Here is a 55812-nt window from a genome sequence, read left to right as displayed (position 1 = left end):
CGAGAGCGCGTGGTGGACCCGTTCTTCGGGACCCGAGCCGAAAATCGCCGGGGCGTGGTGGGATGCCGCATCAACCGCCTCGGGCGAGATCCGCACGAGTCCGACACCCGTAACGAGGTTGGCCGCATCTTCGGCGAGCTGCCAACGCACCCGGTCGACGATCGCTGCGGCATCGAATGATCCCGGATGCAGCCACACCCGCTCGCTGCGTTCCCTACGGTCGCCAACCAGCTCGATGCGCACCTCGGTGCAGACCAGGTCGATCGCCCCGAGACCGGCGACGAAGGCATCCGCGGTCTGGCGCACCCCGAACGCGACCTGTTCGGCAAGCTCGAGCGGCGGCTCGAAGGCGATCTCGCGCGCAAGCTCCGGCGGCGGCACACGCGGCTCGATCTGCCGGGAATCACTGCCGGCGGCGAGTGCCCGGAGTCTGACTCCTCGCTCACCCAGCCGCTCACGCACACGCTCTTCGGGCATGGCAGCAAAGGCCCCGAGGGTCTGGATGCCGAGGCGGGCGAGCAGGTCGACGATGCCGGATCCCGGGTCGGGGTCGCCGAGCGCGGCGACCGACAGCGGGGCGAGAAACGCGGATGCCGCTCCCTCCGGCACGACGCGGATAGGCTCGGCCGCCGTGGTCGCACTGCGCGCAGCTTGCTCGGCGGTGAAGGGACCGTCGGCAACCCCGATGCGAACATCGACGAGGCTGAGTTCCCGCATCCGTTCAAGCAGCACCCGCGCCGCGGCGGACTCACCACCGTAGTAGCGGGCGGGGCCACGGGCACGGATCGCGCACAGCCCGGGGCGGATGACCTGCACCCCCGGTGCCCGCTCTTCGAGCTGAGCGACGACCGGCGAGAAGGCGCGATGATCGCGTACCGGGTCAGCGGCGACGATGGCGATGGCCGGGCACCGGGCCTGCGCATCGCGCCGCCGAAGCCCTCGGCGTACCCCGTCACGCCGCGCCGCCGCCGAGCATGCGATCACGAGGTTCTTCTCGACCACGGCGATCGGGTCGGCAGGATCGAGCGGATGCGGCCCGTCTCGGGTCAGGGCGATGACCGGCCAATCCGGCATCCAGACCACGAGGCTTCGCGTCGGCGCTCGCAGGGATGAGTCGGCAGGCATGTCACCCTGCTTCCCGAACAGATAGGGCTTCCCGAACTGATAGGGCTTCCCTGACGAACAGAGCTTCACGCTCACTCACGCTTCGAACTGCGGGAGAAATCTCTCGGCCAACGTCGACGACTCCCCCGGGCGCCGGGAGCAGAACGGGTCCGCGCCGCGGGGTCGACAGTCGGCGACTTGTCACCGTGACGGTGACTTCTCGCGCGTCCAGATATCCGTGCCCGCGACCGAGCCCACTCCAGCCCGGATCGCTCACCGACAGCGACGCCTCAGCTTGCGGCCACGGCCCCTGCACGAGCAGCACACCATCGCGATCACGCAGGCGTGCCGCGAACCGAGCGGCATCGGCATCCGACACCCGCCCCGGCGGACGCACCGCCACCACAGGCAGCACCTCGGCGACCGTCGCCGCCACCGCGAGCCACCGCGACCCCGGATCGGGAATCATCACGAGCCGCGACAGATCAACCCCGAGTCGCTCGGCGGCCTCGGCTCCCAGGTGCGGCATCCCCACGACCCCGCACCAGGAACCTGCCTGCGAGGGCGGCGCGAGCAGGGCGAGGAGGAGCGAGACGGATGCCGTCCCCGGCGCAAGCGTGTACACCGACCCGGGCCGCAATCCACCGCCAGGAAGCAGCCGCGAGAGCGCGGGATACGCCGGCAGCACCGGAGCATCCAGGGATCGGCCCTGCACCTGCTCGACCTGGGCGCGAAGGCGATGCACCTCGGCTAGCCGGTCGCGGACGTCGGCGACGGCTTCCGTGCGCTGTGCTCCCATGATCGCCCTCACTCCCACAGGTTAGAACGCATGTTCTAATGCGTCAATGCGATGAGAGCACGATACGAGAGCCATCCGACATCGAAAACGCAGCTATCCTCGGAGCTCATCTCTTCCGTCAGAGAATCCGGTCCGAGGGACCCCACAGAACCGGGGCTCACAGACGGAACCAGCAAGAATAGATACTTTGTTCTAACCCTCGAGCTGGGGTTGAGGGTTGTGAGGGCCTCAGGACGGAGCGATCTCGGCGGTTGTGGCGATGCGCGCGAAGCCGCCGCCCTGCAGCACGAGCGCCGTACCGGCCATGAGCTCAGCCGCCGCCCGGCGCACGACACCGAGCCCCGGGATCTCTTCCTCGAGATCGAACGTGCGGGTCGCATCCAGCACGACAGTCACGTCGTAGCCGAGGTTTCCCGCCATCCGGGCGGTGGTCTCGACGCACATGTTGGTCTGGATGCCGCACAGCACCAGTTCACCGATCCCCCGCTCCTGCAGCCACGCATGCAGGTCGGGGTCGCCGTAGAACGCCGAGTTCACGTTCTTGGTCACCAGCACCGCGGCATCCGCGTTAGCCACGGCATCGACCAACGCGTTGCCCGGGTTGGACGGATGCAGCGGAGATTCCGGATGCCGCGAGTCGTGTCGCACGACCACCACCGGCTCCCCCGCGAACGCCTCGATCAGCCGCGCGACATTAGCCTCACAGTCGGGATTTGCGGTCGGACCCCAGAAGTCGAGGTCATCGAACCCCCACTGCGTATCGATCACCACGAGCGCGCGCGTCATGCTCACATCCCATCACGCCGCGCCGACACTACAGGCGGCGCATCCTGGACTGGCAGGAATCCGTCCACAACAGGCGCCCCCGCCCGCGCACTCGGGAGGTTCTGGTCACTCGGGAGGGTGGATGCCGCATCCACACCCTCCCGAGCATCCATCCCCTCCCGAGGGGACACAGCCCGCCGCGGCACGACCGCACCCAGCACGATCCCGGTGAGCACGAGGCCAAGCCCCGCCACCTGCGCAAGACCGAACGACTCCCCCGCGACGAAGACGCCCAGTGCCACGCCGGTCACGGGGTTGAGCAGTCCGACAAGCCCCACGGTCGCGGCTGGCAGGCGCCGCAGGCCCGCGAACCAGACGGTGAAGGCGAGCGCTGTTGACACGAGCGAGAGGTAGGCGAACCCAACGAATGAGGTCGGGGTCAGCGCGGGAGGCGGACCGTCCACGATGAGCGCGACGGGCAGCAGCATGAGGCCGCCCATCGCCAGCTGCCACGACGCCATCGTGAGTCCCGGAATCTCGTTGCCCCACCGCCCCGTCAGCACGAACCCGAGCGAGGAGGAGATCATCCCGGCGAACGCGGCACCGAGCCCCCATCCGTCGACGGGCTCGCCGCCGACACCGACCAGCAGCGCGACACCGAGGAGCCCGATTCCCGCGCCGACGGCCGCGAGCACGCGCGGCCGCTGCCGGCGCAGCATCCAGGCCAGCAGCATCATGGCGGCAGCTGACGCCGACATGACTGTCGCCGCAACACTCGAGGGCAGGCGCTGGCCGGCGATGTAGACGAGGACGAAGAAGCCGCCGACGTTCAGGATGCCGAGCACCGCGGCACGCCACCACCACACCCCGTGTGGGAGGCGGCGCGAGATCAGCAACAGGATGAGTCCCGCCGGCAGGGCACGAAACAGCGCACCCCACAGCGGAGCATCGGCGGGCAGGAACTGTCGCGTCACGAAGTACGTACTGCCCCAGGCGATCGGTGCGATCGCGGTCAGCAGGAGCCATCTCACGGATTTATCTTCCACGGAAGCTAACAATAGCTTCCGTGGAAGATTTATTCCCCTATCGTGGATCCATGGATGCCGCCCCCGACCGCGTCACGCAGATCCAAGCCGAATGGCGCCGCGAACGTCCCGACATCGACACGTTCCCCCAGGGCATCATCGGGCGTCTGCACCGCATCGGACTGCTCCTGGACCGCCGTCTCGATGAGGTCTACGCAAGCTTCGACCTCAGCTACGCCGAGTTCGACATCCTCGCGACCCTACGCCGCGCCGGTGCGCCCTACCAGCGGCGGGCCGGTGAGCTTGCCGACCACACGATGGTCACCAGCGGCGGCCTCACCAAACGCGTCGATCGCCTCATCGCCCGTGGGCTCGTCGAACGCCGCCCCGAAGCATCCGACGCGCGCGGCAGGCTCATTGGCCTGACGGATGCCGGACTCGCCCGCATCGACGAAGCCTTCACCGCGCACATGGCCGGCGAGCACCGCATCATCGAGGAGCTGGGGACGGATGCCGAAACACTCGCGCCGATTCTGCGCCGCTGGCTCGGCGTCCTGGAGCCACCCGCGTAAGAGTCAGGCAGCAAGCGCGAGATAGGGCTCCCACGACGGGTCGGTGCGATCGGTGCCGCGCACCGTCCACTGCGCTCCGCGCGGCGCTCCCGGCGTCAGGCGCAGCTCCCAACCCATCTCCTGCGGCGTGCGGTCACTCTTGAGGTTGTTGCACTTCAGGCAGCACGCCACGAGGTTCTCCCACGAGTCAGCGCCACCCCGAGAGCGCGGCAGGATGTGGTCGATCGTGGATGCCGATCTGCCGCAGTATCCGCAGCGATGCGCGTCTCGGCGAAGCACCCCGCGACGGGTCACCGGGATGGTGCGTCCGCCAGGAACCCGAACGTAGCGGCTGAGCAGGATCACCGCGGGCCGATCGTGCGCCCCGTCCGTACCCCAGACCGGATCCTCCGGGATGTGCTCGATGACGGTGGCTTTGTCGTTCATGACGAGCACGAGCGCCCGCTTGAACGACACGACGGCCAGCGGTTCGTAGCCCGCATTCAACACCAGAGTGCGCATTGCTGTCCTCTCGAACGGCCCGAGACGGCTTCCCGGGATTCTTCGACGTTCGACGTGATCAGAGCGCGCAAGGCATGAAAAAAGGCGCTGTCTCTACAGACAGCGCCCTGGAACCACAGCACAGCTGCGGTGTCCGAGAACATGATGCCGAAGGACGAGGCGCCCCAGTGCAACCGTGGTTCGGCTGCGCGGTGTGCTGCCCATCGGACTCTCTCCCGTTCTCTTACACGTCGCGATAAGGCTAATGCACCTCACGACACCCGAAGGTCAACGAGGGTGAACGGAACGTGGCGTGTCGAGGAACGAAACCGGCGCTCAGCCGGCGTTGGCGTTCAGCCACGCCATGGGGTCGACGAGCGCACCGCCGACTCGCACCTCGAAGTGAAGGTGGGTGGTCGTGGCAGATCCGGTCTGACCCATGAGACCGATCATCTGGCCGGCCGACACGGTCTGTCCGGCGCCCACGGTGCGGCTTCCCCAGATCATGTGCGCGTACAGAGTCGTGACAACCTGACCACCGATGACCGAGTCGATCACGACAGCGTTCCCGTAGCCGCCGAGGCCGTCCTGCGCGACACGCACGACTCCGTCGGCTGCCGCGAAGATCGGCGTTCCGCCCGAGTTGAGCATGTCGAGGCCGTTGTGGTTCGGACGCGTGGGTGTGCGGAACCCGTTGATCGCCCAGTCGCTGTGGAAGCTCGCCACGGGCCAGCGCACGGCCCCGGACCCCGGGGCCACCATGTTGATGTTGACCGATGCGGAACTGCTGGACGCGAGCGAAGCAGCCGCACGAGCCGCAGCGGCCGCAGCCTCTTCAGCCTTCTTCTTCTCGATCTCTTCGGGAGTGGTGGCCGAGTAGCTCTCGCGGTTGAGGTCGGTCGTCGCCGCATCCGACGCGATCACGATCGACTGCGCGTCGCCCTCGGCAACCTGCTGCAGGGTCACCGATTCATCGGGCTGCTGAAAGGACGCGTATGCCGGGAGGGCGACAGTGGCCACGAGGCCGCCGACGATCACGAGGGTTGCGACATTGCGAACCGGACCACGCACGCTCGCCTTGGGAGTACGGGCTGCCGGCCGGGCAACGGATGCCGCGGGTGCGGTCTTGCCTGCGGGCTTGTCGACGGCCCCGCGACGGATGCGGGCAAGACGCGAGGTCTTTCGGGTCGTCGCGGCCTCGGCATCCACCGCGGTCGAATCGTTCTCTTCAGCCAACTAAGTCCTCCGGCGCCTCTGCGCCGGAGCGCCGACTCGTCACGTTTCGGTGCGGAACCTGCGTTCCGCTCGATCACGGGGGTCACCGTTCGAATGACGAGCCGCGAGGCAATTCGATCGGGATCCGAGGTCGTGCTGGACTCGCTCGGACTGTTCGAGGCTACCCGAAGGTAACGAACATGTCACGCTGGCGGCCGGAGATAACCCCTCCGTGCGGGGTGGGGAGGAAGTGACGGACTGGCCGCAGTCAAACGCGGTCGTCGACGAGGAAGATATGCCCCGCGACCTCGACCGGCAGTTCGAGACCCTCGTCCGCGCCATCCATCTCAACAAGGACGTACCCCTCGTTGTAGCGATAGCTTCCGTGAGCCCCGGGCAGCACCCCGGCGCCCTTGAGCTGCTGCAGCAACTCGGGATCGACCTGAGCCGGCTCGGCAAGCCGACGGATTGTTCCCGTGATCGGCTCGCCTGCGGCATCGAGCTTGCGAACGAGCCCCACCACACCGGATTCGAACGTCAGCGCCGGAACATCACCGAGCTGATCGAGCCCCGGAATGGGGTTCCCGTAGGGCGACTCGGTGGGGTGATCGAGCAGCTCGACGAGCCGGCGCTCGACCTGCTCGCTCATGACGTGCTCCCACCGGCAGGCCTCATCGTGAACGTACGCCCAGTCGAGTCCGATGACGTCGGAAAGCAGTCGTTCGGCCAGGCGGTGCTTACGCATGACATCGATGGCCTTCTGGCGCCCGAGGTCGGTGAGCTCGAGGCTCCGATCCTCGGTGACGACGACCAGGCCGTCCCGCTCCATGCGTCCCACCGTCTGCGAAACCGTCGGGCCCGAGTGCCCGAGTCGCTCCGAGATCCGCGCCCGAAGCGGAGTGATGTTCTCTTCTTCGAGTTCGAGGATCGTACGGAGGTACATCTCCGTCGTATCGATGAGATCAGTCATGCGCAATCCTCGGGTCGGCATCCTCGTGGGGGTAAGACGAGCCTAGCCTTTTCCCGACCCCCGGTCCGGGCCGCACCCGGCGCAACCCTAGAATCGGGACATGGTCGAGTTGCCCCGAGAACTGCTTCCCGTTGACGGCCGATTCGGCTGCGGACCCTCCAAGGTCCGTGGCGCTCAGCTCGAAGCTCTCGTCACGCGTGGAGCATCCCTGCTGGGAACGTCGCACCGTCAGGCCCCGATCAAGAACCTGGTCGGGAGCACCCGCGAGGGTCTGGCCGATCTGCTGCGCGCCCCCGAGGGCTACGAGATCATCCTCGGCAACGGCGGCTCGACGGCATTCTGGGATGCCGCGGCTTTCGGCCTCATCGAGCGTCGCAGCCAGCACCTGACATTCGGGGAGTTTGGTTCGAAGTTCGCCGCGGCCGCGAAAGCCCCCTGGCTCGAGGCACCGGATGTCCGCAAGAGCGAGCCGGGCACCGGCGGGACCGCCGAACCGGTCGAGGGCGTGGATGTCTACGCGTGGCCGCACAACGAAACCTCGACAGGCGTCTCTGCTCCCGTCGCTCGCGTCGCCGGAGACCACGGCGCACTGACGGTCATCGATGCAACCAGCGCGGCCGGCGGTATCGACTTCGACGCCACCCAGGCCGACGTCTACTACTTCGCCCCGCAGAAGAACCTCGGTTCCGACGGTGGGCTCTGGTATGCCCTCGTCTCGCCTGCGGCAATCGAACGGATCGAGCGGATCGCGGCATCCGACCGTTACATCCCCGAGTTCTTGAGCCTGAAGAACGCGATCGACAACTCCCGGTTGAACCAGACACTCAACACTCCGGCGGTAGCTACCCTCCTCATGCTCGATGAGCAGGTGCGCTGGATCCTCGACAACGGCGGACTCGCATGGGCCGGAGCCAAGACTGCAGCAACCTCGGCGGCCCTGTACGCGTGGGCCGAGGCGACCGCCTACACGACCCCGTTCGTCACGAACCCCGCTGACCGCTCACCTGTCGTCGTCACGATCGACTTCGACGAAAGCGTGGATGCCGCAGCCATCGCCAAGAGCCTGCGTGAGAACGGCATCGTCGACACCGAGCCGTACCGCAAGCTCGGACGCAACCAGCTGCGCATCGCGACGTTCGTCTCGATCGATGAGGACGACGTGCGCCGGCTCATCGGGGCGATCGAGTACGCCGCCGAGCGGCTCTAGTCCTCGTCGGGGTCACCCTCGTCGTCACCCTCGTCCGGGTCGACGTCGGTGGCTTCGTCGTCAGCGTCGTCTTCGTCGTCCTCAGCGCCGTCTTCCTCAGCGTCCTCGTCGAGCTCATCGATGTCGACACCGTCGACGTCGCCGCTGTGCAAGAGCCGCGACCCGTCCTCGTCGAAGTCGTCAGCATCCAGATCATCAACGTCATCGAGGTCGTCGTCTTCGTCGTCGCCCTCGTCTCCGTCAGCCTCGTCGGAGTCGTCATCCTCGTCACCGGATGCCGCCTCTGCTGCCAACGCCGCCTGAGCTGCCTGGTAGTCAGCCAGACGCACCGCCCACGGCACCCATTCCGGCGCGAGCAGCGCATCCTCGCCGGGCAGAAGCTCAGCCTCGAGCACAGTGGTCTCTTCCTCGCCGACCCGGGCGACACTCACCGTCCAGAACCACCCGGGATACCCGCGCAGGGTCGTCTCGAACCGCAGCGAGACGACGCCGTCCGACTCCACGGTGTACCCGGCAGTCGGGCCCACGGTAGCCGCCGGAGTGATCTCGTGCAGTGCCGCGAGAGCGAGGTCGTGTGCGGCAAGCAGCGCCGGATCAGGCGTCGAGCTCATCGGCCACCTTGCGCAGCACGGCGGCGACCTTCGCACCGTGTGCACTGCTGGGGTAACGACCGCGCCGCAGGTCCCCACCGACACCATCGAGCAGTTTCACGAGATCCTCGATGATGATCGCCATGTCGTCGGCGGGCTTGCGGGAGCGCTTGGCGAGACTGGCGGGCGCCTCGAGCACCCGCACCGACAACGCCTGCGGGCCGCGCTTTCCGTCGGCGATACCGAATTCGAGGCGCGTGCCAGCCTTCACCGTGGCCCCAGCGGGCAGCGCGGTGGCATGAAGGAAGACATCCTGTCCTTCGTCGGAGGAGATGAAGCCGAAGCCCTTTTCCTCGTCGTAGAACCTGACCTTGCCGGTGGGCATGGGAAACCTCGTTCTGAACGGCGCCGCAGTTGGGCGGCAGAAGTGACGCAGGGACCGATCGATCCCCGGTTAAGCCTAGAGCACCGCGACGGAGTAGTCTGGGGCGGATGAGCACGCGAAGCCCTGGCAGCGACCTCCCGGTTCGCACGATCGACCGCGTGCTCGCGTCGATGTCTCTCGGGCTGCTGGCGCTCTCGGTTCTGTCGTTCTTCGCGATCCTCATCGGCTCCGCCTCGCACGCCGACTTCAGTACCGGGCTGTGGCCCGCTGTCGGCATCGTCGTCTACGTCGCACCGATCCTCGCGTTCGCGATGTTGCTGACGGTGCTCATCATGACGTTCGTGCGAAGGGCGCGGGCGAACCGGAGCCAATAGATGGCGGGCGACGAGCGCACACTCGCCACCTGGCTGGCATCGCTCGATGACAACGCCCTCGCTGATCTGTTCACCCGGCGTGGCGTCTCGCCCGCGGCATCCTGGCGCGACTTCTTCGATGCCGCCGAGGCGCTGCTCGATCCGGCGTCGATAGACCGGGCGCTGGCGCGGCTCGACCGTCGCGAACTGACCGCCCTCGTCGCCGCGGGCACGGATGATGTCGCCGCGCCGACCATCGTGGCCTGGGGATTGGCCCGGCCCGGCGGCGCGGTCTATGCCCCGGTGCAGGAGCGGATCGCTGCGGCCGCGAGCGGCTCCGGACTCGCGGATCCGCCCGCCGACGTGGCCGAGACCGCGAGCGCGTCGCCCGCCCCCGTCCCAGCTTCGGCGGCCGAGACCGCGAGCGCCGCAGAGCGGATCTTCACGGCATCCGCATCGCTGGCCGATGTGCTGTTGGCTGCCCTGCACGTTCCGCTGACTCTCACCGGCGCAGGCGCGGTCAGCGCTGCAGACCGCAAGCGCCTCACTGAGTCGGGCGCGATCGGCGCGCCCGAGGACCTCGACGATCTGATCGCCGCAGGTCTCGCCGCAGGACTGCTCACGCCGATCGGGCGGGAGCTCGTCGTCACCGCCACGGGCGAACAGTGGCTGGATGGCGGCACCGTCGCGCGGTGGGCGGCGATCGCCGACGGCTATCGTCGCAGTCTCCCAACGGGCCTGCGCACCCCGCGGGGTGGAATCGTCGGCCCTGCCGGCTGGGCGGGCACGTACCCGCTGAGCCCGGAATGGCCGGCGCGGGCTGCAGCGCTGCGACAGACGGCGCAGCGGTGGGGCATCCTCGCGGCAGAGGGAACGGTCCCGACTTGGTCACGTGGACTCATCGAGGGCACAGGTCTCGACACTGATGCGTTGCGCGATGCTCTTCCCGCCGAAATCGACCGGATCTACCTGCAGGCGGACCTGACCGCTGTCGCTCCCGGCCCACTCGCCCCCCGGCTCGACCTGCGCCTGCGCAGGATCGCGCGGCGCGAATCCCGTGCGCAGGCCTCGACGTACCGGTTCACGGCTGAGACGATCGGGGCCGGCCTCACCGACGGGGAGAGCGCCGATTCGATCCGCGACTTCCTGCGCGAGCTGTCGCTCACCGGCATCCCGCAACCGCTGGACTACGTCATCGACACGACAGCCTCCCGGCACGGTTCGGTCACAGTCCGCTCGGATGCCGCGAGCCCCAACACGATCGTCGAGAGCAGCGATCCGCACCTGCTCGATCTCGTCGTCATCGACCAGGCCCTGCGCCCCGTCGGCCTGGTGCGCCACGGCGATGTGCTCGTGAGCCGGGTCGGTCGTGATCACCTGTTCTGGGCACTGGCCGATGCGCGCTACCCCGTCGTCGCGCTCGACGAGCACGGAGCACCCGAGTCACTCCGACGCCGAACCGCGGCGCAGACTGCTTCCGCAGAACCGGCGGGCGACGTCTACGCGCGTCTCATCGGGTCGCTGCGCGCCTCGGGCGGCGACGGCGACGCCGCTTGGCTGGAGCGCGAGCTTGAGCAGGCGGTGCGCACGAAGTCGATCATCGTGGTCACGGCGCAGATCAGCGACGCCGAAACCCGCACGTTCACGCTGGAGGCCACGGGGCTCGGCGGCGGCCGGCTGCGGGGCAGAGACCGGGGCGCGGATGTCGAACGCACCCTCCCGATCTCGACCATCGTGAACGTCTCGCCGGCCTGAGAGCCGTCCGCCCCACCACCTCGCGGGTAGACTGGATCGCTATGGCTGACGGCCCTCTCATCGTGCAAAGCGACCGGACAGTGCTGCTTGAAGTGGCACATCCGGATGCCGAATCCGCACGCCACGAACTCGCGATCTTCGCCGAACTCGAGCGCGCTCCCGAGCACATCCACACGTACCGCATCACGCGGCTCGGCCTGTGGAATGCCCGGGCGGCCGGGCACACGGCCGAAGACATGCTGGGCACCCTCGACCGGTGGACACGCTTCCCGGTGCCGCCGTCGGTCGCTATCGACATCCGCGAAACGGTCGGCCGCTATGGCCGCCTCGTGATCGAGCGCGACACCGTCGACGGGTCCGAGGAGCCTGCGCTCGTGCTGCGGTCGACGGATGCCGCGGTGCTGGCCGAGGTCACGAAGAACAAGCGCATCCAGCCACTGCTGGTGGGGCATCCCGCCCCCGACACGTACGTCATCGACGCCTGGGCGCGGGGGCAGATCAAACAGGAGCTGCTGAAGATCGGCTGGCCCGCCGAAGACTTCGCTGGTTACACACCCGGAACGCCGCATCCGATCGACCTCGCCGAGCAGGACTGGCACCTGCGCCCCTACCAGCGGCAGGCTGTCGACGCGTTCACCGACGGAGGGTCGGGAGTCGTTGTGCTTCCCTGCGGCGCGGGCAAGACACTCGTCGGGGCAGGCGCGATGGCCGACACCAAGACGACAACGCTGATCCTGGTCACCAATACCGTCAGCGCGCGGCAGTGGCGCGACGAGCTGCTCAAGCGCACGAGCCTCACGCCCGAAGAGATCGGCGAGTATTCGGGGCAGGCCAAAGAGGTCAAGCCGGTCACGATCGCGACCTACCAGATCCTCACCGCCAAGCGGAAGGGACAGTACGCGCACCTCGCGCTGCTCGACGCCCTCGACTGGGGTCTCATCGTCTACGACGAGGTCCATCTGCTACCAGCCCCCGTCTTCAAGCTCACGGCCGACCTGCAGGCCCGTCGACGGCTGGGCCTCACGGCGACGCTCGTGCGCGAAGACGGCCGCGAGGGCGATGTGTTCAGCCTCATCGGCCCCAAGCGGTTCGATGCCCCCTGGAAAGAGATCGAGTCGCAGGGCTTCATCTCCCCCGCAGCCTGCTACGAGGTGCGCGTCGACCTTCCCGCCGGCGAACGGCTCGAGTACGCGGCGGCAGCAGATGACGAGCGGTACCGGCTCGCAGCCACAGCCCCGGCGAAGATCGGCGTCGTGAAGGATCTCGTGGCACGGCACGCCGGCGAACAGACCCTCGTGATCGGTCAGTACCTCGACCAGATTGACGAGATCGCGCAGGCGCTGGATGCCCCGCAGATCACGGGCGCAACCCCGGTCGATGAGCGCGAAGAGCTCTACCGCGGCTTCCGGGAGGGGAAAATTCCGGTGCTCGTGGTGTCGAAGGTCGCAAACTTCTCGGTGGACCTGCCCGAGGCATCCGTCGCCATCCAGGTGTCGGGATCGTTCGGGTCCCGACAGGAGGAGGCGCAGCGGCTCGGCCGACTCCTGCGCCCCAAACAGTCGGGCAATACTGCCAGCTTCTACACGCTCATCGCGCGCGACACGGTCGACCAGGACTTCGCGCAGAACCGGCAGCGGTTCCTCGCCGAACAGGGCTACAGCTACACGATCCTGGATGCCGACAAACTCGCGGCGTGACCTGCACAGTCCGGCATCCGTCTACCGCAGGTAGGCGATCTCGCCGAGGTCGGAGGATGCCTACCTGAACCGTCCTACACCGCGGGTTCCTCCTACGCCTGGGAGGGGGGAACCGCCGATCCGCGCGATATCCAGCATCCACACCAGGGGAATCACGATAATGGGGGCATGAGCGCACCCCGCATCCTCGTCGTCGACGACGAGCCGAACATCCGAGACCTGCTGATGACGAGCCTCAAGTTCGCCGGCTATCAGGTCAAGGCAGTCGCCAATGGCGCCTCGACGATCTCGGCAGTCCTCGAGGAGGAACCCGACCTCATCCTGCTCGATGTCATGCTTCCCGATATGAACGGATTCAGCGTCACCAAGCGCCTGCGCGGCGCCGGGTACACCGCCCCGATCCTGTTCCTCACGGCCAAGGACGAGACCGAAGACAAGATCACCGGCCTGAACGCCGGCGGCGACGACTACGTCACCAAGCCGTTCAGCCTCGATGAGATCGTCGCGCGCATCCAGGCGATTCTGCGCCGCACGATGCAAACCGACGAGGAGTCGGTCATCCGCGCCGGAGAACTGACGATGGATCAGGACACCCACGATGTCTCAGTCGGGGACGTCTCGATCGACCTCAGCCCAACCGAATTCAAGCTGCTGCGCTACCTGATGCTCAACCCGAACCGGGTGCTCTCGAAGTCGCAGATCCTCGACCATGTCTGGGAATACGACTTCAACGGGGATGCCGGCATCGTCGAGAGCTACATCTCGTACCTGCGCCGCAAGATCGACCCGTACTCGTCCGAGCCGCTCATCCAGACCAAGCGCGGGTTCGGCTACATGCTGAAGGCAGGCAAGTCGGCGTGAGGCATCCGTCGGAGTCGGCGTGAGCAGCACGACCGAGCGGACCGACGCCGTCACCGGGTGGTGGCGCAGCCTTAGCCTGCGCGCCAAGGTGACGGGCGTTGCCGTGTCGATCCTGGCTCTCGGGCTGATCGCGACCGGCATCGGAACGACGGTGTTCCTGCGCAGCCAACTCTTGGCGAGCGTCGACACGCAAGTCAGCGACCTAGCGGGTGCGGTAGGCGGCTTGTTCGCTATCGACACCTCTACCGGCCAAGTGGTCGTCCCCGACTCCCCACCGACCGAGTATTTCGTCGCCATCTACGATGCTGACGGAAACTACGTCGCTCAGGCCGGCGGCGGACGGCGCGACGCCAAGCCGGACTTCCCGGAGACGTTTCTTCCCTACGCGGATGCGTTTTCGCTGGCACAACAGCCGTTCGATCTGTCGAGCGAGTCCGACACCAGCACTTTCCGCGCGGCGGTCGCACCGGTGGAGATCCCCGGAACCTCGATCTTCTACACCCAGATGGTCGCTTTGCCGATGTCGACGGTGACCCAGACCCTCGCCACCTATCTGGGCATCTACAGCATCCTGTCGGTGATCACGATCGTGCTCGGCGCCGTCGCGATCCGGCTGCTGGTCACCCTTGCGTTCCGGAGTCTCACGCAGGTCGAGAACACCGCGATGGAGATCGCGGCAGGTGATTTCGGCCAGCGCATGACCGACATCGCCCCCGCCACCGAGGTTGGAAGACTCAAGACCGCTATCAACGCCATGCTCGGGCGCATCGATGCCGCGCTGGCGCAGCGAGACGCCACGGTGCGCCAGATGCGCCGGTTCGTCGGCGACGCGTCGCACGAACTGCGGACGCCCCTCGTCACCGTCCGCGGCTACGCGGAGCTGTACCGGATGGGAGCCATCCGCACCGACCAGGATGTCGCACAGTCGATGGAGCGGATCGAGAAAGAAGCCATGCGCATGGGCCTGCTCGTCGAAGACCTGCTTGCCCTTGCCCGGCTCGATGAACGCCGAGACATCCAGTTCGCCCCAGTCGATCTGCGGCCGCTCGCGCGCGATGCAGCCCTCGACGTGCGCGCTGCCGCTCCCCAGCGGCCGGTCGCAGTCATCGATACGACCATCGTCGAGCCGACCGAACAGCGGCCGCCACAGACCGAAACCGACACCCTTGAGACACCCAAACGGCCACGGTCGGCCTTCAGCCGCGCGGGCTCCATCCTGCTGCGCCGCCGCCCGAGGGATGCGCGCGGCACCGCGCCGACCACCGAGCAGATCGTCATCGGGCCACTGGACCTCGGGCCGTCATCGTCGGCGCCTGTCGCGCTCCCCCCGATCGTGCTCGGCGAAGAGAACCGCATCCGTCAGGTGATCACGAACCTCATCGGGAACGCTCGCCGTTTCACCGCCGACGACTCTCCCATCGAGCTGCGCATCGGGGTGGATGCCGCGGCGCAGTCCGGTTGGATCGAGATCGTCGACCACGGTGAAGGCGTGCCGGACCAGATCAAAGACAAGATCTTCCAGCGGTTCTGGCGCGCCGACAACTCGCGCACGCGCGAGACCGGCGGGTCCGGACTCGGGCTGTCGATCGTCGCTTCCATCGTGGAATCGCTCCACGGCTCGGTCCGCGTCATGGACACTCCCTGTGGCGGCGCCACATTCCGCGTCGGATTCCCTCTCGCCAGGCATCTTGACCCAGCCGAGCATGCCTTGCTCGAAACGCAGCCGCTGGACCGCCTGCCGGCTGATCTGCGGAGCGACCCCCCGGCCTGAGCACCGCGCACCGAGTTCTCCTCCCCAAAAGGGGCTCAGCCGTGGCCTCTGTGAACAGGGGGTCCGCCGCCGCGCACACGCGAGCCGCGACCGTAGCGTGTCACCTACACTCACGACACCGGGAGGTTCTTGTGGCCGTCTATTCCGTCGACAGCGACGCAGTTTTTGCCGCAACGGCAGGTGTGCGGGCCACCGCAGACCGCGTCCGCGCAGAAACGCACACCATGCTCGCCCAGCTCACCGGCCTGCAGTCGCACTGGACCGGGGCGGCATCTCTTGCCTTCGCCGGCGTCATCGACCAGTGGCGCGCAGCCAACGCTCAGGTGGAGGAGGCCCTCAGCGCAATCGGCGTCGCCCTGGAAGCGGCAGGACACCAGTACGCGGATGCCGAGCAGATGACCCTCGGCCTGTTCCGCTGATCGCACCGAAAACGACCGAAGGCCCCTCCACGTGGGAGGGGCCTTCGGTGTGAAATGCAGCCGGACTCAGAAGTCCATGCCACCCGACGGGTCGGCGGGCATGGCCGGAGCCTTCTCGGGCTTGTCGGCGACGACGGCCTCGGTCGTCAGGAACAGGCCCGCGATCGACGCGGCGTTCTGCAGCGCGGAGCGCGTGACCTTCGCCGGGTCGATGATGCCCTGAGCGAAGAGGTCGCCGTACTCGCCAGTAGCGGCGTTCAGGCCGTGACCTGCGGGCAGCTCCGACACCTTGTTCGCGACGACACCCGGCTCGAGACCGGCGTTGAGTGCGATCTGCTTGAGCGGAGCCTCGATGGCGACCTTGACGATGTTCGCGCCGGTTGCCTCGTCACCGCTGAGCTCGAGCGAGCCGAGCGCCTTGGTGCCGGCCTGGATGAGCGCGACGCCACCACCGGGGACGATGCCCTCCTCGACGGCAGCCTTCGCGTTGCGAACGGCGTCCTCGATACGGTGCTTGCGCTCCTTGAGCTCGACCTCGGTAGCCGCTCCGGCCTTGATGACCGCAACGCCACCGGCGAGCTTCGCCAGGCGCTCCTGCAGCTTCTCACGGTCGTAGTCGCTGTCGGTGTTGTCGATCTCGCGACGGATCTGGGTCACGCGACCCTCGATGAGCGCGGCGTCGCCGGCACCCTCGACGATCGTGGTCTCGTCCTTGGTGATGATGACCTTGCGCGCACGGCCGAGCAGGTCCAGGGTCGCGTTCTCGAGCTTGAGGCCCACCTCTTCGGTGATGACCTGGCCACCCGTGAGGATCGCGATGTCCTGCAGCTGAGCCTTGCGGCGGTCGCCGAAGCCGGGAGCCTTGACGGCAGCCGACTTGAAGATGCCACGGATCTTGTTGAGCACGAGGGTCGCGAGAGCCTCACCCTCGACATCCTCAGCGATGATCAGGAGCTCCTTGCCGTCCTGGATCACCTTGTCGACGATCGGCAGCAGGTCCTTGATGTTCGAGATCTTCTGGTTGGCGATCAGGATGTAGGGGTCTTCGAAGACCGCTTCCTGACGCTCCGGGTCGGTCACGAAGTAGGGGTTCAGGTAGCCCTTGTCGAAGCGCATACCTTCGGTCAGCTCGAGCTCGGTGCCGAACGTGTTCGACTCCTCGACGGTGACGACGCCTTCCTTGCCCACCTTGTCGATGGCCTCGGCGATCAGGGCGCCGATCTCGGGGTCAGCGGCGGAGATCGACGCGGTAGCGGCGATCTGCTCCTTGGACTCGACTTCCTTCGCACCAGCGAGCAGCTCGTCGGTGACAGCCTTGACGGCCTTCTCGATGCCCTTCTTGAGCGAAATCGGGTCGGCGCCGGCCGCGACGTTGCGCAGGCCCTCGCGCACGAGCGCCTGGGCGAGCACGGTTGCGGTCGTGGTGCCGTCACCGGCGACGTCGTCGGTCTTCTTGGCGACTTCCTTGACGAGTTCCGCGCCGATCTTCTCGTACGGGTCCTCGAGCTCGATCTCCTTGGCGATCGAAACGCCGTCGTTCGTGATCGTGGGGGCTCCCCACTTCTTCTCGAGCACGACGTTGCGGCCGCGGGGGCCGAGCGTCACCTTGACGGCGTCGGCGAGGGTGTTCAGGCCGCGCTCGAGGCCGCGACGGGCCTCCTCGTCGAAAGCGATCATCTTTGCCATGTGTGTCGTCCCTCCCGGACGGGGCTAGGTCTTAGCACTCACCGATCTGGAGTGCTAACCCATTCTGGCACTCGCCCATGGGGAGTGCAAGCCGCGCACGACGAAGACGACGAAGAGACGGATGCCGCGGCATCCGTCTCTTCTGAAACCTGGTCGACGCGGTGGCTAGACCACCCGCACCGACTCCGCCTGCGGGCCCTTCTGGCCCGTCCCGACGGTGAATTCGACCTTCTGTCCCTCTTCGAGAACGCGGAAACCGGTCATGTCGATGTTCGAGTAGTGGACGAACACGTCTTGACCGTCATCGACGGTGATGAAGCCGTATCCCTTCTCGGCGTTGAACCACTTGACGGTGCCTTGGGCCATGGGTACTCCTGATGCTGGTAGGACACCGTCATCGTATGCACCGGAATCGACCCGAAACGGTCGTAGGACGAAGTATTGACACGCGCGTCTTCACCTTGTTACGGCCCGGAAACACGCGGGCCGCGCGGGTCAGGCCGTGGGCTCGGGAGTGGGCGCACCGGCCGCGGTGCGGTCGAGGCCGATGACGATCGTGAGCTGCTTCGTGGCGCCTTCGTCGACCTCGGTTGCGGGGTCGTCGGTCGGTTGATAAATGTCGCTCTGGGCCACTGCCGCGCCGCCGATCACGTTAGCGAGGCCCAACGCCGCGGCGTAGTCAGCATCCGTCGCATAGTAGACCGTCGTCTCGGGGAAGTCGTCGGTCCCGGCCTGCCCCGCCAGGACGGTGTCGGGGACCCACCCGGCGGCGATGAGCTGGTCTTTCAGCTGCGTGGCAAGGCCGGTCTCTGGCGTCGCGTTGAGGATCAGAACCGAGTAGGACGTGTCGACGACGGGGTCCACGGTGACCGTCGGGGTGGGCTCGGGAGTGGGCTCAGGAAACAGCACGATGCGCCCAAAAACCACGAACATCGCGAAGATCCCCACCGCGATCAGGATGACAGTGGCAAGCGCCGCCCAGAAGAAGACGACTCCGCCGCGCATGTGCGGCTGCTCCGCACGGTGTGCACCGACTCGACCGACATCCTCGGGCAGGTCGTCGAATCGATCGCGCGGGAACTCGGAGTTCGGCATCAGACGATCGTACCGATGCCGCCGAGGGAAACTGTGCGCGGGCGGGCGCCAGGCTCGCCACTGGCCGCACCGGATCGATTGCTGCCACGGCCGTGCTCGCGGAGTCGGCGAAGTCGGCCCATCAGCAGCGGATCGTATGCCTGCGCATCGACCGAATCCAGCATCCGAACCAGCAACTGGTAATACCGAGCGGGCGACATGCCGAGCGTCTGGCGGATCTGTTCTTCTTTCGCCCAGCCCCGCAACCGACACGACGACTCGAAGTCGAGAATCGCGCGCTCACGCTCGTTCAGGGGCACGGTGAGAGGTTATCGGCGAGCACCGACATCCGGCGCGCGCCACTCCACCCATCCGCCGAGTGGGTCGACGACGGCGAGCGCGCGCTCGTCCATACCCAGGACGAAGCCGGGCCGGCCCGCGGCATCCGCGCCCCAGCGATCGTGGAGCCCGGGCGGATCGATGGAGATCCAGTGTGTACCGGGGCGTGCGGCGCGAAGTGCGTCTATGTGCTCGAAGACCCGCGTGCGTCCGGCTCTGGCGATGTGGGGAAGCACGCCCGGGGTGGTCACGACCAGCGTGGCGTCGCCAGGTGCTTCGGCGGCGAGCTGCGCGAGCAGGCCGTCGGCGGTGGCATCTCCTGAAATGAGCGTCGGGGGGTCCGCACGCACGACGTCGAGCGCCGCGACGATCCGCTCGCGTCGCCCCTCCTCCCCCGGCCAGACCAGCGAGGTCAGGAAGCGACGGTCGGCCTCGGATGCCGCATCCAGCGGCGCCAGGTCGATACCGGCACGCCACACGACCTCGGGCAGGTGCAGACTCGGCAGACCCCGGGCGCTGCTTCGAAGCACGACAGGTGATTGACCACCGGCCGGGTCGAGGTCTTGTCCACTCTCGTACCGGTATGAGTAGCGATCGGGGTAGAGACACAGGCCGGCGCTCGCGCCGACCTCGAGAAGCGCAATCGGGCCGTCGATGAGGCTCAGCGCGGGCAGCAGAGCTGCGCATCGCAGCGGTTCGTTGGTCTGCAGACCGCGCGCAGCACACTCCGCCGCTACGCCGTCGATGTTCGCCGCCAGCCACTGCGACCAGGCTGCATACCCGCCTTCGGTCGCGCCCAGCATCCGGGTCACCGCGAACACGAGCGGAGGCTGACGCCGCCCCTCGGGGATACGTGCGAGCAGGCGCTGCGCGTCAGGATCGGCCGCGACGCCCCTGGCCCATTCCTCATATACGTCAGAGCGCCCCGGCGCCTCCTGCGTTGCGAAGCGGCGATAGCGTTCCGCGACACGGCCGGCCTCCGCATCCGGGGATGACACCATGCCCCCATTGTGGAACAGTCCGTCGCCACTTCGTGTTGACTTGTGGTGAGGAGGAGCAATGTCCTATCGCACCGAGAAGTCCGAGTCCGAGTGGCGCGCAGAGCTCAGCGCCGACCAGTACGCGGTTTTGCGCGAAGCGGCAACCGAGCGTCCCTGGACCGGTGAACTGCTCGACGAGAGTCGAGCCGGTCTGTACGCCTGCGCTGCGTGCGGCAACGAGCTGTTCAAGAGCGGCACGAAGTTCGACTCGCACTGCGGGTGGCCGAGCTTCTACGAGTCGGTTCGCCCCGAGGCTGTCGAACTCATCGAGGACCGCAGCCACGGCATGGTGCGCACCGAGGTGCGGTGCTCCCAGTGCGGATCCCACCTCGGCCACGTGTTCCCCGATGGATTCGGCACGCCCACCGGCGACCGGTACTGCATGAACTCGATCGCCCTGACCTTCACGCCCGAAGAGTCCTGACCGTCCGTCACCTCACGCGCGCGCTCCGGGCCGCGTGTGAGGCCACGGCACAACCACGATGGCGACCGACGCTACGGCGATGAGAGCCACCAGCACCTCGTGCCCGAGGCCGGGGCTTGCGGGCGCCGGCCAAAACGCGTCAAGAACAAGAGCAGTCGCCAGCTGGCCGACCACCGAGCCAAGCACGAGCAACAGCACGCCCGTGCGGCGGACGAGAGCTGCCGACAGCAGGATGTACCCGACCCCCAGCGCGCCGCCCGCATAGGGCCACGGATCGCTCGGCCACCGCTCCGGCAACCCCACGATCGCCACGTGGACAGCGGCGATCAGCACGAGCGCGATCGTTCCGCCAAGAAAGTTGACGGCGGTCGCAGCTATCGCTGAGCCGGTCGCGCCGCGAAGCTGACCGTTCGTGGCCTGCTGCCAGGCGACGCCGCCCCCGGCGAGGAACGGCAGGAGCAGCATCCACCAGGGCACCCCAGTGAGGTTCCCCCCGGTCACCGAGATCCCGACGGCGAGCAGGGCGACAGCGCCGCCGATAACCCGCCGGATCGTGACCGGGACCACGCCGGACGGCCCGTAACCGACCCGGTCGATCACGATGCCGAAGACGATCTGGCCGGCGACGAATCCGACCGTGAACAGCGACACCCCGATGATGCCGGCCGTGATGCTCTGGCTGGATACCGTGAAGGCTCCCGCGAGGCCGCCCGCCAGCATCCACCACCGGATGCCGCCAGCGCTGATGCCGTCCCGTAACGCGCGGATCCCTCGACGGCCCGCGGGCGTCAACGCCGCGATGACGGTGATGAGCACGAGGCCGGAACCGAACGAGAACGCCGCGGCGAGAGTGCTGTCGTCGATGCGATGACCGAGTTGGCCGTTAGCTCGCACCTGAAGGGCGGTGAGGGCACCGACGAGGGCAGTACCGAGAAGCCCGAGGGCCGTCGCTGCTCTGCCGGACGTCACCGGTTCATTCTGCCGGACGGGGCGCGTGTGGAGCCGACGACGGGACGTGAACCCGTAACCGCCCGATGACAACGTCCGGTCGGCATCCGATTGCGACACCCGCTGAGCATAGAAGTGCGTGGAGCCGACGACGGGACTTGAACCCGTAACCGCCCGATTACAAGTCGGGTGCGCTACCAATTGCGCCACGTCGGCAGAGCGCCCAGTCTATCGGGGCTCCGAGGTGCTCCCCGTCTCAGGGAGTGGGCGTCGGTGTCGGCGACGACGTCTGATAGTAAGCGTCGGAGTCGATCGTCAACACGAACTGGGCAAACTCCTTCGGGTCATCGAGCGCCCCGACATAGACCGAGCCGTTGACGAGCACGAGCGGTGTGCCGGTGAGTTGGACGCCCTCGGTGTCGGGGATCTCCTCGACCGCGCGCTCGGTTGCCTTCTTCGCCCACGAGAGGAAGTCGCCGTCCTCGATGCAGGCCCGCACGACCTTGGGGTTCGACACCCCGGATGCCTGCGCGATGTCGGCCAGTTCGGTGTCGGAGTACCCGTCGGCGTCGACATCCGGCTGCTGCTCCAGCAACGCGTTGTTGAACTTGAAGAACGCGTCTGATGCGTGGGTGGCGACGCACGCTGACGCTGCTGCGGCGCGCAGCGAGTACTTCGTGCCGTTGGACTTCGCCGTGAGCATCGCGACCGGGTAGTACGTCAGGCTGACCGCACCCTCGTCGACCCAGGTCGACAGCTGCGCCGCGTTGGCGAGCTGGAACTCGGCTGAGCCGGTTGAGAGGTAGTCGACATAGACCCGGATCTCGATTTCGGGCGCCTCGGTGACAACAGGGGTCGGCTCGGGGGTCGCAGCGCTTGTCGCCCCGGCCTCAGTGGACGTGCTGTCGTCGACGCCCTCTTGCGCGATGACCGCACCGTCGACGTCGGTCACCGCGAAACCGTCGGCCTTGGCAGCAGCGGGGCTGAGCGCGCTCGTCGAGGTTGTCGAGGTCACCGCCCAGGTGACCGAGACGGCGACGACGGCGACCACAGCGACGATTCCGACGCCGATGATTCCGGCACGGATGCGGCGCGCTCGCGTCTGCTTCGCGTGAACCTTCTGCGCCTTCTCGCGGACCGCTTCGCGGCGGTCGCGAGCCTCGGGCGCCGTGGGCTGCTCACCGCTGGGCGTCTGATCGCTCGACATGAAACCTCTTCACACAACAAGGGGTCGGGCTGTACCCGACAGGGGGCCGTGGCGTTGGCCGGGGGGATGTCGCTCAGGTAACGACCACCGCCCACGATGGTAGCCAGACAGCCTGGGAAAAGCCCAGACATGGCGCCTCTTTAGGTGTGATGTGGCCGGGAAACCAGCGCCGCTCACGGTCAGGCTATTCGTCGGCCTCTTCCTGTTTGCCGCGCATCACCAACAAGGGGTCGGGCGTTCCCACAACCTCGAAATCCTTGTCGTCGTAATCGAACTGCCCGAGGAAGAACTTCATCGCGTTCACCCGAGCACGCTTCTTGTCGTTGGATCGGATGATGGTCCACGGCGCGTACTTCTTGTCGGTGCGGCGGAACATCTCCTCCTTGGCAACCGTGTACTCGGTCCACTTGTCCAGCGAGGCGATGTCCATCGGCGAGAGCTTCCACCGTCGCACCGGATCGAGTTGACGCAGCGCGAACCGCGTGCGCTGCTCGGTTCGCGAGACCGAGAACCAGAACTTCGTCAGATGGATGCCGGACTCGACCAGCATCCGTTCGAACGAGGGAGTCTGCTCCATGAACGTCTCATAGTCGTCATCCGAACAGAACCCCATGACCCGTTCGACGCCGGCTCGGTTGTACCAGGACCGGTCGAACATGACGATCTCGCCCGCGGTCGGAAAGTGCTGGATGTAGCGCTGGTAGTACCACTGGCCCTGCTCGCGATCACTCGGTTTCGCCAGGGCGACGACGCGCGCAGACCGCGGGTTGAGGTGCTCGGTGAACCGTTTGATCGTGCCGCCCTTGCCCGCGGCATCCCGGCCCTCGAACAGGATGATGGCGCGGCCACCGGTGTCTTCGAGCCAGTACTGGAACTTCAGCAGCTCCACCTGCAGGCGGTACTTCTCGAGTTCGTACTCGTCGCGCGTCATCCGGTCCGCGTAGGGGTAGCCCTCCTGCCACGTGTAGACCGGATTGCCCTCGGGATCGATCAGATCGGGGTCGGGAGTGTGCCCGTCGCGCACGGTGTAGCCGTGCTCGCGCAGGTACTCGATGTAGGCCCGCATATCTCCGGCGGGGACGTTCTCGAACATGGCAGCCTCCGACGGCGCGGTCTGCATCGTGTGCGCCGTCTTCGCATTCTCACTCACCGGAGTACCTCACACGAGACCGACGTTCACCGCCCGGTAAACATCCGGTGACGATCAAGCCCCGCCGTCCCGCCGCCTCGACGATCGGGCGTGTAAGGCTGGGGTCATGAGAATTGTGGTGACCGGCTCGACCGGAAAGCTCGGAAGCGTCGTTGTTCGGGAGCTGAGCGCAGCGGGACACGAGGTGATCGGGTTCGACATCGCCGGCCGCCCCCAGCCGGGCTTCCTGCAGGTGGACCTCACCGATTACGGCCAGGTGATCGATGCCCTCGCGGGCCTTGGCGATCGCGACGACCGCGGGCTCGATGCCGTCGTTCACCTCGCGGCCATCCCGGCACCCGGCATCCGCTCCGAGGTCGCGGTCTTCCACAACAACATGGCAGCGACCTTCAACGTCTTTTGGGCGAGCGTCAGGCTCGGCATCCGTCGCCTGGTCTACGCCTCCAGCGAGACAGTGCTGGGGCTTCCCTTCGACGTGCCGCCGCCGTACGTTCCGGTGGACGAGGAGTATGAGCCTCGCCCCGAGAGCGTGTACTCGCTCGTGAAGACCCTCGAAGAGCGGATGGCGCGCGAGCTCGTGCGTTGGCATCCCGATCTGTCGATCACAGCGCTGCGGTTCTCTAACGTCATGGTTCCGGAGGACTACGCGGCCTTCCCCCGTTTCGATGAGGATGCGCGGGCCCGCAAGTGGAACCTGTGGGGCTACATCGATGCCCGCGACGGATCGCAGGCCATCGAGCGCGCACTCGAGGTCGCGCCGGCCGGGTTCGAGCAGTACATCATCGCTGCAGCCGACACCGTGATGTCGCGGCCGAACGCCGAGCTGCTCGCGGAGGTCTTCCCCGATGTGCCGGTCACCCGCGAGGTCGGACCGAACGAGACGCTGCTGTCGATTGAAAAGGCGACACGGATGCTGGGCTACGCGCCCCAGCACTCTTGGCGCGAGGGCCACTGAGCACAGCGATCCTCGGTGTTCGCTCCCAGGTGGGGGTGGCATACTGAAAGATGCGCCCGATGACGGGCGTGCGGGCCAAGCCCCCGCTCATCCTCACAACGGATCGTCCGGCACGTACCTGCCGGTGAAGGAGAAGAAGAAATGGCGTCAGTCACCTTTGACAACGCAACCCGCCTCTACCCCGGTGGAACCCGTCCCGCAGTTGACAAGCTGAACCTCGAAGTGGGCGACGGCGAGTTCCTCGTCCTGGTCGGTCCCTCGGGTTGCGGTAAGTCCACCTCGCTGCGCATGCTCGCGGGCCTTGAAGAGGTCAACTCGGGTCACATCCGCATCGGCGAGCGCGACGTCACCGATGTCCCGCCGAAGGACCGCGACATCGCGATGGTGTTCCAGAACTACGCGCTGTACCCCCACATGACCGTCGCCGAGAACATGGGCTTCGCCCTGAAGATCGCCGGCGTCAACAAGGATGAGCGCGCTTCCCGCGTTCTCGAGGCGGCGAAGCTCCTCGACCTCGAGCAGTACCTCGACCGCAAGCCGAAGGCTCTCTCGGGTGGTCAGCGTCAGCGTGTCGCGATGGGCCGCGCCATCGTGCGTCAGCCCCAGGTGTTCCTCATGGACGAGCCGCTGTCGAACCTCGACGCGAAGCTGCGCGTCCAGACCCGTACCCAGATCGCGTCGCTGCAGCGCCGCCTCGGCGTCACGACCGTGTACGTGACCCACGACCAGACAGAGGCCCTCACGATGGGTGACCGGATCGCGGTCCTCAAGGACGGCATCCTGCAGCAGGTCGGCACCCCGCGCGATCTGTACGAGGCACCGAAGAACATCTTCGTCGCCGGCTTCATCGGCTCCCCTGCCATGAACCTGTTCACCGTCGACGTGACCGAGGGCGGCGTCAACTTCGGTACGCACCTGGTGCCGGTCGAGCGCGATGTCCTCGCCAAGACGAGCGCCAAGGAGCTCACGATCGGTGTCCGCCCCGAAGACATCGAGGTCAGCCCCGCCGACGGCAAGGGCCTCTCGGTGGTCGTGGACCTCGTCGAGGAGCTCGGCGCCGACGGCTACCTCTACGGTCACGCCGACATCAACGGCAAGCGCACCGATGTCGTCGCTCGTGTCGACGGTCGCAACCACCCGAACGCCGGTGAGACCGTCGTGCTGGCTCCGGTTCTCGACCACGTTCACCTGTTCGACCTCGAGTCGGGCGAGCGCCTCTCGGAGAAGGCTGTCGCTTCGGCCTGATCACCATGACCTCGTGACGGCGCGGATGTCTCAGACGTCCGCGCCGTCACGCACGTAAGCCCTGGATGCGGAGAATCGGATGTCGTCCACGCAGCTCTCGATCACCGCGAGCACCGTCGATCCCGGACTGCTGACCCTGCCGTGGTCGGTGCCTCTCGTGGAGTGGCCGTCCGAGACGATCGTGTCGCTCCCGAAGGGCATCTCCCGTCACACCGTGCGTTTCGCGAGCCTGTCAGGTCGCGTGGTGGCGATCAAAGAGACCACCGAGGAGATGGCGCGACGCGAGTATGACATGCTCGGCAACCTCGACCGGTTGGATGCGCCGTGTGTCGACCGGGTCGCCGTCATCGCCGGACGCCGTGACGAGGACGGCGAACCGCTACCGGCCGCCCTGGTCACCTCTCACCTGAAGTTCTCCCTCCCGTACCGCGCCCTGTTCACCCAGGTGCTGCGGCCGACTACCGCAACCCGACTGGTCGACGCCCTCGCGGTGCTGCTGGTGCGCCTCCACAATGTCGGGTTCTTCTGGGGCGATGTGTCGCTGTCGAACACGCTCTTCCGCCGCGACGCGGGAGCCTTCGCCGCCTATCTCGTGGACGCCGAGACCGGCGAGCTGCACGAGAACGGACTCACGCCCGGGCAGCGCGAGCACGACCTCGACGTCGCGCGCACCAACATCGCCGGCGAGATCATGGACCTCGAGGCCGGCGGACGCCTTGAGGGTGGTGTCGACGCCGTCGAGATCGCCGACGGGATCATGAGCGCATACCGGTCCCTGTGGCGGGAGCTCACCGAGATCGAGACGTTCGAGGCACGAGAGGCCTGGCGCATCACCGAGCGCGTCGAACGCCTCAACGAACTCGGCTTCGACATCGGTGAGATGTCGATGCAGACAACGGCCGACGGAACCCGCGTGTCCATCCAGCCCAAGGTCGTGGATGCCGGTCACCACCAGCGCCGCCTCATCCGTCTCACCGGGCTCGACGTCGAAGAGAACCAGGCGCGGCGGCTGCTGAACGACCTCGATGAGTTTCACGCACGCGGTTCACGCGCGGGCGATGACGAAGAGATGGTGGCGCACGAATGGCTCACCCGGGTCTTCGAACCCGTCATCCGCGCCATCCCCTTCGACCTGCGCTCCAAGCTCGAACCGGCGGAGGTGTACCACCAGTTCCTGGAGCACCGGTGGTACATGTCGCAGGCGCGCGGGCAGTCAGTGCCCGTCGCCGAGGCTGTCACGAGCTACATCGACGACGTGCTCAGATTCCGCCGCGACGAAGCAACAGTGATGGGGCCGCCGACCGACACGCTGGCGATTCCGATCGTGACGGATGCGGTCCCGGTGACCCGCAGCCCGTCGACCGGTCCCACCGACTGGCGGGACCTGGTCTAAGGGCGCGCGGTCAGTAGCCCACGGTGAAGCGGCCGCGCACGTGCTGCGGGTTCTCGATCTCGTCGAGTACCGCCACGGCAAGGTCTGCTCCCGAGATGAAGGATTCGCCGTCGGCATCCGTCACGATGACGTCGCCGCCGGTGCGGTACTTCCCGGTGCGCTCCCCCGGGTTCCACGCCCCGAAGCCGCCGGCCGGGTGCACGAAGAACCAGTCGCGACCCGAACTGTCGGCCTGCAGGTCTTCGAGGATGTCGATGGCTTCCTGCGCTTCGGGTTTGAACTCGTCGGGAAAGCCGCTGTCGATCACACGCGGCCCGCCAGGGGCCACGAGGCTCCCGCCAGCACCGCCGATGATTCCGATGCGCACGTCACCGGGGAGCACTGACAGCAACTGCTGGATCGCCGGGCGGACCTTTCCGAGCATGTCTCCGCGACCGGGGACCGCGCTGACCACGACATCGACGCCCGCAAGCTCGGCGACCAGACCTGGGACATCGAGCAGGGTGCCCTCGATGTAGGTGGCGCCGTGGATCCGCTCTGCCGGCGCGACGCGCGCGACCGATACGACAGTGTGGCCGCGGTCGACCGCTTCCTTGACGATGTGGGAGCCGGCGTAGCCGGTTCCTCCGAGAACTGCGATGCGGGCCATGGTGATCCTTCCGTCGATGGGCTGCGGGGGCAGTCGATGGAGCCAACGGCGGATGATGTGCGCCGTATTCCATCCTGCCGCTGTGACAAGTCTCGCGCGGCGCTGCCCTCAGATGAGGATGGAGACGGGATTCTCGATCCGTCGCTGGAACGCGGCAAGCCACTGCGCTGCCAGTGCACCGTCGAGCACTCGGTGGTCGGCAGAGAGCGTCACGGTCATCATCGTGGCGACCTCGAGAGCATCATCCGCACCGACGACCGGCCGCTTCTCGGCCGCTCCGACAGCGAGGATGCCCGCGTGGGGCGGATTCAGGATCGCCGAGAACTCGCTCGTGCCGTACATCCCGAGGTTCGACACCGAGAACGAGCCGCCCTCGAGCTCGTGCTGCTTGATCCGGCCCGCGCGCGCCCGATCGGCGAGGTCGCGGATCGCGGCGCTCAGTTCGCTGAGCGGCATCCGGTCGACTCCGCGCACGACGGGTGTGAGAAGCCCCCCGTCGACAGAAACGGCTACCGCGATGTCCACCGAGGAGAACTGCCGCGTCGCGTCTGGCATCCAGATGGCGTTGGCTTCGGGGACCTCGCGTAGGGCGGTGGCCACCGCTTTCACCACCAGGTCGTTGACCGAGACCTTGGCGGCATGGGCCGCGTTGATCTGGCGGCGCAACTCGAAGAGCGCATCCACGCGGCAGTGCGCAACGAGGTAAAAGTGCGGCACCGTCGTCTTGCTCTCGGTCAGGCGGCGAGCGATGGCGCGGCGCATGCCCGTGTGGGGGGTGTCGGTGAACTGCGCGTCCGTGTATCTCTCGGCCGGCACCGCTGCCGGCTGAGCGGGCTCCGGAGCAGCAGTGATCGCACCGTCGAGGTCGCGCCGCACGATGCGCCCGTTCGGGCCCGTCCCCGTGATCGTGGCGAGGTCGATGTCTCGCTCACGCGCGAGGCGCCGAACGAGGGGCGTTGCAAAGATCCGCCCTCCCCGCGACGCTGCATCATCAGACCCATCGCCGAGCCCCGGGTTGACGGATGCGTCCACGCCGCCGCGCGCGGCTGCCTGCGGGGCGTCGGCGGCTTCCGCTGGCCGAGGCGCCGCGCTAGCCGCGTCAGCCGTCGCATCGTCTTGCGCTTCCTCGACCGGGTGCGAAGCAGCATCCGACGCTCCTGCTGCCGCGATCGCCTCGTCGACCGATTCGCCCGGAGCCCCGAGCACCGCAATCGAGGAGCCGACAGCGGTGCTCTCCCCCTCGGCGATGAGGAGGGCTGCGACCACGCCGGCTTCCTCGGCCTCGTATTCGACTACCGCCTTCTCGGTCTCGATCTCGGCGATCGGCTGCCCCTGGGCGACCTCGTCGCCGACGGCAACCAGCCAGGACTGCACAGCGGCGACCCCCGTGCCGGTGGCTATCTCGGGCATACGGATGACCGTTGCCATCATCGGCCTCCCCACGCGGCGCGGACCCGGTCAAGCCCGGCGATGACCTCCTCGGTCCGCGCAATAGCTGCTCGCTCGAGCACCTTGGAGATGCTGGGGCTCGCCTCCCCTCCCGTCACCCGTTCGACCGGCTGGTCGAGCCAGTCGAACAGGCGGCGCTGGATCTCGTCGGCAAGCCACGCTCCGTAGGAGGTACCGCGAGCGCCCTGTTCGACGATGAGGACGGCGTTCGTCTTGCGCACGCTCTCTTCGATGGTCGTCCAGTCCAGCGAGGCGCGGTCAAGCCATCGAAGGTCGATGACCTCCGCGTCGATTCCGGCCTGCTCGACGGCCTCGAGCGTGTGCCCCACCATCGACAGGTAGCTGAGGATCGTGACGTCCGAGCCCTCACGGCGAACCGCGGCGCGGCCGGGGGGCAGGATGCCATCGAGCTCGCCCTCGGGCACGGCGGATGCTGTGTTGTACAGATCGACGTGTTCGATCACGAGCACCGGGTCATCGAGCGCGAGCGCAGCGTTCATGAGGCCGACGTAATCCGCTGCGGTCGAGGGTGCAACGATCCGCCAACCGGGCGCGGTCGCGAACAGACCCGCCGGATCCATGAGGTGTTGCGAACCGTATCCCGATCCCATCGCAACCTTGGTGCGCAGCACGAGCGGAACGGGGTTATCCCCGCCGAACATGTGCCGCGCCTTGCCGACCTGGTTGAAGACCTGGTCAGCGGCTACCCACATGAAGTCGGGATACATGAACTCCACGACCGGTCGGAACCTGCCGTCCAGAGCTAGTCCGCCCGCGAGCCCGAAGAAGCCGTTCTCGCTGATCGGTGTCCCCAGGACACGACCTGGGAATCGATCCGCCAATCCCTTCGTCGCGCCATTCGTCCCGCCCTTGAGCCGGTGAACATCCTCGCCGAGTACGACGATCCGCTCATCGGTTTCCATCCGCCGCGCCATCACCTCGGCAACGGCATCGACGAATGTGATCTCGCGTGTCGCCGGCGCGTCGAGAACCGGCAGGTCTGTCAGCTCACTGCCATCGCCTCGGATGCCAACATCGACGAAGCTCGGGTCCGGCCACAGCTCGGGACGGATGCGGCGCCGCCCGTCGCGATCAGGGTCTGCCTCAATGAGCTCGGCAACCGCCGCATCCATCGCCGCCTGCGACCGTGCGCGCAGCTCCGCCACGTCGTCGTCGGCGATATGACCGAGCTTCTGCATCTCAGTAGCAACCCGGGTCAGTGGATCCCGGTCACGCCACTGCGCTTCCTCCTGCTTGGTGCGGTAGCCGAAGGCGCTTCCCGGGTAGGGGCCGTTCTGATGGAAGTAGCGATAGACCTCGGCTTCGATGATGGTGGCACCCGCGCCGTTGCGCATCCGCTCCGCGGCCTCGGCCATGGCGAGGTGCACGGCGAGCGGGTCCATTCCGTCGACGCGCCAGCCCGGGATGGAAAAGCCCTGTCCTCGCACCGAGAGGCGGGTGTCTGCGGTGATCTCGTCCACGTGTGTCGATACCGCGTACATGTTGTTCTCGATGAAGAAGCAGACCGGCAGTTTCCAGGCGGAGCCGAGGTTCATCGATTCCAGCACGGAGCCGATCTGGCTCGCGCCGTCGCCGAAGTAGTTGACGGTCAGGTCGGTCGTGCCGGCGTGCTTTTGCGCCCACGCGTTGCCCGTGGCCATCGGCGCACCGCCGCCGACGATCGCGTTGGTACCGAGCGCCCCAGCCTCAAACCACTGCAGGTGCATCGATCCCCCGCGCCCGCGACAGTAGCCCTGCGCCAGACCCAGGATCTCGGCGAGTGTGCGTTGCAGAACCGTCTGGATGTCGGGGCTCACCGGATCGCGCGGATCGATGACCCCGCCGGAGACATGCGTCAGCGCCTTGGCGAGGAACTGGTGATGACCGCGGTGCGATCCGTTGACGGCATCCGTCGAGCGAAGACCCACGATAGATCCGACCGCGCCGCCTTCTTGGCCAATGCTCGAGTGGGCGGGCCCGTGGACCAGACCTTCGGCCGCCAGTGCAAGCACTGTCTCCTCGAAGGCCCTGATGAGGTGCAGCTCCGAAAGCATCGTCCCGAGCAGCGCCGGGTCGGCGGCCTTCCAGTCCGCGGCGGTCGTCGTGAGCTGAATCCAATCCGTGCCGGTTTCGAGTCGTCTGCGTCGTGGCATTTCGCCCATCCTCGCGTCGTTGCGTATTCAGACCGTGTGTCTGCTCAGACTGTACGACCGATTGCATCCAATCTCAAGCGTTAGTGCCGGATATGGCCGCCCTCGTTGAGCATCAACCCCCAATCTGGATACAATCGGGCCGGCGCTGGTGAGCAAGGAGGTTCTCATGGCCCTTCCCGGAGTTGGCGGTCTCGACCACGTCGGATTCACGGTTCCCGACCTCGACGAGGCCCACGCTTTTCTCGTCGACATCCTCGGCGCCATTCACGTGTACACCCTCGATGCCAAGCGCTCGGACGACGACTGGATGAGGGTTCACCTGGGCGTACACCCTCGCACCGAGATTCGCGAGATCCGGTTCTATCGGCTCGGCTTCGGGACCAACCTCGAGGTGTTCCAATACGACAGCGCCGACGGGCAGGCGCCGCAGCCCCGAAACAGCGACATCGGCGGTCACCACCTCGCGCTCTACGTCGACGATATGGATGCCGCGGTGAGCTATCTGCGCGAGCACGGCGTCGAGGTGATGGGCGATCCGGTCGCGAGCGCCGGAGCATCCGCAGGTCAACGGTGGGTGTACTTCCGCAGCCCCTGGGGAATGCAGTTCGAGCTCGTGAGCTTTCCGTCCGGCAAGGCCTACGAAGCGGCCGCGACAACCCTCCTCTGGCACCCGAAAGACCCCGCTCGATGACCGCGGCGTCACCGGGACTCGACGGACCACGCAGCCGTGATGGGGATGCTCACGCGCGCATCGCCGACAGCATCCGCCGGGGGATTATCGACGGAACCCGCCCGCCCGGAAGCCGCATCCTTCAAGAGGATCTGGCCGCACGATACGGCGCGAGCCGGGTACCCGTGCGCGAGGCGATCCGGCAGCTCGAGTATGAAGGGCTGTTGACGGTCGTACCCAACGCGGGAGCGTGGGTATCGACGATGACACTCGCCGAGTGCGATGAGATCTACCGGATGCGGGAGCGTCTGGAACCACTGCTGCTGTCCTACAGCGCCCCCCGCCTCTCAGACCGCGAGATTGGTGCGCTCGCCGAGCTCGCTGACCGGATCAGCGATACCGGCGACGACACCGACGCCTTCCTCGACCTCGACGCTGCGTTTCATCACGCCAGCTATGCCGCAGCTGAGACATCCCACCTCACCGACCTCGTCGTGCGACTGTGGAACCTCACCGCCCCATATCGGCGCAGCTACGTCTCATCGTGGACCCCCGACGCTCGCCGCATCGCCCACGAAGAGCATCACCTCATCGTCGCGGCCTTGCGGGATCGTGACACCGAAGAAGCCGAACGCGTCCTCGGTGGGCACATCCGCCGCACGCGCCGCCAGCTCAGCCGGACACCCGAGATCTTCGCGCTCGCTACCGACTCGCAATAGTCGACGGTGGCGAGAGCGGGTACGCCGCGTCACTGATCGAGCGGTTCGCGCATCATCGCCAGGTGCGACAGGTCCGGAGCGATCTCTCCAGCCTCGATCCGATGCGCCAGCGCCACCACCATGTCATTGACGGGCGTCGGGATGCCGTGAACAGACCCGCGCGCCACGACGTGGCCGTTGAGGTCGTCGACCTCGCTTCGGCGGCCCTTGCGCCAGTCCTGCAGGACCGTCGTGGTGGCGCCGGGCACGACGAAGCTCGCGAACAGTTTGTCTGTCATGATGTCCACGACCCGCCCCGGATCGCGGATCTCGTCGGCGTTCAGGCCGAAGATGGGCAGAACCGGATGACCTTCCGCGGCCCCCACCGTCAACGCCTCGTTGCCGGCGGCGATCATGACGTCTCTATATCCCGGCGTGTGCAGGGCGTCGAGCATGGGGACTCCCAGGATCGCCGAGGTGACGAGCAGGGTGCTGTTGCTCACGAGCTTCATCCACTTCGCCGCGAGGATGTCGTCGAAGACCTCGACCGTGCCCGACATCCCGAGAATGCGAGTCAGCTCGGGTATGCGCTGCGCAGGCTCACCCTCCTCGATCTCGCCGACGGCGAACCACGACCGGGACGCGGGGGTGTGTCGATGCACGACGCCCGGATCGGTCATCGTCGCCGAGCACTCGATCACACACCCGAGCGTGCGCTGTGGCCCCACGGCTTCGGCGATGACTCTGGCTGTCATCCCGTTCTGAACGCCGACCAGGATGCCGTCCTCGGCGAGATACGGCTCGATGAGTCTGCTCGCCCATGGCGCGTCGTACGCCTTCACGAGCATCAGGACGATATCGAAGCGAGCACGAAGCTCTGCGACCTGGCAGAAGTGAACCACGCTCGGCTGGACACGGACCTCCCCCTCGGGGCTGATGACTCTCAGCCCGTCGGCGCGCATCTTCTCAACGTGGGCGGGCCACTGTTCGATGAGCGTGACGTCCTCACCCGCGTCGATCAGGTCAGCCCCGATCGAGGCGCCATTGGCCCCAGCCCCCACAACCGCGATTCTTGTCATGGCTGATCTCCCGTCACCGTCGCCGAAACACTCGCACGATACAACAGCGGCGTACATTCGCGTCCAGAGGGTCTCGAGTACGCGCTCGCAGGCTGATAGTGTTCACTCTTACTGGACACTATCAGCGCATAGAGCGGACAGCATGATCCTCCACCTCGCATCCTTCCGGTGGGTCGACAGCGTCACAGAAGACGACGTCTCCCGGTTGACGGCAGCTCTGACCGCCATGGCGGCGCAGATCCCCGAGCTGCGGTCCTACATCGCAGGTCCCAATCTTCACCTGCGGCCGGGCGGCATGGATTATGCCGTCGCCGCGATCGTGGACGACGAGGCGGGTCTGCACACGTATCTGGACCACCCCGCTCACGCTCAGGTTTATGCCGACCTGATGGGTGACATGCTCGCCGACCGCGCGGCGGCGCAGCTTCCGCTGGCCGCGGGCAGCCTGTCATGAACGCCATGCGCGCTGCGGTCTTGCACGACGTCCATGACCTGCGGATCGACGACGTCGCCGTCCCCTCCCCTGGACCCGGCGAAGTGCTCATCCGGGTCGGCGTGTGCGGCGTCTGCGGATCAGATGCCACGGAATTCGGACGCGGGCTCGTTCTGGCCCAGCCGCCTGTCACTCTCGGCCATGAGTTCGCCGGCATCATCGAGCAGGTCGGTGCGGGAGTATCCGAGCTCAGGGTCGGTGCAACTGTCGTCTGCGGCGCGGGAGTCTCGTGCGGCCAGTGCAAGATGTGCCGCGCGGGTCGGACGAACCTGTGCACGTCGTACACGACGCTCGGATTCCACCACGATGGGGGCCTCGCAGGATACGTCGTCTGCCCCGCCGAGATCGTGTGGGACGCCTCCGCCAGCGGCCTGAGCCTCGATACGCTCGGGCTCGCCCAACCCATGGCCATCGCGGTACACGCGGTTCGGAGATCCGGGCTGAAGCCGGGGCAGGATGCCGTCGTCGTCGGTGTGGGCGGCATCGGTGCCTTCATCACGCACGCTGCAGCAGCCACCGGCGCGCGGGTGCTGGTGACAGATCTCAACCCGCCGCGACTGGAGCTCGCGCGGGCACTCGGGGCCGCAGATACCCTGCAGGCCGGAGGCCAGAGCCTGAGCGAAGCGCTCAGCGAACGCGGGATCGTCCCCGATGTCTTCTTCGAGGTTTCGGGGTCTGCGCCGGGCCTCGCGTCGGTGCTCGAAGCTGCCAGCCCGGGCGCAACGATCGTTCCCGTCGGCATCCAGCGCGGTGAGCCGGGGCTGCCGCTCGGCTCGTGGACCCTTCGCGAGTACACGATCGTGGGCACCGTCGCGCACGTGTACCGGGACGACATCCCCGAAGCCGTCCGACTGCTCGCAGAGCGCGGTGACTGGACGGATGTCGCCGCGGAAGTCCTCCCCCTGAGTGAGGTCGTGGACGGGGCGCTCCAGCCGCTACTGAGCGGCGCTCCCGGTCAGGTCAAGACACTGATCGACCCCTGGACCGAGCACCGCAGAGCAGCCGTCCACGGCCGCGCACAGGCCTGACGCGAGCGACCCGCGCAGGCTCCGTCAACCGGATCAGGGCAGTCGTTCCATCGCGCGCAACACGTCGACGGCGGATGCCGGAACAGCGGGCTGAGATGCGGCCCCGGGAGCCACGGGCAGCGTCTCGTTCTGGGGCCTGCGGCCGAACACGAACCATACGCCGCGAGCAATGGTGTCCGAGTGGTTCACGAACAAGTGCGGCCGCATGGAGTCAAAGCTCAGCGAGTCGCCCGGGCCAAGCACATAGGTGTCGAAATCCAGTTGCAGCGTGAGTTCACCCTCGAGAAGGTAGGCGTACTCGACCCCGGCGTGGCGCATGAGCCGGTCCTCCACCGAACTGCTCGCCCCGGGCTGGTAGGTCACCAGGAGCGCATCGGCAGGACCGCCGGGAACACTCGCGAGCTTCTCCCAGCGAACGCCGTTCTCCATCTCGATCACGGGGTACTCTGCAGCGCGCCGGACGGTCGAAGCGTCCGGCGCTGCGGGGGCCGGGGCAACGGGCGAGGGGCCCGCGGTGGGAACGTTACCGACCAGCTCGTCCAGCGACACTCCGAGGTGGTTCGCCATGGCGAACAGTGTCGACACTGAGGGCTGCGTCTTACCGATCTCGACCTGCGAGATCAGGGACGCCGAAACTCCGAGCGCTTGCGCGAGCGAGCGAAGGCTCATTCCCTTCGCGGTGCGCACCTCGCGGAGCTTGGCGCCCAGGCCCTCGGTCATGATCTCCCACCAGCGCGGCCACTGGTCAGCCACGAACGTCCGCTCATTCTAGGGCAGGACATGCGCACGACCTCGGACCGCCGCGTCTCACATCAGGACGGTTCCCCGGTCGACCGGCAGGTTGACCGCGGAAACGCCGCGGTTGCGCAACAGGAATTGCGTAGCATCCACCACGTCGGCCATCGTCGCGAGCTTGCCCCCCGGAGTGTGTCGTTCGTATTGCTCCAAGAAGGACTGATACGGCGCAGCATTCAGGGTGCGCAGCGGCGGCGTCGATCTCGGCGCCGCCGCTGCGCTCTCCTCGGCCCGGTCTAGTCGGCCCGCAGCGTCGATACCTGGTACAGCGCGACGGATGCCGCGATTCCGGCGTTCAGGGACTCGGTGGCCGCCGAGATGGGAATCGACACGATCTGGTCGCACGTCTCGGTTACCAGGCGTGAGAGCCCCTTGCCCTCCGAGCCGACGACGATCACGACGGGGCGATCGGCGAGCTCAAGCGCGGGAAGTGACACGTCGCCGTCACCGTCGAGGCCGAGCACGAATACACCCTGCTTCTTGAACTCCTTGAGGGTTGTGGTGAGGTTCGGGGCGATGGCCACGGGGATGCGAGCTGCTGCTCCGGCTGAGGTCTTCCACGCCGCCGAGTTGACCCCGGCCGAGCGGCGCTGTGGAATGATGACGCCCTGGCCGCCGAAGGCCGCAGTAGATCGGATGATGGCGCCGAGGTTTCGCGGATCGGTCACGCCGTCCAGCGCGACAAGCAGCGGCAGCTGCCCCGTCTCGATCACGTTCTCCAGCAGGTCCTGGGGATGCGCGTACTCGTACGGCGGCACCTTGAGCGCCACGCCCTGGTGCACGCCGTCGAAACCTGCCATCCGGTCAAGTTCGGGCCTCGTGACCTCGAGCACGGGAATCTCTCGGTGCGCCGCGATCGACAGCATCTCCTTGACGCGGTCATCCATCTCCACGCGCTGGGCGATGTAGAACGCGGTGGCCGGGATGCGCGTTCGCAGCGCCTCCAAGACGGAGTTGCGTCCCGTCACGGTCTCGGTGTCATCGCTCTGCTTCGGACGACCACCCCGGTTCGGGTTCGAGCCCGCGACGCGCGCCCCGGGCCGCCCCGTGCCTCCGGCGGCGGCGTAACGTTCCTGCGCAGCCTTGCGTTTGCCGGCGACGTGCCAACTGCGGTCCTCGGCCTTGGGGGTCGGGCCCTTGCCTTCGAGGGACTTGCGGCCCTGGCCGCCCGAGCCCTTGGTTGCCCCCTTCTTGGTGGACTTGCGTGCGCCGGGGCGCCCTGGCTTGCTCATGCGATGCTCCAATGCGTTCCGTCGGGCCCATCTTCGAGCGTGACTCCGGCAGCCGCGATCGCGTCGCGAATGCGGTCGGCCGCGGCCCAGTCTTTTTCTGCGCGCGCGCGAGCGCGCTGCTCGATGAGTTCCTGCAGCAGAGCATCCAGCGCCGGAGCCTCCGGGCCCGATCGTGATGCCCACTGCGGGTCGAGAGGGTTGAGTCCGAGGATGCCGGTCAGTCTGGCAACCTCGCCCGCCAGCGCTCGTGCCGTCTCGGCGTCGCCGGCATCGAGTGCGGTGTTGCCTTCGCGGACTCGCTCGTGGACGATCGCCAGGGCCTGCGGCACGCCGAGGTCGTCATCCATTGCCGCGGCGAACGCCGAATCGATCACCGATGTCTCCACGAGGGCTCCGTGCCGAGCGACCCGCTCGAGGAAGGTCCGGATGCGGCCAAGCGCTGCCTCGGCCTCGTCGAAGGACTTAGCCGAGAGATCGAGGCTCGATCGATAGTGGGCGGCGGCCAGGGCATACCGCACGACGAGGGGATCGTGCTCGGCCAGCACGTCCCGTACGAGCACGAAGTTTCCGAGCGACTTCGACATCTTCTGGCCCTCGACAGTGACCAGTCCGTTGTGCACCCAGTAGCGGGCGAACCCGTCGCCTGCCGCACTGGACTGGGCGAGTTCGTTCTCGTGGTGCGGGAAGCGCAGGTCGAGGCCACCGCCGTGGATGTCGAACTCGTCGCCCAGGTAGCGGCGCGCCATGGCCGAGCACTCGATGTGCCATCCGGGGCGCCCCCGCCCCCACGGCGAATCCCACGTGGCATCCGCGGGTTCGTCAGACTTCGCGCCCTTCCAGAGCGCGAAGTCGCGCACGTCGCGCTTGCCCCGCGGATCGGCATCAGCGGCCGGCGCCATGTCGTCGATCGACTGACGCGTCAGCTCGCCGTATTCAGCCCACGAGCGCACGTCGAAGTACACGTCACCGACAGCGTCAGTCCCCGGCTCGGCCGCGTAGGCGTGACCCGTGCTGATCAGCTGATCGATGAGCGCGATCATCTGCGGGATCGATCCGGTAGCCCGCGGCTCGTACGTCGGCGGGAGGATGCCGATCGCAGCATAGGCGGCGGCGAATTCCTGCTCGACCCGGTAGGCCAGCGCCCACCAGGGCTCTGACTCGGTGGCGTTATCGAGCACTTTGTCGTCGATGTCAGTGACATTGCGCACGAAGGTCACGCGGCCATGGCGATGGGCGAGCCAGCGGCGCAGGATGTCGAAGGCAAGGCCACCACGCAGGTGGCCGATGTGCGGCCCGGACTGCACGGTGGGCCCGCACACATAGACGGTGACATTGCCCGGATCCAGCGGCGCGAAAACGCGGAGTTGCTGAGCGCGGGTGTCGTAAAGCTGCAGAGCGCCCTGCCTCTCAGCCGTCACCGCATCCGTCATCCCTTCAGCCTACCGGCGGGGCCCTCGGAAGCCGCCGTGGTGCCACGCAGCCGGCGCCCCGGACAAGCGGGGATCTGGGGTAGAACTGTGGACGTGCCCTCCTCTTCCGCAGCGCTCGACATCCGCCTCGATGACCTCAGCGGCGAGCCGACCCGAGCGCTGATCGCCGCTCACCTGTCGGACATGCGCTCGATCTCGCCCGAGGAGAGTTGCCACGCTCTGGATCTCAGCGGGCTCGAGCAGCCCTCCGTCCAGGTGTGGTCGGCGTGGGTCGCCGGCGAGCTTGCCGGCGTCGGCGCGCTTGCTCAGCTCGACGAAGACAACGGCGAGCTCAAGTCGATGCGTGTCGCAGACAGCCATCGTGGCACGGGTATCGGGCGCGCGATGCTCGAGCACCTGATCGACCAGGCGCGCCGTCGCGGCATGTCGGCGCTGTGGCTCGAGACGGGCTCGACGCCGGAGTTTCTGCCGGCGCAGCGACTCTATGAGTCGGCGGGCTTCGCACGCTGCGAGCCGTTCGGCAGCTACGTGCTCGACCCGTACTCCCTCTTCATGACGAAGAAGCTGTAGCAGCGCGCAAATCCGAACTAACGCGCGGGGACCACCAGCGCGACCGCGAAGGCCGCGACGCCCTCGCCGGCGCCGGTGAAACCGAGCCCGTCAGTCGTTGTGGCCGAGACCGACACAGGGGCACCGCCGAGGGCCCGTGAGAGCACAGCCTCTGCCTCGGCACGACGCCCAGCGAGTCGTGGCCGGCGCGCCTGAACCTGGACCGAGACGTTGCCGACACGCAAACCCGCCTCGCCGAGCAGCGCAAGAGTCCTGCCCAGAAAGGCCTCAGCGTGGGCCCCGCCGTACTCCGGACGGTCGGTGCCGAAGTGGGTGCCGATGTCGCCGAGCCCGGATGCCGCCAGGAGCGCGTCGACGATCGCATGAGCCACCGCGTCTCCGTCTGAGTGTCCCGACAACGCCTGCTCGCCCGGCCACTCGAGCCCGGCGAGCCACAGCGATCCGTCACCGCCGAAGGCGTGGACATCGGTTCCGATACCCACGCGCGGCAGCGCCGGCTCACCCAGCGGTGCAGCGGACTTCGGTAGGGGCGAAACGAGGGCGCGCGCTCGGTCGAGATCGGCGCGGGTTGTGATCTTGAACGCGATAGCGTCGCCGGCAACCGTCGTTGTGGCGTGCCCGGCCGCGGCGACAACTGCCGCGTCATCCGTGTACTCCTGGTCCGCAGCAGCGTATGCAGTCTCCAAGATGCGGCGAGGAAACCCTTGCGGTGTCTGCGCAGCAGTCAGACTCGACCTGTCGACGACCCCGACGATGGTGTCGCCCTCCATCTGCCGAATCGTGTCGACGACCGGCATGACCGGGACGACGCCGGCAGCGCCGGCCTCGAGCGCGCCGATCACGCGCGTGAACACATCAGGCGGGGTGAGGGCACGCGCCGCGTCGTGCACGAGGACGTATTCGACGTCGCCCCACAGCACGGCGAGGCCTGCGGCTACGGATGCCTGCCTGCTGGGTCCGCCGGTGACAACGGACACGAGGTCGCGCCTGTCCGCCGCGGCCTCCTCGGCATCCGTCAACGCATCACCCTCGCGACCGGCGGGCGCGACGACGATGACCTGCATCGGTGGAGCCTCGAAGATGCCTCGAAGCGCATGTCGCAGGATGGTGTGATCGTCGAGGCCGACGAAGGCCTTGGGGATTCCGGCGGCGAGCCGGCTACCCGAGCCCGCTGCGACGACGATGACCGCGACGCGGGGGACCGGAATGATGCTCACGGGTGCCACGCTACCGCGCGGCAGCACCGACTCAGGAGGCGAGGACCTCGTCGAGCAGGACGCTGGCCTTCTCTTCGTCGGTCTTCTCGGCCAGCGCGAGCTCGGAGATCAGGATCTGCTTGGCCTTGGCCAGCATCCGCTTCTCACCAGCCGACAGGCCACGATCCTGATCGCGGCGCCACAGGTCGCGGACGACCTCACTCACCTTGATGACATCGCCCGACGCGAGCTTCTCGAGGTTCGCCTTGTATCGGCGAGACCAGTTCGTGGGCTCCTCGGTGAACGGCGCGCGCAGCACGTCGAACACGCGCTCGAGACCGTCCTTGCCGATCACATCACGGACGCCGACCAGGTCGACGTTCTCAGCCGGGACCTCGATGATCAGATCGCCTTGAGTGACGTTGAGTTTCAAGTACTTCTTGGTCTCGCCTTTGATGACGCGTTCCTTGACCTCGATGATTGTTGCGGCCCCGTGGTGCGGGTAGACAACCGTCTCGCCAACCTCAAAAAGCATGGAGTTATGTTCCTTTCGGCAAACTCCAGAATACCACAGGGCCCATACGCTAGAGTTCGCCACCCACTCTTCGACCCCGGGCGGAAGTGAGCTTCAGGGAGGCGTAAGCCGACGGTGCGCAACCCCGTAGAATGCATCGTGAAGCCGTCATCCGCTCAAGGAGGATCCGTGAAATCGCGCCTCATCGCGTCGCTCGTTGTGGGCGCAGCCCTCGTCCTCGGAACCTCGGGGTGCAGCCTGATCTCCGCGCACGCGACGACGATCGAGTACTCGCCCGCCGAGGGAACCAACGTCCCCGACGAGTCCGGTCCCCTGCAGGTTCGCAACACGATGATCGTCGCGAACGACGAGGGCACCGAAGGCAACTTCCTCGCCGCCATCATCAACAGCACGGACGAGACGTACGTTCTGAACATCGACTTCGCCGATGGTGTGACAGAACAGGTCATCGTTCCGGCGGGCACCGTCAAGAGCCTCGGCGAGAACGCCGATCCGATTCTGATCCGCGACCTGAACACCCCGCCCGGAGCGACGCTGTCGGCATCATTCCAGTCCGGTGAGGGCGTCACCTCCGTCATCTCGGTGCCGGTATTCAACGGCGACCTCGAATACCTCGCACCCTTCGTGCCCTGAGTCTTCCCGGAACCACAACGTCGGCCCCGCCTCTGTCGAGAGCGGGGCCGACGTGGTTTTGAGGTCGTGGCGGGTCAGGACTCAAAGCGATAGCCGAGCCCGCGGACTGTCACGAGCATGGTCGGATCGCTCGGGTTCTTCTCGATGCGTGAGCGGATGCGCTTGATGTGGACATCCAGTGTCTTCGTGTCGCCGAAGTAGTCGGTTCCCCACACCCGGTCGATGAGCTGACCACGCGTGAGCACCCGGCCCGCGTTGCGCATGAGCACCTCGAGGAGCTCGAATTCCTTCAGCGGCATGCTGATCTCGCTGCCGTCGACCGAGACGGTGTGCCGGTCGATGTCCAGCGTCACGCGCCCTCCTTCGAGGATGCGGTCGTCGAGGTCCGCCTCGGCGGTGGAGAGCCTGCGCAGCACTGCGCGCATCCGTGCGAGCAGTTCCCGAGCCGAATAGGGCTTGGTCACATAGTCGTCAGCGCCGAGCTCGAGTCCCACGACGATATCGACCTCGGAGTCCTTCGCCGTGAGCATGATGATCGGAACAGACGACGAGGCGCGCAGTTGCCGACATACCTCGGTGCCGGGCATCCCGGGAAGCATGAGATCGAGCAACACGATGTCGGCGCCGAACTCACGGAACGAGGCGAGGGCGGCGGCTCCATCCTCGGCGATCTCGACCTCATAACCCTCCCGGCGCAGCAAGTACGCGAGCGGGTCGGCGAGGTCGGGTTCGTCCTCGACAAGTAGGACGCGAGTCATGCGGTTTCTCCGTTTCCTTCTCGGGCAGCGATGCCACTTCTGTCCGGTGTTCCGGTCCGATCGAGCGCGACGTGGACCGCACCCTCGGTCAGCACGGCATCCGAGCCCTGCAGTTTGGTCTTCTTCTTGACCTTCTTCTCCTTTCGAACCCGCTTTCGGGGCGGCTCGTCGTGAGGAGACTCGATCAGAGGAAGCCGAATGGTGAACGTCGAGCCGCGGCCCTCGCGCGACCACAGCCGAACGTCGCCGCCGTGGCGCTGCACAGCGTGCTTGACGATCGCGAGCCCCAGGCCTGTCCCCCCGGTTCGGCGAGAGCGAGCTTGGTCTGCGCGGTAGAACCGTTCGAACACGCGGTCCTGGTCTTCTTCTGAGATTCCGATTCCCCGGTCGGTGACGGCGATTTCAACGACCCCGTCGGCGGCCTTGACACCGATCCCGACACTCGACCCCTTGGGCGAGTAGGCAATCGCGTTGGCAATGAGGTTGCCAACGGCCTCGCTCAGCACCTGAGCATCACCGCGAACGAACAGGCCCCGCGTGCCGCCGCGCACCAGTTGCACTTCCGCGGAGTCTGCCTGGATCGCGTGGGCCTCCACGGCGGATGCGATGATCTCATCGATCGAGGCATCGCGTTCGTCGTTGAGCTCGTCTGCGGCCTGCAGGCGCGACAGATTCATGATGCGAGACGTGAGGGTCGCCAGCCGCGTCGCCTCGGCAGACAGCCGAGAAGCGAAGACGCGGACCTGCGCGGGGTCATCGGATGCGGACTCGATGGCCTCGGCCAGCAGGCTCACTGCCCCCACGGGTGTCTTGAGTTCGTGACTCGTGTTGGACACGAAGTCGCGGCGCATCTGCTCAACGCGCTCCTTCTCGGTGATGTCGCGCAGCACGAGCAGCATCAGCCGGGCGTTGAGAGGGGTTGCCCGCACGGTGACCAGGCGCAACTCCCCCGGCCCGGTACCGCGGCGAAGACGAAACGTGGCGTTGGAGGCGGCATCCGCATCGCTGACCCGGCGCGCGACGCCACGCAATTCGGGAGTCGGCAACATGCGGCCCTCGGTCAACTCGAACGGCGCCGCGGATGCCGACGCCGCAATGATGACACCTGCCGAATCAAGGACCACGGCGGGATCGTCGAGCCCCTGCAGAACCATCCGCGCGCCCTCAGGAACATCCATGTCCGCACCGTACTCAGCGCGCTCCCGGGCCCGCAGTGCCAACAGGATGACGGTCGCAAGGCCCGCGCCGATGAGCAGACCCACCACGAGGCCGAGGAGGGCGATCTGGGCAGGTTGCATGGAAACAGCGTACGGGCGGCCCAGGTAGCGACCTCGCGAACGGTACTCGCGTCCCGCCTCGGGCGCGTCACTATTCACCGGGGCGGCACTGTCCGTTAACCTTCGGTGGCGAGAATCGCCGGGTCGTCTGGCATCGGTCGGACGACAACACACGAAAGGGATCGGAATGCGCGAAGTCTTCCACCAGTCGCTCGAAGATGTGCAGAACCGTCTCGTTGAGATCTCCGGGATGGTCACCACCGCTATCGAGAAGGCGACGACGGCGTTCAAGACCAGCGACGTCGCCCTCGCCGAAGAGGTCATTGCGGCTGACGCCGAGATCGATGACAAGGCACACGAACTCGACGAGATCGCCATCGAGATCATGGCCCGCCAGCAGCCCGTCGCCCGCGACCTGCGAATCGTCGTGATGGCTCTGCGAGTGAGCGCATCACTCGAGCGCATGGGAGATATCGCCGAGCACATCGCTCAGCTGACGCGGTTGCGCTTCCCCGAGCGCGCCATCCCCTCGGGACTGAAGTCGACGTTCCAGAAGATGGGCGAGCTGGATGTCGAGGCTGCCCGGAAGCTGACGCAGCTTCTGGACACCGAGGACCTCGCTCTCGCCGACCAGATCCGTGACATCGATGACCAGGTCGACGATCTGCACGTGAGCGTCTTCGAGAAGGTCCTCAGCGACAGCTGGTCGGGCGAGCCCGCGCAGACGGTGGATGCCACCCTCGCGAGCCGCTACCACGAGCGCTTCGTCGACCACGCCGTCTCGGTCGCCAAGAAGGTGCAGTACCTGGCAGAAGGCGGCGAGTTCTACGCGAGCGATGGGACAGCCACGGGAGAGTAACTCTCCCCCTCCAGCTCACGAGAAGAGCGGATGCCTCACGCGAGGCATCCGCTCTTCTCGTGAGATTCGGGTCTCGGCTTACTTCTTGCCCTGAGCAGCCACGGCGGCGGCACCAGCAGCAGCGGCCTCGGGGTCCAGGTACTCGGCGGGACCGAGCGGGACGAGGTTCTCGTCAAGCTTGTAGACCAGCGGGATGCCGGTCGGGATGTTGAGCTCGGCGATGTCGGCGTCACTGATGCCGTCGAGGTGCTTCACGAGACCCCGCAACGAGTTCCCGTGCGCGGTCACGAGCACCGTCTTGCCGGCGCGCAGGTCAGCGGCGATGTCGCTCTCCCAGTACGGCATCATGCGATCGATGACGAGCTTGAGGGACTCCGTGCGGGGCACATCGCCGTCGATCCCGGCGTAGCGAGGATCGTGGACCTGGCTGAACTCGCTGTCATCATCCAGCGGCGGCGGCGGCACGTCGAACGAGCGGCGCCACAGCATGAACTGCTCGGGGCCGAACTCCTCGAGGGTCTGCGCCTTGTCCTTGCCCTGCAGCGCGCCGTAGTGGCGTTCGTTGAGTCGCCAGGTGCGCTTGACCGGGATCCAGAGGCGGTCGGCGGCATCCAGCGCGATGTTGGCGGTCTGGATCGCGCGGCTGAGCAGCGACGTGTGCAGAACGTCGGGAAGGATGCCCTGCGCGGCCATCAACTCCCCGCCCCGGCGGGCCTCGGCCTGCCCCTGCTCGGTGAGCCGCACATCGACCCATCCGGTGAAGAGATTCAGCTCGTTCCACTCGCTCTGGCCGTGTCGGAGAAGGATCAACGTATATGGCTCGGTCATGGCCCTCATGATATCCGGGCCAGGTGTCCGACAGATGGCGCGGTGGGCCGTGAAAGCCCTCGCGCGCACGGGCTCGGACGCGCGCGCACCGCTGGCATCATTGGGGGCGTGCCCTCTGCTCCTTCCGCGCCGACCGGGCGCCCCACGCGGGGCACGACAGGCACGAACCGGTTGCGCCGCGTCGACCGGTGGATAGCGCGGCATCCCGTGCTCCGTCGCGCATCCGACCCTCTGATTGTCGACCTCGGGTACGGCGCCACCGGCATCACGACCCTCGAGTTGGCTGCGCGCCTGTCGCCGGTGAGGCCCGACATCGACGTGTTGGGCCTGGAGATCGACCCCGAGCGGGTCGAGCGAGCACGCGAGCAGTTGCGAGCGGTCCGCGCGGGCCTCACGACGTTCGACCCTGACACCCGGGTCTCGTTCGCTCGGGCCGGCTTCGAGGTCCCCGCGCCCCGGCGCCCGACCCTGATACGCGCCCTGAACGTGCTGCGCCAGTACGACGACGTCGACGTCGAACCAGCCTGGTCGCGCATGGCAGGTCGCCTCGCGCCCGACGGACTGCTCGTCGAAGGAACGTGCGATGAGATCGGGCGGGTCATGACCTGGGTCGTGGTCGGGTCGGACGCCGCACCTCGGTCACTGACCGTCTCGCTGCGCCTGGCTGGACTCGAGTCGCCGGCAATCGCCGCCGAGCGCCTCCCGAAGGCCCTCATCCACCGGAACGTTCCCGGTGAGCCGATTCACGCATTCTTCCTGGATCTGACGCGGGAATGGGAGCGCGCGGCGCCGCTGTCGACGTTCTCGCCGGCCCAGCGGTGGAAGGCTAGCCTGCAGGCGATGCACGACGCCGGCTGGCCGCTCATCGGACGTCACCGGTGGCGACTGGGTGAGGTCACTGTCCCGTGGGCGTCTGTCGCGCCGCGCTGACCAGCACCGGGTACTCAGATGCGCGGAACGGTATGGGCGGCATCCTCGCCTGACATGCCGGCGGCGGTGAGCAGGTCAACGGCAAGCGGCCGAAGCGCCGCGATGAGGTTCTGATCACCGAGTGTCGCATCGGGAAGGACCACTGCAGGATCGAGCCGCACCGCGACGGCGCGGAGCGTTTCACGGGCGACAGGCTCCAGCGAGATGTCGCGCAACGACTGGGCGATGAGATCAGCCCCGCGACCGAGGTCGGCCAGCAAGTCTGCAGCGACCTCTCGCGGCTCGCGGTCATCGACGAGGTACACCGTGCGCCGCGCGATCACGCGCAGGTTTCGGCACGCGAAGTCCATCGACTGCCAGATGCGCTGGTGGCGGGCGATCTCATGCCGTTGCGATCGCAGGAAGGGCGAGATCCGCGCGATCCCCATGCCGGATTCCAGTGTCAGGCGCCAGTCATCGATGTCGGCCTGCAGCGCTCGCGCCTTTTCGAGGCCCCGCTGCGCGCGAACGCGATCTCCGCGGCGCAGGGCGCGGATGATCGTCTCGGTGGCGCTCTGGAAGCGGGTGAACAGCACCTCGCCGGAGGCGACCTCCGTGCGCTGCGGGCTGCGCGGGATCAGCGCTGTCACCAGCAGCGCCGCGACTCCACCGACGACTCCGTCGATCAGCCGCAGCATCGGAGAACTGGTCGGGACGATCATGACGATGAGCGACTGAATCGCCGCCGCTATCGCAAACCCCGGCTGGGGCGAGAGGAACCGTGCGACGGCGAGGGTTGCGGCAAGTGCGAGGCCCAGCTGCCACCATCCGCTGCCGGCGACCAGGAGCAGCACTTCGGCCACAAGGATGCCGATGATCATGCCGATGACGGTCTCGAGTACGCGGCGCGGCCGAGCGTCGCGCACAAGTCCGAGACTCGAGACCGTGACCGTCGCGGCAAGCAGCGGCGCCGGGTGTCCGAGAACGTACGCGGCGAAGGCGTAAGCGCCAGTCGCGGCGACCACGATCTGGACGATGGCGATGGATGACGCGCGCAGCCGCGTCCATCCGGGAAGCGGGCTGAACCTCGTCCACCACCGCACGCGAACCGGAAGTGTCAGCGGCGCAGTCTCGTCGGGTGCTGCCGGCCGCGGCGAGCGCGGGTCCTGCCCTGCGCTCACGGCGAGGGAGGGGACGCCGCCGCGCGCCGGGAGAGCCGAGGCAGTCGAGGAACGGATGCCGCGGCGCCGGCCTCGGGTGGCACGATCGTCTCGAGCCTCGCGGCTACAGCACCCTCGGCCGTCTGGACAGTCGCGTCACCGTCAGGGGTCGTGCGTCGAACGAGCGCAAGTCCGATGGGTCCGTCATCCACATGCAGGGCGACGGAGGTGAGCACGCCCACCTCACCACTGGCGATGTGGACCTTGGAACCGGGCGGGGGGAGGATGCTGTCGGCACCGTCGAGGTGTACCGCCATGAGCCGGCGGGGAGGGTGCCCCAGATTGTGCACCTTCGCGACGGTCTCTTGGCCGCGGTAGCACCCCTTGGTCAGGTGCACGGCGGTTCGGAGCCAGTCCACCTCATGCGGCAGAGATCGTTCGTCGACCTCCCGCGACCAGCTGGGGCGCCATGCGGCAATACGCAAGGCGTCGACGGCGAGCGCGCCGGCCAGCGACACCTCGCCCGCTGCGGCGGCTTGCGCGATTCGGTCGCGCTCGGAAGCGTCGACGATGACCTCGACCCAGTCCCGTGCCTGCCCCGGATGCTCGCCGACCGCGTACGCGTGCCCTCCGGCCGTGACGCCCGGCCACGGATCGCGCCAGACGAGTGGAACTCCCGCAGGCGAGAACGCGGTGAGCCCTGCAGCATCGGGTGAGACGGCACCGATGACAACCACGTCACCGACGAGCTGGATCTCAACGCGCATGCGGAACCGCATCTTGGTCAGCCACGCCGTCAACTGTTCGGCATCCGCTGCGTCGACCAGGAGCCAGGCGGTCTCGCCGTCGTCGACGATCCCGGCGGCGTGCTCGATGTGACCGTTCGGGTCAAGGATCAGCAGCTCGCTGCTTTCTCCCGGCATGAGACCTGCGACGGCTTGCGAGGTGATCGAGTCGAGCCACGCGAGGCGATCGGGACCGGCGACGCTGACCACTGCACGGTTCTCGAGCGGTGCGACAGCGTCGCCGCGCAGAAGTCGACGCTGCTCGGCAAGGGGGTTCCCGAGGTGCATGAGGATGCCGCCCTCAGCCACAGCCCCGGGTACCCGCTCGAATGCGGATGCCATCAGTCGGCCTTCGCGAGCCGAGCTGAGGCGTGGGACGCGAGCGATCCGCCGAGCGCTGCGATATCCCACGCCCACAGGAGGTGACCATCGACCAACCCGTACATGCGGGTCGCTGCGGAGTAGACCTTCGCCGATGCGGTGCGGATGACGGCATCCGTGGCGATATCGATGCGAGGCCCGCGGATCTGCCCGAGGTAGAGCTCGCAGACACCATCGGAGTGCACGAGCGAGACCTCGATCTCGAACCCGCCCTCGGGAGTTCGCAGGGCTTCGACGTCGTCGACCGTCAGCGGCGAAGCAGCGGCAGCCGCCGGGAGCAGGCCGGGACCAGGCACGGCGTCGGTCGCGGGGATCGCCAGCCGCCAGTACCCGGTTTCGCTGACCAATGCTGTTCGTGGCCCAGCAGGATCATCCGCGTCCAGAAGCCAGGCCTGTGCGGAATAGTTCAGGTGATCGCCGCCATCGTGGCTGAAGCTCACCCGGTGATGGAACTCGCCCGTGAAGTGCGTGTCGTCAGTGTCGTAGTCGATGACACCGGTGCCCTCCCACACGCCGACGAGCCACGACAGTGGCGCGAGTTCGGCGGGGAGGTCGGTGGGAAGATCGATCACGGCGCGTCAGCGCTGGCCGCGGTACAGGTTCTTCACGACGACACCTGAGACGAACACGATCGCCAGCGACGCGAGCGCAAGCAGGCCCACGAAGAAGAGTTCGAGCGCTACGAGGTCCATAGATTCCACTCTATCCCGGAATCGCCCCGCCTGAACTGCTCACGCTCGGGGGGTCAGCGCGGCGCGATCGAGGCGAGCCCGAAGCCGAGACTGATCACGCCGAGCACGATGGCCGAGCCCAGGGTGCTCAGCGCGACGCGCTCAACGAAGGCCTGCGAGCGCCCATGAGCCAGCTGCACCGCGAAAGCCAGCACGACGCAGAGCCCCAGAGCCACGCCGAGCCACGCGATGCGCCATTCGGCAGGAACAAAAAAACCGATGATCGTGCCGGCGATGGCGGCGGCCACCCAGACGGCGACGATCCCGCCGAAGGCACGGCGTGGAGCAAGCGGTGGCAGGTCCATCGCCCTATTGTCTCCCATGGTGGGGTGACGCCCTAAACTGAGGGGCGCGGTGCGCCTCCGGCACCGGGAGGATGTCAGCGTGGCACAGCTATTGGTTCTGAGTTCCGCCCCAGGCGGAGGCCCAGCCCTGCCCGCCCTCGAACTGCTGAGTCACCGCACTCGCCAGATCCCCGCCGAGCCCGCGCAGCTGGTGAACGCGCCCAGCGCCGACATCGTCTTCGTGGATGCCCGCACCGACCTCGTCGGGGCCAAATCGCTGTGCAAGATCCTGGGCACGACGGGGCTGGATGTGCCGCTCATCCTCATCGTGACCGAGGGGGGCCTGACCGCGGTCTCGCCGGACTGGGGCGTCGATGACGTCATCCTGGTGACCGCGGGCCCTGCCGAAGTCGACGCGCGGGTCCGCCTGGCAATCGGACGAATGGCGAAGGAGCAGGTCTCTACCCGCATCCAGACCTCGGGGATCACGATCGACGAGTCGTCGTATTCCGCGAAGGTGCACGGGCGCCCACTTGATCTCACCTACAAGGAGTTCCAGCTCCTCCACTTCTTCGCCACTCACCCGTCGCGGGTCTTCACCCGGGAACAACTGCTCAGCGAGGTGTGGGGCTACGACTACTTCGGGGGAACCCGAACCGTCGACGTGCACGTCAGACGGCTGCGCGCCAAACTCGGCGATCTGGAACAGCTCATCGGCACCGTGCGCAACGTCGGCTACCGCTTCAACGTGTACGAGGATGACGCACCTCCGCCCCCGCGCGAACGCGCTGACGCATAACGGCCGCGGCGCGACAGCGTCGCACCCTCGAGTTCCGGTACGTGCACGCCTCAGCAAAACTGTTCACGCGCGAGTCACGTTGCGCTGACAGGATGGACCCATGATCGACCACGAGGTTCTCGACACCGGGCTCGGCGACGAAGATGACGACGACTTCGACTCAGCGGCAGCAGACGATGAGCTCCTGCCCATTGATCGCTTTCTCGACCGCGAGTTGAGCTGGCTGGCCTTCAATCAGCGCGTGCTCGAATTGGCTGAGGATCCGGGGATCCCGCCGCTGGAGCGCGCGAACTTCCTCGCCATTTTCGCGAGCAACCTCGACGAGTTCTTCATGGTCCGGGTCGCGGGACTCAAGCGCCGCATCGTGACGGGACTTGCGGTTCCCACCAACATCGGCACCTCCCCCGAAGATGCCCTGGCCGATATCTCGGCGGAGGCGCATCGCCTGCAGTTGCGCCACTCGGATGCCTGGAGTCGGCTTGTCGCGCCCGCGCTCGCGGAAGCCGGTGTCGAGTTCGTCTCGTTCGCCTCGCTCGGCGATGACGAGCGCGCCCGCCTGCACGAGTACTTCCACGACAAGGTCTTCCCCGTCCTCATGCCGCTGGCCGTCGACCCGGCCCACCCCTTCCCCTACATCTCAGGCCTGTCTCTGAACCTGGCGATCCGCATCCGCAACGCCCGGACCGGACGGCAGGAGTTCGCGCGCCTGAAGGTGCCGCCGATGCTGCCCCGGTTCGTCGAGATCTCGCGCGAGGGCGAGCGCGTGCGCTACCTCGCACTCGAAGACCTCATCGCCAACCACCTCGGCGACCTCTTCCCGGGGATGGAAGTCTTGGATCACCACGCGTTCCGCCTCACGCGCAACGAGGACATGGTCATCGAAGAGGACGAGACCGAGAACCTCATCCAGGCGCTTGAAGCAGAACTCATGCGCCGCAGGTTCGGTCCTCCGATCCGCCTCGAAGTGACCGAGGACATGGATGAGGTGACGCTGCGGCTCCTCATCAGCGAACTCGACATCACCGAGCAGGAGGTCTACCGGATCCCGGGTCCGCTGGATCTGCGGGGATTGTTCGGACTGAGCCGCCTGAACCGGCCTGAGCTCAAATACAAGCCGCACCTTCCGACCACCGCCGTCGCGTTCCAGCCGGGCGACAACAACGAGCGCTCCGACATCTTCAGCGCCATCCGCACCCGGGATGTGCTGGTCCACCATCCGTACGAATCATTCGCAACGAGCGTTCAAGCCTTCCTCGATCAGGCAGCCAAGGACCCGCAGGTCCTCGCGATCAAACAGACGCTGTACCGCACCTCGGGCGACAGCCCCATCATCCAATCGCTCATCGACGCCGCCGAAGCCGGCAAGCAGGTGCTCGCGCTCGTGGAGGTGAAGGCCCGCTTCGACGAGGCCGCGAACATCGTCTGGGCGCGCAAGCTGGAGAAGGCCGGCGTCCACGTCGTGTACGGCCTCGTCGGGCTCAAGACCCACTGCAAGCTCGCCCTCGTCATCCGGGAAGAAGAGGGTTCGCTACGCAGCTACTGTCACATCGGTACCGGCAACTACAACCCGAAGACCAGCCGCATGTACGAGGACTTCGGGCTGTTCACCTCCGACGAGCAGGTCGGGCGCGACCTCACCCGGCTGTTCAACGAACTGTCGGGCTACGCGATCGAGAAGAAGTTCAAGCGTCTGCTGGTCGCGCCGCTTCACCTGCGTAAGGGGCTGCTGCGTCTGATCGAGGCCGAGCGCCGCAACGCACTCGAGGGCAGACCCGCGCGCATCCGGATCAAAGTCAACTCGATGGTCGACGAGCAGATCATCGATGCGCTCTACCGCGCGAGCCAGGCTGGCGTTCCCGTGGAGATCTGGGTGCGGGGCATCTGCTCGATCAGGCCGGGAGTCCCGGGGGTGAGCGAGAACATCACCGTGCGCAGCATCCTCGGCAGGTACCTCGAGCACTCGCGGATCTTCGCGTTCCACAACGGCGGCGACGAGCAGATCTACATCGGCAGCGCCGACATGATGCACCGCAACCTCGACCGCCGGGTCGAAGCGCTCGTGAGGGTCACAGACCCCGCTCACCTGGCGCAGCTGATGGCCCTGTTCGATCTGGCAATGAGCGACACGACCAGCTCCTGGTGGCTCGATGACACGGGGACGTGGGTGCGCCACCACCTCGACGAGCACGGCAACCAGCTCGCCGACCTGCAGGACCAGACCATGACCGATGTGCAGAGCCGGCGACGGGCACGGGCAACGCGATGACCGACACTCTCACCGTCCCGGACCCGACCATGACCGAGAACATCGTCTACGCCGCCGGCGGAGTGCTGTGGCGCCTCGTCGAGGGCAAGCTTCGCATCCTGCTGATCCACCGCACCCAGTATCGGGACGTGACCCTTCCCAAGGGCAAGGTCGACCCCGGCGAGACGCTCGCCGAAACCGCCGTGCGCGAGATCCACGAAGAGACCGGGATTCGCGTCTCGCTGGGAGTTCCCGTCGGCGTATCGACGTACCACATGCCCTCCAAGCGCGACAAGATCGTGCACTATTGGGCTGCCGAGGCGACGGATGCCGCGATCAAGGCATCCTCGTTCGTTCCGAACAAAGAGATCGCAGCCCTCGAGTGGGTCTCGGCCAAGAAGGCCCGCGCCAAGCTCAGCTACCCTGTGGATGTCGAGATCCTGGACAAGTTCCTCGAGATCCGCGACAAGGATGTGCTGCGCACGTTCCCGATCATCGCGCTGCGCCACGCCAAGGCGGTGCCCGCCGACGAATGGGACGGGCCGGATGCCTCGCGCCCGCTGGCTCCTCGCGGACGCAAACAGGCTAACGCCCTCGTCGGGCCGCTCCTCGCGTTCGGCGCGCGCCGGATCGTGTCGAGCCCCGCGGTTCGGTGTGCCAAGACCGTCGGGCCGCTCTCTGCCGCTCTGGGGCGCCGTGTCGACTATTCGCCGCTGATCAGCCAGGATGCGTGGGAAGAGGGTGCGACCGACGCCCGCACGGTCGTCGGGCAGCGCGTGCGCTCCCGCAAACCGGCGGTGTTGTGCAGCCACGGCCCGGTGCTTCCCGAGATCATCCAGGAACTGGCGATGGCAACCGGATCGCTCATGGGTTCGCACCTGGGTAACGCCTCAGGGCTGGCAACCGGAGGTTTCTCCGTCGTGCACCTGTCCACCGACAATCCGGGTTCGGGGATCGTCGCGATCGAGACGCACCAGCCTCCCGCGTGAGCGGACTGATCCGGCTCGGCTGGGCCGTGGCTGCGGATCGTGACTCCCGACGCGAGACCGCCTGGCGGCTCCTGCGCGACCTGATCGGCCAGTCCGGCATCCGGCTCTCGAACAGGTGCCCGCGCTGCGGTGGTGACCACGGCCCCGTGGAGCTCGAGGGCGCGGCGGTTACCGCGAGCGTGTCGTACGCAGCCGAGTGGGCTGTCGTGGCACTGGCACCCGCGGAGGCCGGGAGCGTGGGGGTGGATGCCGAGCCCGAGGTCGATACTCGGCGCGACCGGGCAGGTCTTGACGGTGTCCTCGGCGCGGGATCTGCGTCCGCGCGCGATTGGGTGCGGGTGGAAGCCGCGCTCAAGGCCGATAGGCGGGGACTGCGGATCGAACCCGGAGCGGTTCACATCCTGGGCGGCACCGGCACTGACCAGGGTGCAGGCGCGTCGTGGCGTGCCCGCGTCCCGGGGCGCGCGGATGCGGTTCTCGGCTGGGATCTCACAGGACCCCCGGGGATTCTGGTCAGCGCCGCACTCGCTCGCATCGAATCTGCCGACGCCTAGCGCGACGACTTCTTCTTTGCGGAGCTCTTGGACGCACCCGGCCCCGGTGGGAGAGAGGGAAGCGGACCGTCGTCCAACCAGTCCTCCAGCAGCGCCTCGAGGTCGTGACCGGCCTCGGCGACGAAGCGCCGGAAGTCGGCCGTAGTAACGCAGGCGTTCGCGTACGCCGCGCACCACCCGCGCAGCAGATCGAAGAACGGCTCGTCGCCGATCGTCAGACGCACGGCGTGCAGGGTCAGTGCCCCGCGTTTGTAAAGCCGGTCATCGAACATGAGGTCGGCGCCGGGATCACTGATGACGAGGTCCTGCGCGAGATCCGCGAGCTTCGCGTGAGCCCGGCGGGCAGCGCCATCGGCGGTCTCCGCGCCGGCCGCCTCGAACCAGAGCCACTCCGCGTAACAGGCGAATCCTTCGTTGAGCCAGATGTCACGCCACCGCGCCACCCCGACGCTGTTGCCGAACCACTGGTGGGCCAGCTCATGAGCAACGAGTCGCTCCGAGTCGGGGTCGAGGTGGTTTGCGCCGAAGACGGCGGTGCCCTGCGCCTCCAGTGGGATCTCGAGCGGATCCGCTGTCACCACGATCGTGCAGTTCTCCTGCGGATACGGCCCGAACCGCTCCTCGAACGCCGACATCATGCGCGGCAGGGGCCCGAGAGCCCGCTTCACGTCGGCGCGAAGGGACGGGGGTGAGGCAACGACGATGCGATCATCGAGCCGGTGCGATTCGAACTGTCCCACGTAGACAGCAACCAGGTACGTCGCCGTCGGCACTCCGATCGTGTACTCGGCGCTGACCTGGCCGCCCGAGCGCGTACGCGACTGCAGTACGCCGGTGGCGACAGCGGTGTACTCGGCATCCGTCGCGACTCGGATGGTGTAGGTGGCCCGGTTACCGGGGCGATCGTTGCACGGGAACCACGTCGGCGCGCCGATCGGCTGCGATGCGACGAGCGAGCCCTCGGTGAGTTCCTCCCAGCCGATCGTCCCCCAGCGGGATCGGCGGGGCGCGGGCGCGCCCGCATACTCGATCGTCAGCGTCAGGGTCTCCCCCGGTTGCATCGTGCGCGGCAGGGTGACGCGGAGCTTGCGCGGGCCCTGCTTGTGCGGCGTGCGACGCTGTCCCTCGATGCGCACCCGGCTGACGCGAAGACCGATCAGGTCGAGCGCGATCGAGGAGGTCGCGACCACGATCCGGATGCTGAGGGTCGCGCA

The 55812-nt window shown here is 67.2% G+C and carries 58 protein-coding genes and 1 tRNA gene (2 of these 59 running past the window's edge); 24 read left to right on the top strand and 35 right to left on the bottom strand.

What is annotated here, in order from left to right:
* From LL236_RS00650 to LL236_RS00635, 4 genes are all read right to left on the bottom strand, one after another.
* On the bottom strand, positions 1-1125 hold the 5' portion of the coding sequence (locus LL236_RS00650) for a DNA polymerase Y family protein (protein ID WP_228176877.1). 465 nt of this gene lie to the left of the window's left edge; the window shows 1125 of its 1590 coding nt (coding positions 1-1125); the start codon lies at positions 1123-1125; the stop codon falls past the left edge of the window.
* A 1-nt stretch (position 1126) separates the two neighbouring features.
* Positions 1127-1903, bottom strand: a complete 777-nt coding sequence (locus LL236_RS00645) for a hypothetical protein (protein ID WP_267189408.1) — start codon at positions 1901-1903, stop codon at positions 1127-1129.
* Between the two features lie 228 nt (positions 1904-2131).
* The gene (locus tag LL236_RS00640; protein WP_228176875.1) at positions 2132-2689 is read right to left on the bottom strand and encodes an isochorismatase family protein; all 558 of its coding nucleotides are present in this window, start codon (positions 2687-2689) and stop codon (positions 2132-2134) included.
* A gap of 2 nt (positions 2690-2691) precedes the next feature.
* The gene (locus LL236_RS00635) at positions 2692-3699 is read right to left on the bottom strand and encodes an EamA family transporter (protein ID WP_228176874.1); all 1008 of its coding nucleotides are present in this window, start codon (positions 3697-3699) and stop codon (positions 2692-2694) included.
* 65 nt (positions 3700-3764) lie between these two features.
* Here LL236_RS00635 and LL236_RS00630 point away from each other — a divergent pair, with 65 nt between their 5' ends.
* The gene (locus LL236_RS00630; RefSeq protein WP_228176873.1) at positions 3765-4265 is read left to right on the top strand and encodes a MarR family winged helix-turn-helix transcriptional regulator; all 501 of its coding nucleotides are present in this window, start codon (positions 3765-3767) and stop codon (positions 4263-4265) included.
* Between the two features lie 3 nt (positions 4266-4268).
* Here LL236_RS00630 and LL236_RS00625 read toward each other — a convergent pair whose 3' ends face one another.
* The 3 genes from LL236_RS00625 to LL236_RS00615 all read right to left on the bottom strand — a co-directional run bounded on the left by LL236_RS00625 (position 4269) and on the right by LL236_RS00615 (position 6930).
* Entirely contained in the window at positions 4269-4766 is a 498-nt protein-coding gene (locus LL236_RS00625) for an HNH endonuclease (RefSeq protein WP_228176872.1), read from the bottom strand.
* A 315-nt stretch (positions 4767-5081) separates the two neighbouring features.
* On the bottom strand, positions 5082-5981 hold the full coding sequence (locus LL236_RS00620) for a M23 family metallopeptidase (RefSeq protein ID WP_228176871.1): 900 nt from the start codon (positions 5979-5981) through the stop codon (positions 5082-5084).
* Positions 5982-6228: 247 nt separating this feature from the next.
* Positions 6229-6930 carry a metal-dependent transcriptional regulator gene (locus LL236_RS00615; RefSeq protein WP_228176870.1) on the bottom strand — a complete coding sequence of 234 codons (702 nt, stop codon included), beginning with the start codon at positions 6928-6930 and terminating at the stop codon, positions 6229-6231.
* Positions 6931-7030: 100 nt separating this feature from the next.
* On the opposite strand from LL236_RS00615, the gene serC reads away from it, so the two are divergent.
* A complete protein-coding gene (gene serC / locus LL236_RS00610) occupies positions 7031-8137 on the top strand; it encodes a phosphoserine transaminase (protein ID WP_228176869.1) in 1107 nt (368 codons plus the stop codon).
* Here serC and LL236_RS00605 read toward each other — a convergent pair.
* Together LL236_RS00605 and LL236_RS00600 are read right to left on the bottom strand one after the other, a co-directional pair.
* Complete coding sequence (locus tag LL236_RS00605) at positions 8134-8748, bottom strand: DUF3027 domain-containing protein (protein WP_228176868.1); 615 nt, start codon at positions 8746-8748, stop codon at positions 8134-8136. The genes serC and LL236_RS00605 overlap by 4 nt on opposite strands.
* Positions 8732-9112, bottom strand: coding sequence for a cold-shock protein (locus LL236_RS00600; RefSeq protein ID WP_228176867.1), 381 nt, complete (start codon positions 9110-9112; stop codon positions 8732-8734). Before LL236_RS00600 ends, LL236_RS00605 begins: the two co-directional genes overlap by 17 nt.
* Positions 9113-9219: 107 nt before the next feature.
* Between LL236_RS00600 and LL236_RS00595 the strand changes: the two genes are divergently transcribed.
* From LL236_RS00595 to LL236_RS00570, 6 genes are all read left to right on the top strand, one after another.
* On the top strand, positions 9220-9486 hold the full coding sequence (locus tag LL236_RS00595) for a multidrug ABC transporter ATPase (RefSeq protein WP_228176866.1): 267 nt from the start codon (positions 9220-9222) through the stop codon (positions 9484-9486).
* The gene (locus tag LL236_RS00590; protein ID WP_228176865.1) at positions 9487-11220 is read left to right on the top strand and encodes a helicase-associated domain-containing protein; all 1734 of its coding nucleotides are present in this window, start codon (positions 9487-9489) and stop codon (positions 11218-11220) included.
* Positions 11221-11261: 41 nt separating this feature from the next.
* A complete protein-coding gene (locus LL236_RS00585) occupies positions 11262-12917 on the top strand; it encodes a DNA repair helicase XPB (protein WP_228176864.1) in 1656 nt (551 codons plus the stop codon).
* A gap of 168 nt (positions 12918-13085) precedes the next feature.
* Positions 13086-13778 (top strand): response regulator transcription factor, encoded by a 693-nt coding sequence (locus LL236_RS00580; RefSeq protein WP_228176863.1) that lies wholly within the window; start codon positions 13086-13088, stop codon positions 13776-13778.
* A 19-nt stretch (positions 13779-13797) separates the two neighbouring features.
* Positions 13798-15549 (top strand): sensor histidine kinase, encoded by a 1752-nt coding sequence (locus LL236_RS00575; RefSeq protein ID WP_228176862.1) that lies wholly within the window; start codon positions 13798-13800, stop codon positions 15547-15549.
* 131 nt (positions 15550-15680) lie between these two features.
* Entirely contained in the window at positions 15681-15968 is a 288-nt protein-coding gene (locus tag LL236_RS00570; RefSeq protein ID WP_228176861.1) for a WXG100 family type VII secretion target, read from the top strand.
* A gap of 66 nt (positions 15969-16034) precedes the next feature.
* Here the strand turns inward: LL236_RS00570 and groL are convergent, their stop codons facing one another.
* From groL to LL236_RS00545, 5 genes are all read right to left on the bottom strand, one after another.
* Entirely contained in the window at positions 16035-17654 is a 1620-nt protein-coding gene (gene groL / locus LL236_RS00565; protein WP_228176860.1) for a chaperonin GroEL, read from the bottom strand.
* A gap of 165 nt (positions 17655-17819) precedes the next feature.
* Entirely contained in the window at positions 17820-18020 is a 201-nt protein-coding gene (locus LL236_RS00560; RefSeq protein ID WP_228176859.1) for a cold-shock protein, read from the bottom strand.
* Positions 18021-18149: 129 nt separating this feature from the next.
* Entirely contained in the window at positions 18150-18749 is a 600-nt protein-coding gene (locus LL236_RS00555; protein WP_228176858.1) for a LytR C-terminal domain-containing protein, read from the bottom strand.
* Complete coding sequence (locus tag LL236_RS00550) at positions 18749-19048, bottom strand: DUF3263 domain-containing protein (protein ID WP_228176857.1); 300 nt, start codon at positions 19046-19048, stop codon at positions 18749-18751. Before LL236_RS00550 ends, LL236_RS00555 begins: the two co-directional genes overlap by 1 nt.
* A 9-nt stretch (positions 19049-19057) precedes the next feature.
* Positions 19058-20068 (bottom strand): DUF2332 domain-containing protein, encoded by a 1011-nt coding sequence (locus tag LL236_RS00545; RefSeq protein ID WP_228176856.1) that lies wholly within the window; start codon positions 20066-20068, stop codon positions 19058-19060.
* A gap of 58 nt (positions 20069-20126) precedes the next feature.
* On the opposite strand from LL236_RS00545, the gene msrB reads away from it, so the two are divergent.
* Positions 20127-20531, top strand: coding sequence for a peptide-methionine (R)-S-oxide reductase MsrB (gene msrB / locus LL236_RS00540; protein ID WP_228176855.1), 405 nt, complete (start codon positions 20127-20129; stop codon positions 20529-20531).
* Between the two features lie 12 nt (positions 20532-20543).
* On the opposite strand, the gene LL236_RS00535 is transcribed toward msrB, so the two are convergent.
* The 4 genes from LL236_RS00535 to ppk2 form a co-directional block, all read right to left on the bottom strand.
* Positions 20544-21500: a DMT family transporter gene (locus tag LL236_RS00535; protein ID WP_228176854.1), complete on the bottom strand. Its 957-nt coding sequence runs from the start codon at positions 21498-21500 to the stop codon at positions 20544-20546.
* 119 nt (positions 21501-21619) lie between these two features.
* A tRNA-Thr gene (locus LL236_RS00530) sits at positions 21620-21695 on the bottom strand.
* 40 nt (positions 21696-21735) lie between these two features.
* Positions 21736-22686, bottom strand: coding sequence for a DsbA family protein (locus tag LL236_RS00525; RefSeq protein ID WP_228176853.1), 951 nt, complete (start codon positions 22684-22686; stop codon positions 21736-21738).
* Positions 22687-22870: 184 nt separating this feature from the next.
* Positions 22871-23752 (bottom strand): polyphosphate kinase 2, encoded by an 882-nt coding sequence (ppk2, locus tag LL236_RS00520; protein WP_374197991.1) that lies wholly within the window; start codon positions 23750-23752, stop codon positions 22871-22873.
* A gap of 190 nt (positions 23753-23942) precedes the next feature.
* On the opposite strand from ppk2, the gene LL236_RS00515 reads away from it, so the two are divergent.
* From LL236_RS00515 to LL236_RS00505, 3 genes are all read left to right on the top strand, one after another.
* Entirely contained in the window at positions 23943-24791 is an 849-nt protein-coding gene (locus tag LL236_RS00515) for an NAD-dependent epimerase/dehydratase family protein (protein WP_228176852.1), read from the top strand.
* Positions 24792-24932: 141 nt separating this feature from the next.
* On the top strand, positions 24933-26036 hold the full coding sequence (locus LL236_RS00510) for an ABC transporter ATP-binding protein (RefSeq protein ID WP_228176851.1): 1104 nt from the start codon (positions 24933-24935) through the stop codon (positions 26034-26036).
* Between the two features lie 79 nt (positions 26037-26115).
* Entirely contained in the window at positions 26116-27429 is a 1314-nt protein-coding gene (locus LL236_RS00505) for a DUF4032 domain-containing protein (protein ID WP_228176850.1), read from the top strand.
* Between the two features lie 10 nt (positions 27430-27439).
* Here the strand turns inward: LL236_RS00505 and LL236_RS00500 are convergent, their stop codons facing one another.
* The 3 genes from LL236_RS00500 to LL236_RS00490 all read right to left on the bottom strand — a co-directional run bounded on the left by LL236_RS00500 (position 27440) and on the right by LL236_RS00490 (position 31680).
* The gene (locus tag LL236_RS00500) at positions 27440-28078 is read right to left on the bottom strand and encodes an NAD(P)-dependent oxidoreductase (protein ID WP_228176849.1); all 639 of its coding nucleotides are present in this window, start codon (positions 28076-28078) and stop codon (positions 27440-27442) included.
* A gap of 108 nt (positions 28079-28186) precedes the next feature.
* Positions 28187-29506, bottom strand: a complete 1320-nt coding sequence (locus LL236_RS00495) for a dihydrolipoamide acetyltransferase family protein (protein ID WP_228176848.1) — start codon at positions 29504-29506, stop codon at positions 28187-28189.
* On the bottom strand, positions 29506-31680 hold the full coding sequence (locus tag LL236_RS00490; protein WP_228176847.1) for an alpha-ketoacid dehydrogenase subunit alpha/beta: 2175 nt from the start codon (positions 31678-31680) through the stop codon (positions 29506-29508). The genes LL236_RS00495 and LL236_RS00490 overlap by 1 nt, the downstream gene beginning before the upstream one ends.
* A gap of 166 nt (positions 31681-31846) precedes the next feature.
* On the opposite strand from LL236_RS00490, the gene LL236_RS00485 reads away from it, so the two are divergent.
* Together LL236_RS00485 and LL236_RS00480 are read left to right on the top strand one after the other, a co-directional pair.
* Positions 31847-32371: a VOC family protein gene (locus LL236_RS00485; RefSeq protein ID WP_228176846.1), complete on the top strand. Its 525-nt coding sequence runs from the start codon at positions 31847-31849 to the stop codon at positions 32369-32371.
* Entirely contained in the window at positions 32368-33069 is a 702-nt protein-coding gene (locus tag LL236_RS00480) for a GntR family transcriptional regulator (RefSeq protein WP_228176845.1), read from the top strand. Before LL236_RS00485 ends, LL236_RS00480 begins: the two co-directional genes overlap by 4 nt.
* A gap of 29 nt (positions 33070-33098) precedes the next feature.
* Here the strand turns inward: LL236_RS00480 and LL236_RS00475 are convergent, their stop codons facing one another.
* Positions 33099-34127, bottom strand: coding sequence for a ketopantoate reductase family protein (locus tag LL236_RS00475; protein ID WP_228176844.1), 1029 nt, complete (start codon positions 34125-34127; stop codon positions 33099-33101).
* Between the two features lie 142 nt (positions 34128-34269).
* On the opposite strand from LL236_RS00475, the gene LL236_RS00470 reads away from it, so the two are divergent.
* The gene (locus LL236_RS00470; RefSeq protein ID WP_228176843.1) at positions 34270-34581 is read left to right on the top strand and encodes a Dabb family protein; all 312 of its coding nucleotides are present in this window, start codon (positions 34270-34272) and stop codon (positions 34579-34581) included.
* Entirely contained in the window at positions 34578-35648 is a 1071-nt protein-coding gene (locus LL236_RS00465) for a zinc-dependent alcohol dehydrogenase (protein WP_228176842.1), read from the top strand. The genes LL236_RS00470 and LL236_RS00465 overlap by 4 nt, the downstream gene beginning before the upstream one ends.
* 33 nt (positions 35649-35681) lie before the next feature.
* Here LL236_RS00465 and LL236_RS00460 read toward each other — a convergent pair whose 3' ends face one another.
* From LL236_RS00460 to cysS, 3 genes are all read right to left on the bottom strand, one after another.
* The gene (locus tag LL236_RS00460) at positions 35682-36401 is read right to left on the bottom strand and encodes a helix-turn-helix domain-containing protein (protein ID WP_228176841.1); all 720 of its coding nucleotides are present in this window, start codon (positions 36399-36401) and stop codon (positions 35682-35684) included.
* 278 nt (positions 36402-36679) lie between these two features.
* A complete protein-coding gene (gene rlmB / locus LL236_RS00455) occupies positions 36680-37675 on the bottom strand; it encodes a 23S rRNA (guanosine(2251)-2'-O)-methyltransferase RlmB (protein ID WP_228176840.1) in 996 nt (331 codons plus the stop codon).
* Positions 37672-39105, bottom strand: coding sequence for a cysteine--tRNA ligase (gene cysS, locus LL236_RS00450; RefSeq protein ID WP_228176839.1), 1434 nt, complete (start codon positions 39103-39105; stop codon positions 37672-37674). The genes rlmB and cysS overlap by 4 nt, the downstream gene beginning before the upstream one ends.
* A 93-nt stretch (positions 39106-39198) precedes the next feature.
* Here cysS and LL236_RS00445 point away from each other — a divergent pair, with 93 nt between their 5' ends.
* Complete coding sequence (locus tag LL236_RS00445) at positions 39199-39675, top strand: GNAT family N-acetyltransferase (RefSeq protein ID WP_228176838.1); 477 nt, start codon at positions 39199-39201, stop codon at positions 39673-39675.
* A 17-nt stretch (positions 39676-39692) separates the two neighbouring features.
* Here LL236_RS00445 and ispD read toward each other — a convergent pair whose 3' ends face one another.
* Positions 39693-40892 (bottom strand): 2-C-methyl-D-erythritol 4-phosphate cytidylyltransferase, encoded by a 1200-nt coding sequence (ispD, locus tag LL236_RS00440; RefSeq protein ID WP_228176837.1) that lies wholly within the window; start codon positions 40890-40892, stop codon positions 39693-39695.
* A 31-nt stretch (positions 40893-40923) separates the two neighbouring features.
* On the bottom strand, positions 40924-41406 hold the full coding sequence (locus LL236_RS00435; RefSeq protein WP_195692045.1) for a CarD family transcriptional regulator: 483 nt from the start codon (positions 41404-41406) through the stop codon (positions 40924-40926).
* A gap of 168 nt (positions 41407-41574) precedes the next feature.
* On the opposite strand from LL236_RS00435, the gene LL236_RS00430 reads away from it, so the two are divergent.
* Positions 41575-42039: a DNA modification methylase gene (locus LL236_RS00430; RefSeq protein ID WP_228176836.1), complete on the top strand. Its 465-nt coding sequence runs from the start codon at positions 41575-41577 to the stop codon at positions 42037-42039.
* A 74-nt stretch (positions 42040-42113) separates the two neighbouring features.
* Here LL236_RS00430 and LL236_RS00425 read toward each other — a convergent pair whose 3' ends face one another.
* Together LL236_RS00425 and LL236_RS00420 are read right to left on the bottom strand one after the other, a co-directional pair.
* Entirely contained in the window at positions 42114-42797 is a 684-nt protein-coding gene (locus LL236_RS00425) for a response regulator transcription factor (protein WP_228176835.1), read from the bottom strand.
* The gene (locus LL236_RS00420; protein ID WP_228176834.1) at positions 42794-44095 is read right to left on the bottom strand and encodes a sensor histidine kinase; all 1302 of its coding nucleotides are present in this window, start codon (positions 44093-44095) and stop codon (positions 42794-42796) included. Before LL236_RS00420 ends, LL236_RS00425 begins: the two co-directional genes overlap by 4 nt.
* A 166-nt stretch (positions 44096-44261) precedes the next feature.
* Here LL236_RS00420 and phoU point away from each other — a divergent pair, with 166 nt between their 5' ends.
* Positions 44262-44933 (top strand): phosphate signaling complex protein PhoU, encoded by a 672-nt coding sequence (phoU, locus tag LL236_RS00415; RefSeq protein ID WP_228176833.1) that lies wholly within the window; start codon positions 44262-44264, stop codon positions 44931-44933.
* Between the two features lie 78 nt (positions 44934-45011).
* Here the strand turns inward: phoU and LL236_RS00410 are convergent, their stop codons facing one another.
* The gene (locus LL236_RS00410; protein ID WP_228176832.1) at positions 45012-45761 is read right to left on the bottom strand and encodes a phosphoglyceromutase; all 750 of its coding nucleotides are present in this window, start codon (positions 45759-45761) and stop codon (positions 45012-45014) included.
* 108 nt (positions 45762-45869) lie between these two features.
* Here LL236_RS00410 and LL236_RS00405 point away from each other — a divergent pair, with 108 nt between their 5' ends.
* A complete protein-coding gene (locus LL236_RS00405; protein WP_228176831.1) occupies positions 45870-46691 on the top strand; it encodes a class I SAM-dependent methyltransferase in 822 nt (273 codons plus the stop codon).
* Between the two features lie 14 nt (positions 46692-46705).
* Here LL236_RS00405 and LL236_RS00400 read toward each other — a convergent pair whose 3' ends face one another.
* The 4 genes from LL236_RS00400 to LL236_RS00385 form a co-directional block, all read right to left on the bottom strand.
* Entirely contained in the window at positions 46706-47851 is a 1146-nt protein-coding gene (locus tag LL236_RS00400; RefSeq protein WP_228176830.1) for an FUSC family protein, read from the bottom strand.
* Positions 47848-48957, bottom strand: coding sequence for a CAF17-like 4Fe-4S cluster assembly/insertion protein YgfZ (gene ygfZ, locus LL236_RS00395; RefSeq protein WP_228176829.1), 1110 nt, complete (start codon positions 48955-48957; stop codon positions 47848-47850). Before ygfZ ends, LL236_RS00400 begins: the two co-directional genes overlap by 4 nt.
* Positions 48957-49568, bottom strand: coding sequence for an FABP family protein (locus tag LL236_RS00390; RefSeq protein ID WP_228176828.1), 612 nt, complete (start codon positions 49566-49568; stop codon positions 48957-48959). The genes ygfZ and LL236_RS00390 overlap by 1 nt, the downstream gene beginning before the upstream one ends.
* Before the next feature lie 173 nt (positions 49569-49741).
* Positions 49742-50032 (bottom strand): hypothetical protein, encoded by a 291-nt coding sequence (locus LL236_RS00385; protein WP_228176827.1) that lies wholly within the window; start codon positions 50030-50032, stop codon positions 49742-49744.
* Positions 50033-50111: 79 nt separating this feature from the next.
* On the opposite strand from LL236_RS00385, the gene LL236_RS00380 reads away from it, so the two are divergent.
* The 4 genes from LL236_RS00380 to LL236_RS00365 all read left to right on the top strand — a co-directional run bounded on the left by LL236_RS00380 (position 50112) and on the right by LL236_RS00365 (position 54598).
* Positions 50112-50810 carry a response regulator transcription factor gene (locus tag LL236_RS00380; protein ID WP_228176826.1) on the top strand — a complete coding sequence of 233 codons (699 nt, stop codon included), beginning with the start codon at positions 50112-50114 and terminating at the stop codon, positions 50808-50810.
* Positions 50811-50910: 100 nt separating this feature from the next.
* A complete protein-coding gene (locus tag LL236_RS00375) occupies positions 50911-53076 on the top strand; it encodes an RNA degradosome polyphosphate kinase (RefSeq protein WP_228176825.1) in 2166 nt (721 codons plus the stop codon).
* A 29-nt stretch (positions 53077-53105) separates the two neighbouring features.
* Positions 53106-54044 carry an NUDIX hydrolase gene (locus LL236_RS00370; RefSeq protein ID WP_228177171.1) on the top strand — a complete coding sequence of 313 codons (939 nt, stop codon included), beginning with the start codon at positions 53106-53108 and terminating at the stop codon, positions 54042-54044.
* The gene (locus tag LL236_RS00365) at positions 54041-54598 is read left to right on the top strand and encodes a chemotaxis protein CheY (RefSeq protein ID WP_228176824.1); all 558 of its coding nucleotides are present in this window, start codon (positions 54041-54043) and stop codon (positions 54596-54598) included. The genes LL236_RS00370 and LL236_RS00365 overlap by 4 nt, the downstream gene beginning before the upstream one ends.
* Here the strand turns inward: LL236_RS00365 and LL236_RS00360 are convergent.
* A protein-coding gene (locus LL236_RS00360; RefSeq protein WP_228176823.1) for a M1 family metallopeptidase crosses the window boundary here: on the bottom strand, positions 54595-55812 show its 3' portion. Its footprint extends 153 nt past the window's final position; only the last 1218 of its 1371 coding nucleotides appear in the window; its start codon lies off the right edge, out of view; its stop codon occupies positions 54595-54597. The two genes, LL236_RS00365 and LL236_RS00360, sit on opposite strands and share 4 nt — an antisense overlap.

Source organism: Microbacterium schleiferi (assembly GCF_020781975.1).
GTDB lineage: Bacteria > Actinomycetota > Actinomycetes > Actinomycetales > Microbacteriaceae > Microbacterium.
Note: the sequence above shows the minus strand (reverse complement) of the source record. Positions and strands in the feature narration are given on the sequence as shown.

What these genes read in the sequence shown, in the direction of transcription:
- LL236_RS00465 (WP_228176842.1), top strand. Translation starts at nt 34,578, where the DNA reads ATGAACGCCATGCGCGCTGCGGTCTTGCACGACGTCCATGACCTGCGG.
- ygfZ (WP_228176829.1), bottom strand. Translation starts at nt 48,957, where the DNA reads ATGGCATCCGCATTCGAGCGGGTACCCGGGGCTGTGGCTGAGGGCGGC.
- LL236_RS00545 (WP_228176856.1), bottom strand. Translation starts at nt 20,068, where the DNA reads ATGGTGTCATCCCCGGATGCGGAGGCCGGCCGTGTCGCGGAACGCTAT.
- phoU (WP_228176833.1), top strand. Translation starts at nt 44,262, where the DNA reads ATGCGCGAAGTCTTCCACCAGTCGCTCGAAGATGTGCAGAACCGTCTC.
- LL236_RS00370 (WP_228177171.1), top strand. Translation starts at nt 53,106, where the DNA reads ATGACCGAGAACATCGTCTACGCCGCCGGCGGAGTGCTGTGGCGCCTC.
- LL236_RS00475 (WP_228176844.1), bottom strand. Translation starts at nt 34,127, where the DNA reads ATGACAAGAATCGCGGTTGTGGGGGCTGGGGCCAATGGCGCCTCGATC.
- LL236_RS00560 (WP_228176859.1), bottom strand. Translation starts at nt 18,020, where the DNA reads ATGGCCCAAGGCACCGTCAAGTGGTTCAACGCCGAGAAGGGATACGGC.
- LL236_RS00420 (WP_228176834.1), bottom strand. Translation starts at nt 44,095, where the DNA reads ATGCAACCTGCCCAGATCGCCCTCCTCGGCCTCGTGGTGGGTCTGCTC.
- LL236_RS00630 (WP_228176873.1), top strand. Translation starts at nt 3,765, where the DNA reads ATGGATGCCGCCCCCGACCGCGTCACGCAGATCCAAGCCGAATGGCGC.
- LL236_RS00505 (WP_228176850.1), top strand. Translation starts at nt 26,116, where the DNA reads ATGTCGTCCACGCAGCTCTCGATCACCGCGAGCACCGTCGATCCCGGA.
- LL236_RS00515 (WP_228176852.1), top strand. Translation starts at nt 23,943, where the DNA reads ATGAGAATTGTGGTGACCGGCTCGACCGGAAAGCTCGGAAGCGTCGTT.
- LL236_RS00425 (WP_228176835.1), bottom strand. Translation starts at nt 42,797, where the DNA reads ATGACTCGCGTCCTACTTGTCGAGGACGAACCCGACCTCGCCGACCCG.
- groL (WP_228176860.1), bottom strand. Translation starts at nt 17,654, where the DNA reads ATGGCAAAGATGATCGCTTTCGACGAGGAGGCCCGTCGCGGCCTCGAG.
- LL236_RS00615 (WP_228176870.1), bottom strand. Translation starts at nt 6,930, where the DNA reads ATGACTGATCTCATCGATACGACGGAGATGTACCTCCGTACGATCCTC.
- LL236_RS00385 (WP_228176827.1), bottom strand. Translation starts at nt 50,032, where the DNA reads ATGGACCTGCCACCGCTTGCTCCACGCCGTGCCTTCGGCGGGATCGTC.
- LL236_RS00495 (WP_228176848.1), bottom strand. Translation starts at nt 29,506, where the DNA reads ATGGCAACGGTCATCCGTATGCCCGAGATAGCCACCGGCACGGGGGTC.
- LL236_RS00585 (WP_228176864.1), top strand. Translation starts at nt 11,262, where the DNA reads ATGGCTGACGGCCCTCTCATCGTGCAAAGCGACCGGACAGTGCTGCTT.
- LL236_RS00485 (WP_228176846.1), top strand. Translation starts at nt 31,847, where the DNA reads ATGGCCCTTCCCGGAGTTGGCGGTCTCGACCACGTCGGATTCACGGTT.
- msrB (WP_228176855.1), top strand. Translation starts at nt 20,127, where the DNA reads ATGTCCTATCGCACCGAGAAGTCCGAGTCCGAGTGGCGCGCAGAGCTC.
- LL236_RS00605 (WP_228176868.1), bottom strand. Translation starts at nt 8,748, where the DNA reads ATGAGCTCGACGCCTGATCCGGCGCTGCTTGCCGCACACGACCTCGCT.
- ppk2 (WP_374197991.1), bottom strand. Translation starts at nt 23,752, where the DNA reads ATGCGGGCCTACATCGAGTACCTGCGCGAGCACGGCTACACCGTGCGC.
- LL236_RS00410 (WP_228176832.1), bottom strand. Translation starts at nt 45,761, where the DNA reads ATGACCGAGCCATATACGTTGATCCTTCTCCGACACGGCCAGAGCGAG.
- LL236_RS00490 (WP_228176847.1), bottom strand. Translation starts at nt 31,680, where the DNA reads ATGCCACGACGCAGACGACTCGAAACCGGCACGGATTGGATTCAGCTC.
- LL236_RS00470 (WP_228176843.1), top strand. Translation starts at nt 34,270, where the DNA reads ATGATCCTCCACCTCGCATCCTTCCGGTGGGTCGACAGCGTCACAGAA.
- LL236_RS00645 (WP_267189408.1), bottom strand. Translation starts at nt 1,903, where the DNA reads ATGGGAGCACAGCGCACGGAAGCCGTCGCCGACGTCCGCGACCGGCTA.
- LL236_RS00580 (WP_228176863.1), top strand. Translation starts at nt 13,086, where the DNA reads ATGAGCGCACCCCGCATCCTCGTCGTCGACGACGAGCCGAACATCCGA.
- LL236_RS00525 (WP_228176853.1), bottom strand. Translation starts at nt 22,686, where the DNA reads ATGTCGAGCGATCAGACGCCCAGCGGTGAGCAGCCCACGGCGCCCGAG.
- LL236_RS00600 (WP_228176867.1), bottom strand. Translation starts at nt 9,112, where the DNA reads ATGCCCACCGGCAAGGTCAGGTTCTACGACGAGGAAAAGGGCTTCGGC.
- serC (WP_228176869.1), top strand. Translation starts at nt 7,031, where the DNA reads ATGGTCGAGTTGCCCCGAGAACTGCTTCCCGTTGACGGCCGATTCGGC.
- LL236_RS00375 (WP_228176825.1), top strand. Translation starts at nt 50,911, where the DNA reads ATGATCGACCACGAGGTTCTCGACACCGGGCTCGGCGACGAAGATGAC.
- LL236_RS00555 (WP_228176858.1), bottom strand. Translation starts at nt 18,749, where the DNA reads ATGCCGAACTCCGAGTTCCCGCGCGATCGATTCGACGACCTGCCCGAG.
- rlmB (WP_228176840.1), bottom strand. Translation starts at nt 37,675, where the DNA reads ATGAGCAAGCCAGGGCGCCCCGGCGCACGCAAGTCCACCAAGAAGGGG.
- LL236_RS00625 (WP_228176872.1), bottom strand. Translation starts at nt 4,766, where the DNA reads ATGCGCACTCTGGTGTTGAATGCGGGCTACGAACCGCTGGCCGTCGTG.
- cysS (WP_228176839.1), bottom strand. Translation starts at nt 39,105, where the DNA reads ATGACGGATGCGGTGACGGCTGAGAGGCAGGGCGCTCTGCAGCTTTAC.
- LL236_RS00510 (WP_228176851.1), top strand. Translation starts at nt 24,933, where the DNA reads ATGGCGTCAGTCACCTTTGACAACGCAACCCGCCTCTACCCCGGTGGA.
- LL236_RS00640 (WP_228176875.1), bottom strand. Translation starts at nt 2,689, where the DNA reads ATGACGCGCGCGCTCGTGGTGATCGATACGCAGTGGGGGTTCGATGAC.
- LL236_RS00480 (WP_228176845.1), top strand. Translation starts at nt 32,368, where the DNA reads ATGACCGCGGCGTCACCGGGACTCGACGGACCACGCAGCCGTGATGGG.
- LL236_RS00590 (WP_228176865.1), top strand. Translation starts at nt 9,487, where the DNA reads ATGGCGGGCGACGAGCGCACACTCGCCACCTGGCTGGCATCGCTCGAT.
- LL236_RS00595 (WP_228176866.1), top strand. Translation starts at nt 9,220, where the DNA reads ATGAGCACGCGAAGCCCTGGCAGCGACCTCCCGGTTCGCACGATCGAC.
- LL236_RS00500 (WP_228176849.1), bottom strand. Translation starts at nt 28,078, where the DNA reads ATGGCCCGCATCGCAGTTCTCGGAGGAACCGGCTACGCCGGCTCCCAC.
- LL236_RS00435 (WP_195692045.1), bottom strand. Translation starts at nt 41,406, where the DNA reads ATGCTTTTTGAGGTTGGCGAGACGGTTGTCTACCCGCACCACGGGGCC.